The organism is Salinigranum halophilum, from assembly GCF_007004735.1.
Lineage (GTDB): Archaea > Halobacteriota > Halobacteria > Halobacteriales > Haloferacaceae > Salinigranum > Salinigranum halophilum.
The window spans coordinates 475958-529739 of the sequence record NZ_ML660182.1; the positions used below are offsets into that span (position 1 = coordinate 475958).

Below are 53782 nucleotides of genomic sequence, written 5' to 3' on the forward strand. Positions count from 1 at the left end.
CCAGACGACCGTTCGGCTCGCCCCGGAGGAGATTCGATGAGCCCGGCGCGCCCTCGTCGGCGGTGGTCGCTCGGCCGCGACGACCGCGCGGTCTCGACGACGCTCGGCTACGTCCTCTCGCTCGCCATCGCGAGCCTCCTCGTCTCCGGGCTGATGCTCGCCGGCGGCGGCTACGTCGAGACCGAACGCGAGCAGGTCATCCGCTCCGAACTGGAGGTGGTGGGCCAGACGCTCGTCGCGGACGTCGAGGGTGCCGACCGGCTGGCCGCCGCCATCGACGGGACGGTCAGCGTCCGGTCGGCGCTGCCCCGCCGCGTCGGGAGTTCCGCGTACTCCATCGAGCTCTCCGACCAGGGTGGTGGCGTCACGCTCGTCACGCTCTCGGCGGCCTCCGTCGACGTCTCCGTCTCCCTCCGGCTGGTGACGAACACCCCGCTCGCGGAAGGGAGGGTCGAAGGCGGCGAACTCGTCGTCGTCTACGACGCCGCCGACGCGTCGCCCACACTGGAGGTGCAGACGAGATGATGGCGGGGACCGACCGCGGCGTCAGCGACACGCTCGGCTTCGTGTTCATCTTCGCGCTGGTGATGTCGACGGTCGGGCTCACGTTCACCTTCGGCTACAGCGGCCTCCAGGACACCCGTGACTTCGAGCGGCTCAACAACGCCGAGCGGGCGTTCGACGTGATGGGCGACAACTTCGACGACATGGTCCGGCGCGGCGCGCCGAGCCGCGCGACGGAGGTGAAAGTCGCCGACGCGCAGTTGGCCCTGGCCGACACGACGACGGTGAACGTCACCGTGACGAACGCGACGGGTGCGACACAGAGTGTCCGGTACGACATCCAGCCGGTAGTCTACGAGGCCGGCGACGGCCGTATCGTCTACTCGAACGGCGCGGTCTTCCGCGAGGACCCCGGCGGCGCAGTCGTCGTCAGACACTCGGAGTTCGTCCTCCGAGAAGAGCGCGTCCTGCTTCCCGTCGTGCACACGCGCGGGGCGGGCGAGACGGCGTCGGTCGGCGGGACGACGACGGTCCTCGTTCGCGCGACGAGTCCGGAGGGACAGCGTCAGAGCTTCGGCTTCGACGTGGCCCGCACCGAGCCACAGTCGGCGGTGATGGTGAACGTCACGAGTCCGCGTCCCGCGGCCTGGGAGCGCGAACTCGGCCGATACGACGATGCCAACTGCGACGTGTACGGAGACACCGTCTCCTGTACCGTCTCGAACCCCGACCGGGTGTACCTCCGCGAGATACTGATCGACATCAGCTTCGAGTGAACACATGAACGACACACCTCCCGACCGACGACCGGACCGACAGCACAGTGGTGAACCCCGACGCGCCACGAGCCAGGGGCGGGACCGACAGCGGGGGCGACCCACCGCGGCGGACGCGACTGGGCCGCCGCGCCCACCGGCGCTGTACCGGCTGGTCCGCGACCGGAGCGGCCAGGCGACGACCATCGGCGTCGCGCTCATGCTCGCCATCGCGGCCATCGGTGTCACCGCCGTCGTCGCCCTCGGCGGGACCGCGCTGACCGACTCACAGGAGTCCGTCGACGTGCAGCGCACGGAGCACGCGATGACCCTGCTCGACTCGCGCGGGGCGATGGCGGCCCTCGGCGAGTCCCAGAGTCAGCGGGTCGTCCTCAGCGGGAGCGGCGACGGGAGCTACGAGATCGACGACGACGCCGGGTGGATACGCGTCGTGCACAAGAACTTCACCGACCCCACGCCCTCCGAAGAGACCATCTTCAACCGGTCGCTCGGGACGGTCCGCTACACCCGTGGCGACGCCGTCGTCGCCTATCAGGGCGGCGGCGTCTGGCGGACACAGGACGGCGGGTCGGTGATGATTTCCCCGCCCGAGTTCCACTACCGCGACCAGACGCTGACGATGCCGCTCGTCCGCGTCGCCGGCTCCGGGAGCGCGTCGGGGCGAATCACCGCCGAGGTGTCGCCCGTCTCGACGGGGACGGACGTGAGGCGTATCTTCCCGAACGAGACGGCGAACACGGCGAACGGCCCCGGCGCGCCGTACGACGACGCCGCCGACACCAGCTACGACAATCCCGTGACGAACGGCACCGTCGTGGTCACGGTCCACAGCGAGCACTACCGGGCGTGGGCGACCTACTTCGACGAACGGACCGAAGGCTTCCTCACCGTGGACGATGCGAACCAGACGGCCTCCATCGAACTCCGGACGCTCGCCGGCGCACCGGGGGCGTTCGACATGCCGCGGGTGGGCGAGTCGCTGGAGACGCCGAGCGTGGCCAAACAGCACAACGTCACGCAGTTCGACCTCCAACTCGCCCCGGACACCTCGAACTCGAACGCGTTCAACCAGCTCCACTGGTCGCTGTACTACCAGGGGCCGAGCGGGCAGCAGTTCGAGATACACTTCGCGGGGCAGGGCCGGTGTGACACGGCCACTGCCGCCGGGTTCACGAAGGGGAGCACGGAGCTCAGCGTCTCCCTCTACTACCGCCACAACAGCTCCGCGCCGTCGGAAGAGTGGGAGCGGGTGCTCTCGGACCCGAGCGACCAGAGCAAGGCCATCCACGTCGACTGCAGCAGCGGAGCGCCACGGCTCGATGCCGACCTCACGTCGTCGTCGTTCGACATGGAGTACACGGACATCGACATCAAAGGGAGCGACAACAAGTGGCACTTCGGGAACCAGATCAAAGACCAGGAGGCGCCCGAGGAGCTGACGTTCGACCAGCACGCCGCCGACCACGCCGACGACTACGAGAAGGACGACGACTCCGAGGCGGTCGGATTCCTCATCGACCATTACTTCTCCCGGCTCGGACCGGACTTCCGGCTCACCGTCGACGCCGGCCCCGGCGGGAGTCAGAACCGCGTCAGCGAGGAGGCCTCCTCCGGCGTCCTGCTGTACGACACCATCGACGGCGAGGAGTTCATCCAGTTCCTCCACATCACCGAGAACGAGGTGCGAGTCGAACTGAACGGCTGACGCGCCGCTCGTCGCCCGTGTCAGCCGGAAAATACGAGTCCGAACTCAGTCGTCGTCCTCGTCGCGCATCTCGCCGAGGCGGCTGACGAGGTCGTCCGTCGAGACGTCGGATTCGACGCTGACCTTGCCGTCGTGGTCGTGCTCGTGGACGTTGATGCCGTCCTCCTCGCTGTCGGAGTTGTTCTGTTGCTGACGTTCCTGCTCGGACTCGTCGTAGCTCCCGAAGCCCATACGTCCTGTCGCCGACGCACCCGTAAAAACCCACACGCCTCGAAGGCGGCGTGCGAGCGGTTGTCTCCCCTGTGAGCGGTTGGCTCGGCTCAGCCGAACGCGCCGAGGCTCGACTGCAGGTCGCGGTCGACGCTCCCCGCCCGGAGTTCGTAGCCGACGAGGTCGCGGAGGTCGACCGCGTAGGTGCTGCCGGCGTGGTCGAGGACGAGAATCCGACCCTTGGTCCCCCGGACGGTCCCCGTAGCGATGGTCTCTCTGACGGGGCGCTCGGCGAGGTCGAGGCCGTAGTCGAACGTGAACGTGTCGAGGACGTCGAATCCATCGAGGAGTGACTCCCACGCGCTCTCGTCGAACCGGTCGCCGAGCCCCTCGAGCTTCGTGTCGACCCGGACGAAGTCCGAGAGGTCGGTCGCGAGTTCGGCCTCGAGTTCGCGGGCGATGCGGCCGTTCGAGACCGTGTAGAGGTGTGCCCCCCGGTCGGCACCCTGCTCTCGCAGTCGGGTCTCGAGTCGCCACGCCTTCGTCACACCCACCTTGAACGCGTCCGGCGCGAACGCGGCGAGGTAGACCGCGTGGTCGTCGTAGCAGTCCATCTCGTCTTTGAGACACGTCCCGGTACAGCGTGCACAGACCCACGTCGAGCGGTGGCTGGCGCAGTACGGCGCGTCGGGTTCGTCGCAGGCGACGTGCGACCGCGACGCGCTGCCGTACAGCGTTCCGGCACAGTGACGCTCGTCGAGGGCCCACGAGAGCTCTGCACCCGGGTCCAGCGAGACGGCCTCGACCGTCCCGGACTCGTCGTGTTCCGCGGCAGCACCACGACTCACGAGGAGCGTCCCGGAGACGGTGTCGTAGCCGACGACTTGCACAGGGGGAGAGAGGTGCGAGGCGGTGAAAGGTGTCTCGCTCGCGGCTAGGCCTGTTCGTACTCGGCCCGCAGTTCCTCGTACAGCTGTTCGGCCGCGTTCCGCACAGCCTGGTCGGAGGGGGTGGCGGGCTCCCAGCCAAGCGCCGACACCTTCTCGACCGAGAGGCGCATCCGTGGGACGTCGCCAGTCCAGCCGCGGTCGCCACCGGTGTACTCGTAGTCGGGGTCGAGCCCCATCACGTCGGCGACGATGTCGGCGATTCGCGTCACCGAGGTGGTCGTCCGCGTGCCGAGGTTGTAGGTGTTGACGGGTCGGTCGGCGTGTTCGACGACGTGGCAGATCGCGTCGACGCAGTCGTCGACGTGGAGGTACGACTTCTCCTGACGGCCGTCGCCGAGAATCTCCAGGGTGTCGGGGGTCTCGAGGAGCTTCTCGATGAAGTCGGGGACGACGTTTCCTCGTTGCTTGGGGCCGACGATGTTCGCGAAGCGGAAGACGTAGGCGGTCATCCCGTACGAGTGGCCGTAGGTGGAGACGAGTCCCTCGTCGGCGAGCTTCGACGCGCCGTAGATGGAGATGGGTTCGAGCGGCGCGTAATCTTCGGGCGTCGGCATCGGTGCCTCGCCGTACACCGTCGACGAGGAGGTGAACGCGACGTGGTCGACGCCGACCTCGTCCATCCGTTCGAGGACGTTGTACGTCATCTCGGTGTTCTCCTCGAACAGCTGTCGCGGGTTCCCGTAGTTCGTGTCGGTGTACGCCGCGAGGTGGAACACCATATCGACGTCCGCGGTGACGGCCTCGGCGACGTCGCCGGGGTCGGTCATGTCCGCGGTGACGAACTCGACGCCGTCTGGGACGCGTTCGCGCGTCCCCTTCGAGAGGTCGTCGGCGACGACGACGTCGTTGTCGGGTGCAAGCCGCTTCGCCAGGTGCGAGCCGACGAGTCCGGCCCCGCCTGTGACGACGATTCGCTTGTCGGAGAGGTCCATGTGGCTCACACGTCCAAGCGAACGGATAAGTGCGTTCTGATACCGCGAACCGGTGGTGGTCGCGACGGAAGTGTAATGTGTGTGAACCTCGCAGTGAAGAAAGCATGGCTATCGCGCCGTCGTTCGCGGAGCTCCTCGCCAGCGTCGACGAGCGACGCCGAACGGTGACGGTCTACGCCCCCGCGCTTCCCGACGCCGTCGAACGGCTCTTCGACACGCGACACGTCCGACTCGAACACGAGTTCCTCCCGCGGGGTGCCGGCGAGCCGTTTCTCACCGTCGTCGACGGTGACCGGTACGTCGGGAGCCTCGACCTCCCGGCGGTGTACGATTTCAGCCACCCGAGGATACACGAGGTCGGCTCGCCCGAGTTCGTCGACGCGGCCTACCGGAAGCTCACGTCCCTGTTGCCAGACACCGTCTTCTCCACGCTCGACCGACGACAGCTGCTGGCGACCTCGCGCGAGATCGAAGACCGCGCCTGGCGGGTCGGCACGGGGCGGCTCGACGTGGGCTTCCAGGCGCTCTCGAAGCTCCGGGCGCAGACCGACGTCTACGAGGCGCTCGTCGAGCGCGGGCTCGACGTCCACGTCTACGGCGCGCCCGACTGGACACCGCACTTCGTCGACGACGTGACCGTCCACGGCGACAGCAACGGCGACGGTGGCGATGGCGAACTGGGCGCGGTCTGGTTCATGGCGTACGACGGGGGCGACGACCCGGGACAGGCGTGCGGGCTGGTCGCCGTCGAGCGGTCGGCGGGGTCGTTCGAGGGGTTTTGGACCTACGACCCCGAGACCGTCGAGCAGGTCTTCGCGTCCGCGTCGCGTTTCCCCGCCACGCCCGAAAGCGAACTCCCATAACCTCGGACGGCCGACTCGGCGGTATGTGTGAGAACGCCCCCGCCGAGGTCACGGTCCTCCGACTCGGGCACCGGCCCGGCCGCGACGACAGGATGACGACCCACGTCGCGCTGACGGCCCGCGCGCTCGGTGCCGAGCGCGCGCTCCTCGTCGGCGACACGACGCAGTCGCGAGACACGGTCGAAGACATCACCGCCCGGTTCGGCGGTCCGTTCGCGGTCGAGGTACTCGACGAGTGGCGGCCCGTCCTCCGCGACTGGGACGGGAAGGTAGTCCACCTGACGATGTACGGCGAGCGCGTCCAGGACGTCGAAGACGACGTCAGGGTGGCCTGCGTCGACGGCGGCGAACCGTTGCTCGTCGTCGTCGGGTCGCAGAAGGTCCCGTTCGAGGTGTACGACGCCGCCGACTGGAACGTGGGCGTGACGAACCAGCCCCACTCGGAGGTGGCCGGACTCGCCGTCTTCCTCGACAGGCTGTTCGAGGGACGGGAGCTGTCGAGAGCGTGGGAGAACGCGGAGAAGCGGGTGGTCCCGATGGAGACGGGAAAGCGGGTGGTCGAGGGGGACGCTGCCGGCGGTTCACGCGGCAGCAACGACACCGACGGCGAGTGAGGCGTCCGCTCGCTCGACGGGCGAGACCGTCGTGACGCTCGGTCGACTGGCGCTCACGACTCGGGCGTCCGGTCCGATGTGCCCACCACACATCCGGAACTTTGAAACGACTGAACGGCGGATGTGAGTCCAATGGCTTTTGAGGAGCTGCTGAACGACCCGGTCATCCAGAAGTACCTCCACGAGCTGGTGGGGCCGACGGGGATGCCGGTCGCCGCTGCACCGCCGGACGGGGAGGTGACCGACGAGGAACTGTCTGAGGAGTTGGGGCTCGAACTCAACGACGTGCGCCGCGCGCTCTTCATCCTCTACGAGAACGACCTCGCCTCTTATCGACGAGTCCGCGACGAGGACTCGGGGTGGCTCACCTACCTCTGGACGTTCAAGTACGAGAACATCCCCGAGAACCTCGAAGAGGAGATGTACCGCCTCCTCGACGCGCTCGAAGACAGAGAGGAGTACGAGCGGACCCACGAGTTCTACCTCTGTGAGGTCTGCTCGCTCCGGTTCGAGTTCGGCGAGGCGATGGACTTCGGCTTCGAGTGTCCCGAGTGTGGGTCGCCGCTCGAATCGATGGAGAACGGCCGCCTCGTCGAGGCGATGAACAGACGAATCGAAGAGTTGAGAGACGAACTCAACGTGGACGTCACCGGCTGATGGTCGTCCTCGCAACCAAGTGCTACGTCGAGGGGGACGCCCGCTCTCGTGCGCTCGACGGGATGGAGGCGATGGTCCGCGACGACCTCGGCGACCTCGACGTCGAGTGGACCGTCGGCGTCCGTGACGACGACTTCGTGAGCGTGACCGTCGAGGGCGCGGACGAGACGGTGGCCCGGAACCTGCTCCGCGAGCGGTGGGGCGAGGTGCCGTCGGACGGCCGCCTCGTCGAGGGCGAGACCTACACCGGCACGCTCGAATCGTGGGACGACGAGGGGTTCGTCCTCGACGCTGGGGTGGAGGTGCGCGTGCCCACCGCGGAACTCGGCCTCGGCCGCGGGAGCGCCGCACAGGTCCGCGACCGGTTCGGCCTCGTCCAGCACCTCCCGCTGGAGTTCGTCTACGGCGACCCCGCCCGACTGTCGGACGCCGAGCGTGACCGTCTCTACGACTGGTCGCGCGGCCAGGGTCGCGTCAACGTCAACTCCACGACGAGAGGGGAGGCGCGCGCGACGGTCAATCGCGCCGGCCACGCACAGGACATCGTGACGGTCGAGCGTATCGGACTCCTCGAACAGAGCATCGTCTGTGCGGAGGGAACCGACCCACCCGGACTCCTCGCGAGCATCGGTCGGCACCTTCCCGCGGAATTGAAGTGCGTCATCCCCTAGGGTAGACGGAAACCGATGAACCGTCGCCATCTCCTCGCGCTCGTCTCCCTCGCACTCCTCTCGCTCACCGCCGGCTGTTTCGGCCCCGGTGCGATTTCCTCGGAGCAACTCGACCAGGAACCGGCCGAGCCGTACGAGTGGGACACCACGCGTGACGTCCACATCGCCATCCAGACAGACTCGTCGTTCCGCGGCGTCTACAACGTCTCCGAACGGGACAGCATCGAACTGTTCAGACGCGACGGCTTCGGCGGGCGCAACCCCCTGAACGTCCGTGCCGTTCGGTATCGCTACCCGAACGGTACCGTCCTCACGGGGTCCGAACTCGAAGCGCGCGGGGGGGGCATCGACCGGACGCGGGAGGTCGTCACCGTCACCTTCCCCAACGGCACCACCGAGGGGGGACAGCTGGCGTTCACCGCGGGTGCCACCCCGAAGCGGTTCAGCCTCCCGGTGTTCGTCGAGGGCTCGTACGAGGTGGTGCTCCCGCCGGACCGCCGGGTCGACCTCCCTGTCTTCGGAACGGTTTCGCCGCGCGGGTCCACGGCGGAGACCATCGACGGGCAGACCCACATCCGGTGGGAGGAGGTCACGTCACGGGGCGTCACCGTGCAGTACTACCTCCAGCGTGACATCCCCATCTTCGGGGCTATCGCCGCCGTCTCGCTCATCATCGGCTTCGGCGGGGCCTTCTACTACAAGCGTCAGATCGAGGAACTCCGCGAACTCCGCGAGGAGATGGGACTGGACGTCGAAGTCGAAGAGAAGGACGACGGCCCGCCGCCGGGCATGGGATGAGCGCGGCGGCGGACTGCTGACTCGTCCGTCCGCCGCGGTGGGACGACTCGTCACCTGGACTGGTTCGAACGGAAAGACGGGAGAGACGCGAGCACGAGGGGAGAGACTCCCGCCGCGCGTACCGACGACGTGTGGGGTGGGGGAGGGAGAGAATCGCCGACTGCGGCTCTGCCCGCAGTGGCAGTGGGCCGCAGTGCCGTGTAAAGCTTTGTGAGTATTCGAGTGACACCCCCGTGTCGAGGTGTCGGATCTCCAGCCAGTCGTCCGAGGGGTTTGGATTCGTACATCTGTCAGCGAGTAACTGTCGGTGTCACGGGGAAACTCACAAACTGTTTTGAGACCGTGTTTGAAACGTGGAGGTATGAGACGCAGAGGCACCCGCTCTCCGACCCCTCCGCGGTGTTCGGCCCTCCACGCCGTTAGCATCCCCGCTCCCGACAGCCATGACTGTCGACTCGGATAGCGAGGCGCGCGCGGAGGCAGTCGCACAGCTCACCGAACTGGGTCTCGGGTTGTACGCTGCACGGACGTTCGTCGCACTCACGACTCTCTCGGGAGGGACCGCCGTCGAGGTGAGCCGCGCGGCCGACGTCCCACGGACCCGGGTGTACGACGCCGTCGAGGAGCTGTCGGAGGCCGGCCTGGTCGACATCGACGACACGACGCCGAAACGGTTCACGCCGGTCGGCGTCGCGGAGGCGGCCGACCTGCTCCTCGGCGAGTACGAGACTCGCGTCGAGACGCTGCAGGACGCGCTCACCACGCTCGAAGCCGAACGCGACAGGTCCTGACTTCGGCACCCGCAGAGGAACGTATCGTCTCCCCGACAACCCGGTGACGCGGCCGTCGCCTCGTGCTTTTTACCGTCGGGTTCGTACGCCGGGTATGCGAGTAGCAGTCGTGACCGTCGGGGACGAACTCCTCGCCGGCGACACGGTGAACACGAACGCGACGTGGCTCTGTGAGCGCCTGACTGACCGAGGCGTCCGGGTCGAACGCGTCACGACGGTCCCCGACCGGGTGGCCGACATCGCCCGCGTCGTCAACGAGTACCGCGCGGAGTACGACGCCGTCGTAATCACGGGCGGGCTCGGCCCCACCCACGACGACGTCACGATGGAGGGGGTCGCCGCCGCGGTGGGGCGGACCGTCGAACAGCACGACGAGGCGCTGGAGTGGCTCACGACCCACGGGGGCTATCAGGCCGGTGACCTCGTCGAGGGGACGACCCACCTCCCGAGCGGGGCGCGGATGCTCCCCAACACCGAGGGCGTCGCCCCGGGCGCGGTCGTCGAGTCGGTGTACGTCCTGCCGGGCGTTCCGACGGAGATGAAGGCCATGTTCGAGGCCGTCGAAGCGGAGTTCTCCGGCGAACGGACCTACACCGAAGTCGTCGAGACGCCCGACCCGGAGTCGTCGCTCATTCCGGTGATGGACGAGGTGCAGGCGGAGTTCGCGGTCAGGGTGGGGTCGTACCCCGGTGAGTCCGTCCGCCTGAAGCTCTCCGGTACCAGCGAGGCGGAGGTCGGTGCCGCGGCCGAGTGGCTCCGAGAGCGAGTCAGTCCGATGACGGACGGCGGGTGAGGCCGGTCAGCGACCGAGATAGAGCAACCACGCGATGGTCACGAGCAGGCTCGCGACGAGCACGGCGGTCCCCGTCGCCCCGATGGGCAACGCCTGTTCTGCGGCCTCCTGCAGCACGATTGGGTTCATACTCGAACGCACCTGCCCGCCCCGCATAACCGTGGCGGTTCCGGTGACCGAAGCCGTCGCACACGGTGACGGCTCGGACCCCGCGGCCTTTTGTCCGTCCTCTCTCTACTCTCCTGTATGCGCATCGGCGTCGTCGTCAACCCCATCGCGGGGTTGGGCGGACGAGTAGGACTGAAAGGGACTGACGGGAAGGTCGCAGAGGCACTCGCGCGCGGCGCGGAGCCGCGCGCGCCCGACCGTGCCCGGCGAGCATTCGACGAACTTGCTGCGCGTACGCCCGAGGCGACAGTCCTCACGTGGGGTGGGTCGATGGGCGCTGACGCGGTTCGCGCGGCGGGGTTCGAGCCGACGGTGCTCGGGGCCCCCGCCGGCGAGGAGACGACCGCGCGTGACACCCGGTGTGCCGTTGAGGCGTTCTGTGACGCCGACGTCGACCTCGTGTTGTTCGTCGGCGGCGACGGCACCGCCGCGGACGTGGCGGCGGCGCTTTCGGGCACCGAGACGCCGATGCTCGGCGTCCCCGCGGGGGTCAAGGTGTACTCGTCGGTGTTCGCCGTCTCCCCGGAGGACGCCGCGGTCATCGCGGCGACGTTCACGCGGGTCGAAGAGCGGGAGGTGATGGACATCGACGAGGACGAGTATCGTGAGGGGGAGGTCCACCCCGAACTCCGCGCCGTCGCGTGGGTCCCCGTCGCAGAGGACCTCCAGTCGTCGAAACAGACGGGTGGTGGCTCCGTCGAAGCGCTCGCCGAGGGCGTTGCCGCCAGCGTCCGCGAGGGCGTCACCTACGTCCTCGGCCCGGGCAGCACCGTCGGGGCGGTCAAACGGGCGCTCGGCTTCGAGGGGTCGCCCCTGGGCGTCGACGTCTGGCGGGACGGCGAGGTGCTCGTCCGCGACGGGAGCGAACGGGAGATTCTCGCGGCGCTCGGCGAGGAGAACGTGGTCGTCGTCTCGCCCATCGGCGGCCAGGGGTTCGTCTTCGGTCGTGGGAACCCCCAGCTCTCGCCAGCGGTCATCCGCCACTGCGACGTCCAGATCGTCGCCTCGCGGGCGAAACTCGACGACATCGGCGTCCTCCGGGTCGACACGGACGACCCCGACCTCGACGACGACCTCCGCGGGTGGACACGGGTGCGCGTCGGCCGCGTCGAACAGCGGATGATGCAGATCGTCTGAGTCCGCGAGCGGCTGCCGCGCGGCGGCCGACGAGTACGCCACCCCCACCAGAACGGTCTAGTGAAGTGACTATGTGATTCCCTCTCGCACTGGTTCTCCCTGTAAGATAATGTTGTATAATCGCAATATGGTGAAGATTAAGGTTATTGAAGGGGTATAGGTGGACATATGGAGACGCGGAAGGTTCAGCGGCTCGGTCCGTCGACGCTCGCGATGACGCTCCCGGCGGAATGGGCGAAGGAACACGGTGTCGAGAAAGGTGACGAGGTGTCGTTACGGATGGGTGGCAAAGGAACGCTCACGGTCCTGCCCGAGTCCGCGAACACGGAAGACTCGAAGGCGGTCATCCGCGCGGACAAACTGAACGCGAACGCGCTCGAACGCGCGATCGTGGCGCAGTACGTGCTCGGGCGGCGCATCATCCACATCGAGAAGTCGGAGGGTGCGCTCGACTCCGAGCACATCAACGCGGTGTACAAGGCCGAGACCCAGTTGATGGGCCTCGGTGTCATCGAAGAGACGCCAGAGCGAATCGCCATCCGATGTTCTGTCGACCCCGAGGACTTCACGCTCGACAACCTTCTCGAACGCCTGGAGAACACGGGGAGTACGATGCGCGGCGAGGCGGTCAAGGCGCTCGCACACGGCAACCCCGACCTCGCCCAGCGCGCCCTGAACCGCGAACGGCAGGCGAACAAGATATTCGTCCTCCTGCTCAGACTCATCTTCACGGCGTACCAGAACCCGAGTCTCGCCCGTGCGGTCGGTCTCGAGGAGGGGTTCCCACTCATCGGCTACCGCTCCGTCGCGAAGAACCTCGAACTCACCGCGGACAACGCCGAGGACATCGCCAACATCTGTCTGAACGCCGAGGACCACACCCTCGACGTCGACTCGGCGACGATGCGGCGCATCCGCGAGTTCACCGACCAGGTCGACGACATCACCGCGACGGCGGTGCGCGCCGTCGTCGACCGCGACTACGACCTCACCATCGAGGTCCGCGACCTGTTCCGCGATCTAAAAGACCGCGAACGGGATATCCTCGACGACCTCCCGGAGATGGAGAACCAGAAGCTCCTGCAGGTGCGCGAAGTGCTCGTCAGCCTCCAGCAGACAGCTCAGTACGCGATGCGGAACGCCGAAATCGCGGCGAACCTCGCGCTCAACGAGGAGTCCGAGCACGTCACGCTCATCTGACTCGCGGTCCCGCTCCCAGTCCCAGCCCCGCCCCCTGTGGGCGTTGCTATCTCGCGGCCGTCACGACGACGGTGGCGAGCGTGACGACGGTGGCGGTGAGCAGATAACTCCCAACCGCGAGCGATGCCGGGCGCAACAGGTCGCTCGCGCGTGCCTCGTGGAGGTCGACTGACGTGCGAAACGCCGAGAGGCGGACGACGAGAACGAGCGCCGGGAGGCAGAACGAGAGTGCCGCGAGCACGAGGCCGACGGCGACGGAGCCGACGTCGTCCGGAACCGTTCCCGGGGCGACCGCTCCACCACGCCGCTCGTGGACCCACGCGACGACGCGGAGCGCCGGCGCCGTCCAGAGCCAGGCCCCGAGGACACAGCAGGTCAGGTGGTAGCCGACGACACGCCGGTGGGGGGTGTCGGCCGAGTAGTACGGCCACGTCCACGGTGGGGTGAACCCGACACCCGCCCACCACAGGAGCGGCAGCGTGAGGAGGCCGCTCGCGAGTCCGACGGGCAGCCAGAGACGGACGTCACGGACACCCAAGAGGAGCAGGTCGGGCCCTTCGAGAACGAGCGCGAACGAGACGAGCACCGCACTCGCGTGGAGCGCGCGGACGGTCCAGCGTCTCATCGTTGTTTTACTCTCGGAGTGGCGACGGAAAGCGTGACCGGTGACGGGGATGCGCGGTGTCGAATGAACTAAGTAGGCACTCGCGCTCTCCCAGAGTATGCAAGCGTCTGTCGGTTCGGACAAGGGAATCGGGTTCGCGGTGGTGCTGTCGCTCCTGACGGTCGTCGGTGCCGCGGTGATGCTCGCCGGCCCGGGACAGATGACGAAGGCGTGGGGCTTCGCGCTGGCGATGGTCGCCGCCATGCTCGCCGTCGTCTTCACCCAGCTGTACTGGTGAGCGACGAGGGACTGATTCTCCGGACTGGTAGCCGACAAGCAACCGTTAATAACGTCTGAGCCCAAGGTTCGACGATGACTGAATACACCGAGGAAGAGCAGCGGATCGTCGCCTACCTGCGAGAGAGTGTCTCGTGTGGAGAGCGATACTTCCGTGCCAAGAACATCGCCGAAGCCATCGGACTCTCGGCGAAGCAGGTGGGGGCGCGCCTGCCGACGCTCGCCGAGAAGTCCGAAGAGGTCGAGATCGAAAAGTGGGGCCGAGCGCGGTCGACGACCTGGCGCGTCACCCCCTCCTGACGCCCTCGTCGGACGCACCGCTCGGTGCTGCTTCCTCCGTGTCTTCACGACGATTCCGCGCTTTTTTATCGACGCCGACGGATACTGAGGTATGACAGTCCGTGTCCAGCGGACCTTCGAGTTCGACGCTCCAGGTGAGCGCGTCTGGGAGTTCATCTCCGACCCCGGGAAACGCGCCGAGGCGATAAGCGTCGTCGAACGGTTCGACGTCTCCGACGACGGCAGGCGAGCGACCTGGCACATCGCACTTCCCATCCCCGTGATTAGCCAGACGGCCGAGGTGGAGACCAAAGACATCGTCGTCGAGCCGCCCCGCTACGTCAAGTTCGTCGGCAAGTCGTCGGTGATGCGCGTCACGGGCGAGCACACCATCGAGACGGTCGACGACGACAGCTGTCGGCTCCGGAACGAGTTCGTCGTCGACGGTCGACTCCCCGGGGTCGAGCGGTTCTTCAAGAAGAACCTCGACCGCGAGCTCCGCAACCTCGAACAGGCACTGCGTCGTGACCTCGAACTCACCGCCTGAGATGCAGCTCACACTCGTCCAGCTCGAACAACGGGCCGGAGACGTCGACGGCAACAGGCGGCGGGCGGCCGGCGCCATCGAGCGCGCCGCCTCGCGCGGTGCGGACCTCGTCGCCCTGCCCGAACTGTGGAACGTCGGCTACTTCGCGTTCGACTCGTACGCACGCGAGGCCGAAGGTGTGGAGGGGCCGACCCTCTCGGAGATGAGCGCGCTCGCCGCGGAACACGAGGTCGGCTTGCTCGCAGGGAGCATCGTCGAGGACCTCGCCGCCTCGGCCGAGGTCGGCATCGACGTCCCGGCCGACGAGGGGCTCGCGAACACGGCCGTGTTCTTCGACCGCGACGGGACGCGGCGAGGCATCTACCGCAAACACCACCTCTTCGGCTACGGCTCCGCCGAGACGCGACTGCTCACGCCCGGTGAGCGGCTCCTGACGGTCGACTTCGAGGGGTTCACCCTCGGCTTCACGACGTGTTACGACCTCCGCTTCCCCGAACTCTACCGCGACCTCGCGGCGGCGGGTGCGACGCTCGTCGTCGTTCCGAGCGCGTGGCCGTACCCCAGAGTCGAACACTGGACGACCCTCTCGCGCAGTCGCGCCATCGAGAACCTCTCGTACGTCGCGACGGTCAACGGCTCTGCGACGTTCGACGAGGGGACGCTCCTCGGTCGGTCGACCGTCTACGACCCGTGGGGGACGACCCTCGCGAGCGCCGGCGACGATCCCGCACTCGTCACCGCGGAGGTGACGCCGGACCGGGTCGAGAGCGTCCGAGACGAGTTCCCCGCGTGGGAGGACCGCCGGCGTTGACACCGGCACTGACCGCGCCGAACTCGCCTCGGAACCGACACCCACACGTTCGGCCGCGGTCGGTGGGTTTAACTCGTTGCTCCTCGTAGCCGCTATTGCCAACGGACGACGCTTTTCTCGTCGAAGTTGGCACTCAACAAATCCGCCGCGCCACCGCCACAGTATCGGGGTCTACTGTGGCAACTCGACCCGGACCGTCTGGCCACGTTCCCTGAGCCCGGCAGGGAGTCGGCCGCACATCCGGTTCACTCCACCTCGCCTCCCGTTTCGTTGCGTGTGCTGATTCACTCGCCGAGCGGTGCGTCGTGACCTGTAACACCGCCTCGTGAGTCACCGTCGCCGAGAGGCGCTCGCCTGTCCCGAGCGAGAGCGGTGAACGACACGTCGTGAGAAGAGACCGAGAACCGCGGTAGCGACCACCGATAGCGGACACAGCCGCCCGACGCTCAGTCGTCTTTCGTCTTGATGTCCGCCGAGAGGCCCTGCGCCATCTGGATGTCCTTGGAGTTGTTGAGCGTCCACGCCGTGCGCTCGGTGACGGCCTCGATGATTTCCCGCGCGCTCGGGTAGCCGTTCCCGGACTTCTTCACGCCGCCGAACGGCAGGTGGACCTCGGCACCGATGCAGGGGAGGTTGCCGTAGGCCAGTCCCACCTCGGCGTTGTCACGGTAGTAGTTGATCTGACGGTAGTCCTCGGAGATAATCGCACCCGCGAGGCCGTAGTCGGTGTCGTTGTGGTACTCGACGGCGTCTTCGATGTCACCCGAGTACTTCAGCAGGGCGACGTGCGGCCCGAACACCTCCTCGTGGGTGCAGCGGAGGTCCTCGTCGATGTCGGCCTCGTAGACGAACGGACCGACCCAGTGGCCCTCGGCGTGACCGTCGGGAATCTCGTCGGCCCCCAGTTCCGTCCGGTCGACGAGGACGTTCACGCCCTCCGTCTCCGCGAGTTCGTTGTACTTCGTGACCTTCTCTCTGTGTGCGTCCTCGATGAGCGGCCCCATGAACGTGCTCTCGTCGAGGGGGTCGCCGACGGCGACGTCCGCGGCGATGTCGACGAAGCGCGCTTTGAACTCGTCGTACACCTCCTCGTGGACGATGAGCCGCTCGGAGGAGACACAGCGCTGTCCCGTCGTCTTGAACGAACTCATCACCGCGGAGTGGACGGCCACGTCGAGGTCCGCCTTCTCTGTCACGACGATGCCGTTCTTCCCGCCCATCTCACACGCCGCGAGCTTGCCGGGCTCGCCACCGACCTTCGAGGCCACCTCGTGGCCCACCTCCGCCGAGCCGGTGAAGAGCACCGTGTCGACGCGGGGGTCGTCGACGATCTCCGCGCCGGCGTCGCCGAAGCCCTGGACCATGTTGAACACCCCGTCCGGGATACCGGTGTCGTCGAACATCTCGGCGATGATCTGCGCACACCACGGCGTCTGTTCGGCGGGCTTCCAGACGACGGTGTTCCCCTCGACGAGCGCGACCGCCATGTGCCAGAAGGGGATGGCGACGGGGAAGTTCCACGGGGTGATACAGCCGACCACGCCGCGGGGTTTACGGCGCATGTAGGCGTCCTTGCTCGGAATCTCGCTCGGGATGACGTCGCCCTTCGGGTGCCGGGCGTCGCCGGCGGCCCACTCGACCATGTGATACGCCTCGATGACGTCGGCGCGTCCCTCGGAAATCTCCTTACCGCACTCTTTGGTGACGACCTCCGCCAGCTCCTCGGTCCGCTCGCGGAGTTCGTTGTAGATCTCCCAGAGGTACTCCGCACGGTCGATGTGTGAGAGTTCGCGCCACTCCTCGAACGTCTCCTCGGCGGCCGAAAGCGCCGTGTCGACGTCGTCTTCGGTCCCCTGTCTGAACGTCGCGAGCGTCTCCCCGGTCGCGGGGTTCTCGCTCTCGAACGTCTCCGTCCCGGTTCCCTGGGTCCACTCGCCGTCGATGTAGTGCGCGTAGACGTCGTCTCCTGGCATGGTCGAGAGAACGCGTATCGGTCATTAATATCCGCAACCGTCCATGGAAGGGTCCGCGCGACCGGCCCCTGCGGGGGGTCGACGGCGGCCGTGTTCACTCGATGCGGTGATATCACATGGTAAGTCTCATCACACACGAGCGTCAACGCCCGCCATGAGCAGCGAGACGGTCTCCGGGGGGACGCGGCTGACGCTGGACCTCTGGCATCCGAACTGCTGGGCCATCGAGGCGACGTCGGCGTGTCCGGGGGGAATCCTCGCACACGCCATCTACGACGCACCGGCGGCCGCGGGTGAGACGGTCAACGGCCTGTTCACCGCCTACGGTGAGTCGGCGGACGAGGTCGAGACGCTCCTCGAACACATCCGTGACTCACGCCTCACCGGCGGCGTACAGGAGCTCAAAGCACGCTTCGGTCAGCCCGGACGGGACATCTCGCCGGGGAACGCGGCGCGGGAGTTCTTCCTCGAGTACGACCCGAACGACATGATCTGCCCGAAGCTCGTCCGGGAGGGGTTCGTCCACAGCGCCCCCTGTCGCATCGAAGACGGTCGCGAGTACTGGCAGGTCGTCTACGCGGGCGAACGCGACCGAATCGAACCGAAGCTGGACGTCATCCGCAACGAGGAGGGAGCCGACATCGACGTCGCCCGCATCGCCTCGTCGGGGTCGGCCAGTTCCGAGCGCGCCCGCCGCCTCGACACCCTCACGCCGAGCCAGCGCGAGGTGTTCGACCTCGCGCGCGAACGCGGGTACTACGAGTGGCCCCGCGGCGTCTCGACCCGCGAACTGGCCGACGAACTCGACGTCTCGAAGACGACGCTGCTGGAGCACCTGCGGAAGGCGGAAGCGAAGTTACTGGACCCCTGAGGGGTCGCTTGCGGACCGCCGTGAGACGGGGGCGAATCACTCGTCTGTCGCCGACCGGTGTAGTCGACGAAAGAGCGGGAGGAACACGACCCACAGGAGCACCCCGGCCGCGACGACGAGCGCGACAACGAGCGGAAGACCGGCGAGGCCGAGACGTGAGAGGCCAACAGCGACCACCAGACAGCTGAGCGCGTACGCCGCGACTGCGAGGTACTTCGGCGCGTGTCGCTTCGTCCCCATCGCGTCCGTTGGGTCCATCATCGTTGAGTCGACTCGTGTCGACCGTCTCTCGACGGGACCGAAAACCCACCGAACACGCAAACAGTCGCTGGAGCGGTCAGTTCCCGACTACAGCCCGCAACGCGAACAGTGCGTTCTCCTTTCGCTCCCGAATCCGGCGATAGAAGTACGAGAACCACTTGCTCCCGTAGGGGATGTACTGCCAGACCTCGTACTCGTCTGCCAGGTCGAACTGCGCGCGTTCACGAACACCCATGAGCATCTGCACCTCGAAGTCGGTGCCGTACTCCTCGTGGAGTTCCTCGGCGAACGAGATCATCGCCGGGTCGTGACTCCCGACGGCGACGCCGCCCTCGAACTCGCGGAACATGAGTTCGAGGTACTCCTTGTACATCCGGTCGACCTCGCTCTTCTTCTTGTACGCGAGCTCTTTGGGTTCGTCGTAGGCCCCCTTGACGAGCCTGACCTTGCCGGGGAGCGGCGCCAGTCGCTTCAGGTCCTCGCCCGTGCGTTTGAGGTTCGCCTGGGTACACACGCCGACCATCCCGTCCGTCTCGCGGGCGAGTCGCTCGTAGGCGTCGAGCGTCACGTCCGTGGTCGTGTGGTCCTCCATGTCGACCCAGGTGAACACCCCGTTACGCGACGCGTGGTCGACGATGTGGGCGATGTTCTCCTCGAACACCTCGTCGCCGACGTCGAGACCGATCTGTGAGGGTTTCACGGAGATGCACGCGTCGACACCCGCCGCGTCGATGGCGTCGACGAGGTCGACGTACGCGTCCCTGTCCTCGTCCGCGGGGGGCCGTTCCTGGTAGTGCTCGCCGAGGAGGTTGAGGATGCCCTTGACGCCCCCCTCGTTCAGTTCTCGGACGTGTTCGAGCGCCGTCTCCGGGTCCTCCCCGGCGACGAAATTGCTCGCAATGGGCGGAATCATACCCCACTGTATCGACTGGCTCCTCTAAAGGGGGGACCCTACCATACAATCCACCACCGAACGGTCCGTAAATAATCAGCTCGGGTGGTTCCGTGACCGAAGAGTGGGCGAATCCGGGAGACCCCTACCATGGGCGGTTTCATCTATAAGGATAGGCTGTGGATAGCTCGTGATAGTTCGCCATGAAACCGACTCGCATGCGAAACTGGACGCGCAGAGACCTCGTCAAACTCTCCGGCCTCGTCGGCCTCACTGGCCTCGCCGGCTGTGCGGGAACCACGGATGACGGAGGAAGCGAGGGCAGCGGCGATGGTGGCAGTGGAGACGGTGGCGGCGATGGCGGCTCCGACGACGGCAGCTCCGAGGAGACCGAAGCCGAAACCGAGGCCGAAACCGAGAGCGGGGGGTCGGAGAGTGGCCCCTACACCATCGGGATGGTCGACTCGCTGACCGGGTCGCTGTCCGCCTTCGGTGAGCGCAACCAGCGCGGGAAAGACCTCGCGCTCGCGGCGGTCAACGAGGTCGGTATCGACGGCCGGGAACTGGCAATCACCGTCGAGGACTCCGAGAGTCAACCACAGGGTGGCGTCTCTGCCGCCCAGAAGCTGGTCAACCAGGACGAGGTGCCGTTCCTCATCGGTGCGGTGGGTTCCGGTGTCTCGCTCGCCATCTACGAGTCCGTCATCCAGGGGACCGACGTGGTCCAACTGAGTCAGAACTCCACGGGACTGAGCCTCACCGACTTCCCCGGCCTCCTGCGGATGTCGCCGACCGGCCGCACGCAGTCTACCGCCCTGTCGAACATCATCTCCGACGACGGCTACGACTCGGTCGCACTCACCTACGTCAACAACGACTACGGACAGAGTCTGGCCGACGCCTTCGTCGAGGCGTTCGAGGGCGAAATCGCCTACAACAACCCACACGACCAGGAACAGCAGTCGTACTCCAGTGTGGTCTCCGAGATGAACAGCGCCGGCGCCGACGCGTGGCTGTTCATCACCTATCAGGCGGAGTTCGCGACGATGGTCAACGAGGCATTCTCCTCGGGCTACGAGGCCCAGTTCTACGGTGCCGACTCGGTCTCCGGGGACAACGTCCTCGAGAACACCCCGGAGGGCAGCACCGACGGCATGAAGATCGTCGTGCCGTCGGCACCCGTCGAGGAGGAGAACTACCAGCAGTTCGCCGCGGAGTTCGAGGAGGCCTACGGCGAGCAGCCGACCTCGTGGTCGGCCTACGCGTACGACTGTGTCATCAACGCCGCGCTGGCCATCCAGGCCGCCGACGAGTTCACCGGTGCGGCCCTGCAGGAGACGGTCCGTGAGGTGTCGCGTCCGGAGGGTGAGCAGGTCACGTCCTTCGAAGCCGCGAGCCAGATTCTCGCAGACGGCGGCGGCCCGAGCGACGTCGACTACCAGGGCGTCAGCGGCCCCATCGACTTCAACGAGGACGGTGACCCCGTGGGCTTCCTGCAGATTCAGACGGTCCAAGACCACGAGTACGTCGGCACCGGCTTCATCGAGTCCTGACCGGGTCATGGTACTCGACTACCTCGCAAGCGGTCTCGTGTTCAGTAGCATCATCGTCCTGGGGAGCATCGGGCTCTCGCTAATCTACAGCATCGCGAACTTCGCGAACTTCGCTCACGGCGACACGATGACCGTCGGCGCCTACGCCGCGCTCGTGACGTTCGGGGCGACCGGCGGACTCGGAGCCGGCCTCCTGGGCCTGCCGCTCGGGTTCTTCGTCGCGCTGGTGGTCGGTATCGTCGCGGCGGCCGTCGTCGCCGTCCTCACGGAGAAGGTAGTCTACGACGGCATGGACGCCGGCTCCATCGAACTGCTCATCACGTCTATCGGTATCGCCTTCGTCTACCGGGCCATCATCCAGATGGGCTTCGGCGCGGACTTCACGCGCTACGACGTCCAGACGCTGCGCCCCATCGAGGCGCTGTTGCCCTACGGTATCCGCGTCACGCAACACGACGTGGCCATCGTCGTCACGGCGTTCGTCCTCGTCGGGGGGCTGCACACGCTGTTGCAGTACAGCGACCTCGGGCGCAAGATGCGGGCGATGGCGGACAACCCCGACCTCGCGCGCGTCAGCGGCATCCGGACCGACCGCGTGAAACTCTGGACGTGGATTATCGGTGCCGGCCTCGCCGGCTCCGGTGGTGTGTTCCTCGGACTGTACAACCAGCTCTCGCCGCGCATGGGGTTCAACCTCCTGCTTCTCATCTTCGCCGCGGTCATCCTCGGCGGCATCGGCTCCGTCTACGGGGCGATGCTCGGCGGCTTCCTCATCGGGATGATAAACCAGTTGACGCCCGTGCTGGGACAGCTGGGCGAACTCCTGCCGCTCGTGCCGGACACGTTCGCCATCCCCATCGGCATCGAGTACGCCAACGCCATCGCGTTCGTCATCATGGTCGCGGTCCTGCTCATCAGGCCGCGCGGCATCGCCGGGGAGGGCGCCTGAGATGAGCGCTCTCAGCGACCCACGGGGGTACTGGGCGGACCTCACGACCCCCGAACGAGGCGTCGTCGCCGCCATCACTGCCTTCGCCGTGTTGCTCGTCCTCGGCCTGCTCACCGGGGCGCTCGCGCCCGCGTACTTCCTGTACCTGGTCGGTCTCGCCGGTATGTACGCGCTGCTCTCGTTCGGCCTGAACTCCCAGTGGGGGTTCACCGGGCTCATCAACTTCAGCGTGGCCGCCTTCTTCGGCCTCGGCGCCTACGGGACCGCGCTGATGAGCGCCAGTTCGTCGCCGATTGCCGGGCAGTTCCTGCCCATCTTCGGGTTGGTCGCTGCGCTGGTGCTGGCTGCGATACTGGCCGTCGCCATCGGCATCCCGACCCTGCGCCTGCGGGCGGACTACCTCGCGATCGCCTCGCTCGGCCTCGCCGAAGTGGTCCGACTCATCGTCCTCAACGAACGCGAGGTGACGAACGGGAGCGCCGGCGTCCGTGGCATCCCGACGTTCTTCGAGGGGTGGCCGGTGCTCGAAACCCTGCCACAGCAACTGCCAGGCATCTTCCTCCAGCCGCTCCCCGGGACGCGACTCGTCTTCGAGGAGCCGTTCTGGAGCGCGCTGTTGAACGTGGTCGTCGTCGTCACGTTCGTCGCGGGGAGTTACGCCATCCTCCGGCGGGCACATCGCTCGCCGTGGGGGCGCGTCCTCCGGACCATCCGGGGCGACGAGGACCTGGCGCGCGCGCTCGGCAAGCACACCTACCGGTACAAGATGCAGTCGTTCGTGCTCGGGAGTCTCATCATGGCGCTGGCCGGCGTGTTCTACGCGCATCTGAACCTCTACGTCAGCCCGAGTGACCTCGACCCGGTGACGACCTTCTACGTCTGGGTCGCCGTCATCCTCGGCGGCAGCGGGTCGAACCGCGGCGCGCTGTTCGGGGGCATCGTCATCGTCACCATCCGCGAGGGGACCCGCTTCCTCAACAGCTTCGAGTGGATTCCCGTCGACGTGGCACCGCTGCGCATCCTGCTCATCGGCGTCCTCATCGTCGTACTGATGCGCTACCGGCCGCAGGGCATCCTGCCGCCACAGCGAGAACTCATCTGGCCGAGCGTCGTCGACGAGGCACCCGACCAGCCGACTTCCGGCGTCCGCGAAGCCAGGATGGGAGGGAAGGATGACTGACGCCGACACGACGGCTGTCGGCGACCGTGAGACGACGGAGACGAGCGCCGTCCGGCCGACTGCAGACGGCGGCAGAGACCTCGTCCTCGAGGTCGACGGCCTCCGGAAGTCCTTCGGGGCGCTGACCGCGACCGACGACGCGACGTTCTCCGTCGAGCGTGGCACCATCACGGGCCTCATCGGGCCGAACGGCGCCGGGAAGTCGACCCTGTTCAACCTCGTCTCGGGCTTCTACATGCCCGACGCCGGGTCGGTCAGGGTCAACGGCGTCGACGTGACCGGCATGGAGCCCTACGAGGTGTCCGACTACGGCCTCATCCGGACGTTCCAGACCCCCCGAAAACTGGAAGGAATGACGGTTCGAGAAGCGATGCTCGTCGGGCCGCGAAACCAGCCCGGCGAGTCGTTCCGGAACCTGTTTCTCAACCCGAGCGCGGTCGAGGAACGTGAGCGGGCGAACCTCGAGCAGGCCGAGCGCATCCTCGAAGAGTTCGAGATCGACCACCTCGCCACCCAGCCGGCGACCAAGATTTCGGGGGGTCAGATGAAGCTGGTCGAACTGGCTCGCGCGATGCTGGCCGAACCGGAACTCCTGCTGCTCGACGAACCCGCCGCCGGGGTGAACCCGACGCTGCGGAACAAGCTCGCCGAGCAGATCCGTCGACTCAACGAGCAGGGCACCACCTTCCTGCTCATCGAACACGACATGGACTTCGTGATGAAGCTCGCCGACCCGGTCATCGTCCTCGACCAGGGGAGTGTCCTGATGGAGGGCACCCCCAAACAGGTCCAGACGGACGACCGTGTCATCGACGCCTACCTCGGAGGGAGCCCATGAGCGAACACGTGCTCGAACTGACGAACGTCGACAGCGGCTACGGCGAGGTGCAGGTCCTCGACGACCTCACGCTCCACCTCGATGCCGGCGAAATCGTCTGTCTCATCGGTCCCAACGGGGCCGGGAAGTCGACCGTGCTGAAGACGGCCTTCGGGATGTTGACGCCGTGGAAGGGGTCGGTCAGCTACCACGGCGACGACATCGGAGGGATGGCTCCCGAGGACATCGTCCGCGAGGGAATCGGCTTCGTCCCCCAGACGGACAACGTGTTCGGATCGCTGACCATCGACGAGAACCTTCGGATGGGTGGCGTCGCCCGGTCGTCGGGACTCGACGACGTCATCGGCCGCCTCTACGAGCGCTTCCCGCTCCTCGACGAGAAGCGGGCGGCGAACGCACGGACACTCTCGGGGGGACAGCGGCAGGTGCTCGCCTTCGCCCGTGCCCTGGTGATGGAACCCGACGTGTTGCTCATCGACGAGCCCTCGGCCGGGCTGGCACCCAACACGGCCGACGAGGTGTTCGGCCACGTGACGGCCGTCAACGAACTGGACACGGCGATCCTCATGGTGGAACAGAACGCCAAGAAGGGGCTCGGTATCTCCGACCGCGGATACGTCCTCGACCAGGGCACGGTCGCCTACGAGGACGAGGCGGGCGAACTGCTCGACAACCCCGAGGTCTCCAAACTCTACCTCGGGGGGTGAGCAGTCGAGCGCGACGAAACGCGTACGCCCTCTTTCCCCTCGCGGCGGCCGCTCTCTGGGGCGGCATGTACGTCGTCTCCGCGTGGGGCTTCTCACGGATTCCCCCGGTAACCCTCGGGTTTCTCCGGGTCGCGATCGGAGCCGCGACGCTCCTCGCGGTCGTCCGTCTCCGTGGACATGACCCACTCACCCGAACCGACTGGCGCGCCGTCACTGTGCTCGGTGGGTGGGTCGCACTCACCATCGTCTCGCAGTTCCTCGGCACCGCGTGGACCAGCGCCAGCCAGGGGTCGCTCCTGACCGTGTTGACGCCCGTGTTTACGGTCCTGCTCGGCTGGTCGGTCCTCGACGAACCGGTCGGGCGAGTCAAGGCCGTCGGACTGGCCCTCGCTGTTGTCGGCACCGTGGTCGTCCTCGGTGGTCGATACGACGTCGGCGCGGCGTTCACCGACCTGGGGCTCGGTGTGGGTGCGCTCCTCGTCGCCTCCGCGGCGTGGGCGGCGTACACGGTGTTCGGCGCGCCGGTCGTCCGCCGGCACTCGGCGCTGGTCGCCGCGACCTACTCGACCCTCTGTTCCGTCCCGCTGCTCGCCGTCGCCGCGGGCGTCGAACTCGTCGTGACGGGTCGGCCGCTCTCCACTCTCCCCACGACCCTCGACGTGGTCGGTGCGGTCGGCTATCTCGGTGTCGCCGCGACGGCCGCCGCGTGGTACCTCTGGTACAAGGGGTTAGAGTCGGTCGACGCCGGTACGGTCGCCGTGTTCTTCTTCGCCCAGCCGGTCGTCGGGGCGGTCCTCGGTGTCCTCTTCTTGGGCGAATCTGTCGACCTCGCGTTCGTCGGCGGCGGCGTCGTCATGGCCGTGGGGATAACGCTCGTGAGTCGGACGCGTGCGTAGAGTGGGTTTCCGACGACCCGGTGACCCCACAACCGCGGCGTCAGACCCTTACCCGGGGCTGTCGTGGTGTGGGTATGACTGAGACAGTCCCCCCGGGACTCCGTCGGGCACGACGCGTCGCGACGCTCCTCGACGACGCGGTCACGATACCCGTCGTGAACGTGAAGGTCGGCCTCGACTCGCTCATCGGCCTGCTCCCGCTCTCTGGGGACCTCGCCGCCGGCCTCCTCTCGCTGTACATCGTCTTCGAGGCGGCCCGCAGCGGCGTTCCACGGCCGGTCCTCGCCCGGATGCTGTTCAACGTCGCCGTCGACACCGTGGTCGGCTCCGTCCCCGTGGTCGGCGACCTCTTCGACGTCGTCTGGAAGGCCAACCGGCGGAACGTGACGCTGTTCGAGCGGGTCGTCGACGCGGACGGCTGACCCATACCGGGACGGGCCCGCAAAAAATCCGTCCGGTGTGCGGTGCCTCGGCGTCAGGACTCGATCTGAATACGCGTTCCGGTGACCGTCGCTCCGGCCTCGACCGGGAGTCGGACCTCGAGGCCATCGCACGTGTGTGATACGTCAGTACACGTCAGTCAGAGCCTGAACGCCGTCACGGACCGACGTCAGCGTCGGCCGTGGAGCCCTCGTCCCACGTGCCGAGCGCCGGCGAGTCGACGATGGAGGACATCACGCGCGAGCAGTCGACCGAGACACGAACCTCCTCGGGCCGCCTCCGCTCCCCCGAGGTGTACAAACAGTTAACACATTACACGTTACAGTTGTGGTACGATGTCTGAGACGACACAGCGTCTAGAGCCACTGGACCCCCGACCACTCGCCGGACGTACCTGTCTCGTCACGGGCTCTTCCCGCGGAATCGGGCGGGAAATCGCCTTCGAGTTCGCGCGGTGTGGCGCGGACGTCGTCGTGAACTACCGCCGCTCGGACGCCGCCGCCGAGGCGGTCAAGGAGGTCATCGAGGAGGACGGCGAGACGGCCATCACCGTCGGTGCGGACGTCTCCGACCCCGCCGCTGTCGAGCGGATGGCACGCGAGATTCACGACGAACTCGGCTCCATCGACGTCCTCGTCAACAACGCGGGGATCACCGTCGACAGGAAGTTCGAGGAGATGAGTTACGACGACTGGAACCGGGTCATCGACACGAACCTGGGTGGGACGTTCAACTGCACGAAGGCCTTCTTCGACGACATCAAGCGCGCCGACGCGGGGCGACTCATCAACATCTCGAGCGTCGTCGGCCAGCAGGGCAACTACGGGCAGGCGAACTACGCGACGTCGAAGGGTGGGCTCTTCGCGTTCACCCGGACGCTCGCGCTCGAACTCGCCCGGTACGACTCGACGGCCAACTGCGTCGCGCCGGGGTTCACCGAGACGGACATGCTGGAGAAGGTCCCCGACCGAGTGCGCGAGAAGATTCAAGCGCGCATCCCGCTCGACAGGTTCGCCGACCCGAAGGACGTCGTCGGGATGGTCCGGTATCTCGCGAGCGACGAGTCGAGCTACATGACCGGGCAGGTGCTCGGTATCAACGGCGGGCTGGAGTGGTAAGCAGAGGCGTCACGACGCACGCTTTTCGATCTCGCCTTTCAGCCGGGCGGCGTCGAAGTCGTGGTCGGGACGGATGTTGACGAAGTCGAGAAACTCCAGGGCGGCGACGAGGTCCGACACGGAGTAGGCCGTCAGCGCGGCCTCGACGACCGCCCGTGCGCCGATGAGCGGTTCGAGCGCGGCGAGTGCGCAGGCGAGGTCGTACGACTTCGCGTCCGCGGCGGCGTCGGCACGGACCCGCGTCGCGTCGATGAAGTAGAGTTCGTCGTCGAGGATGAGCACGTTCTCCGCGCGGAGGTCGCCGTGGGCGAGGTTGTTCTCGTGCATCGTGTGCAGCGCCGCGAACAGGTCCGGCGCGAGCGCCGCCTCGGCCTCGCGGTCGAGCTGGTCGAGCGGCCGGAACTCGGGGAGATACTCGAGGACGACGACGCCCAGGTCGTCGACTTCGAGCGCCTCGACCGGTTCGGGAGCGTTCAGCCCGAGCTCCCGGATGCGTCGTGTCGCCTCGAGTTCGTGTTTCGCCATGTCGTAGGGCGTTCCGAAGTGCTCGAAGAACCCCTCGGTCCCCGAGGAGAAGGCGCCGAGGTTCCGCCCCGTGGTGATGACGGCGTGGACGAGCGAGTTCTGCCGCGAGATGACCTTGACGAACAGCTCCTCGTCGAGCACCATCGGCGTCGACAGCCAGTTGTCCGCGTCGAGGAATCGGATGTGCGCCTGCTCGCGGTCGTAACGGTTCTGGAGGGTTCGGACGACCCGTTCGAGCTGTTCCCAGCCGAGTCGACCACGGACGAGACGGCGCAGTTCCACGCTCGTTTCGTTCGAGGTGAAGCGTGATAAGTTCGCGGGCGAGCGCGGTGAAGAGCGCGCGAGCACCGACGGGGACCCGACACGCCGACTGGGCCGGAGCGGGTCTCCGCTCCGTCGACGCCACCGGGCGCTGACTTTATACTCGCGCTCTGGCAAGGCTTGCCTATGGATTTCGAGGTTCCCGCGGAACACCGGATGGTCCGAGACCAGGTCCGGGAGTTCTGCGAGGCGGAGATCGCCCCGATCGCCCAGGAACTGGAGGACGAACACCGCTTTCCCGGGGAGGTCTTCGAGGAACTCGGGAGACTGGACGTCATGGGCGTCCCCGTCTCCGAGGCGTACGGCGGGCTGGGTGGCGACCAGCTGATGTACGCCCTCGTCACGGAGGAACTGGGGCGGGTCTCGGGCGGTATCGGGCTCTCGTACGCGGCGCACGTCTCGCTCGGTTCGAAGCCCATCGACCTGTTCGGCACCGAGGAGCAGAAGGAACGGTGGCTCCGACCGCTGGCCGAGGGGCGCGAGATGGGCGCGTGGGCGCTCACCGAACCCGAGAGCGGGTCGGACGCGAGCGACATGGAGACCACGGCCGAGAAGGACGGCGACGAGTGGGTGCTGAACGGGACGAAGCAGTTCATCACGAACGCGAACGTCGCCAACTCGGTGCTGGTGAAGGCGGTCACCGACCCTGCAGCGGGCTACGACGGCATCTCGACGTTCATCGTCTCGCCCGACGACGACGGCTTCGAGGTGACGACGGTCTGGGAGAAGATGGGGCTGAACTGCTCGCCCACCTGCGAGATACGGTTCGACGACTGTCGGCTCCCCGAAGAGCGCCTCCTCGGTGACGAGGGAGAAGGGTGGAAACAGACGATGAAGACGCTCGACGGGGGGCGGGTCTCCATCGCCGCGCTCTCTGTCGGCCTCGCACAGGGCGCGTACGATGCGGCACGCGAGTACGCCGTCGAGCGTGAACAGTTCGGACAGCCCATCTCGGAGTTCGACGCCGTCCGCGACACCCTGGTCGACATGTATCGGAAGACCGAACGGGCACGCCTCCTGACGCACAAGGCCGCGGCCCGCTACGACGCCGGCGAACGGGTCACGACGGAGTCGTCGCTCGCGAAACTCGACGCCAGCGAGGCGGCTCGCGAGGTCGCAGAGGACGCCGTCCAGGTTCTCGGCGGCTACGGCTACACCACGGACTTCGCCCCACAGCGCTTCTACCGCGACGCGAAGCTGATGGAGATCGGCGAGGGCACCTCCGAGATTCAACACCTCGTCCTCGGTCGGCAGTTGGGGCTCTGACCCCCGTCACGACGCGGTGTCGCGACGCGAGTGACGACCCGGAACACGGTCACGACGACGGTCCAGGGTATCAGAACAGATACTCGAAGCTCACCATTTAACTACACGACCTCGAATCGAACAGACAGTCAGGAGACCGTGACTGTGGAGGCCAGTCGTCAGTAGTATGGACGTGAGAAGATGACGACAGAGATAGTCTACGCCGGGGGCCTCTTCGGTGCGGGTGTCGTGTCGGCCGTGACGGCCATCGTCGCGCTCGGGCGGGTGCGCTCGTACACCCAGCAGGTCCCCCTCACGTTCGCCGCGACGGCGCTCTCGGCCGCCGTGTGGGCCACCGGCTACGGTTTCTACCTCCTCTCGACCACGGCGGGCGGGCGCGCGTTCTGGCTCCAGGTGCTCTGGTTCGGGGCCGCCTCGGTCACGACGCTCTGGTTCGCGTTCACCCTCTCGTACACGCGGTACGACGGGTTTCTCACCCCCTGGACGGCCGCGCTGCTGGCTGTCGTTCCGGGGACCGTCATCGGCCTCGTGGCGACGGCCGACCAGCATGACCTCCTCTCCAGCGGCGACGTCGCCACGCTCGGAGCGCTCCCGACGCTCTCGACGGAAGCCGGGCCGCTTCCCGCCTTCCACGGCGTGTACACGGCCGTCCTCGCCGTCGCGGGACTCGCCTGCCTAATCGCGCAGTTCAGGCGCTCGCGCCGCCTCTACCGGCAGCAGGTCGCCGTCGTCCTCGCCGCGTCGGCGGTGCCCGTCGCCGCGTCACTCGCGACGGTGGCCGCCCCGCGCTCGCTGGTGGGACTCGACGTCACCCCCGTCTCGTTCGGACTCTCGTCCGTCGCGGTCCTCGTCGGCTTCTACCGCTACCAGCTGTTCGACGTGGCTCCCATCGCTCGCGACGTCGTCGTCGGCGAACTTCGCGACGGTGCCGTCGTCGTCGACGACCGCGGCCGGGTCGTCGAGGCGAACCCCCGCGCCAGACGGCTCTTGGGTGTCGGGGACGGTCGCCTTCTGGGCCGGCACCTCGACGACCTGCCCGAGTACGGCCCCGTGTTGCAGCGCATCGTCGACGACACCATGTCGCGCGAGGAGTTCGCTGTGGACACGTTCGGTAACGAGCGCTTCTTCGAGGCGACGGCGAGCCGATTCGACGGGCAGGGCGACCACGAGCGCGGCCACCTGATTATGCTCCGCGACGTCACCGAACGGCGGCGCACCGAAGCGGAGTTCCGGGCCCTCATCGAGAACTCCCGCGACCTCATCACGGTCCTCGCACCCGACGGGACACGCGTGTACTGCGCTCCCTCGTTCGAGCGGGCGCTCGGCCACGACCCCGAAGACGTGGTCGGGCAGGACGCATTCGACCTCGTCCACCCCGAAGACCGCACCGACATCCGCGAGACGTTCGACCGGCTCTGTGCCAGCGACCAGGGGACGCAGGAACGAGTCGAGTACCGCGTCCACCACGCCGACGGGTCGTGGCGGACCGTCGAGGCCGTCGGCGTGAACCTCGTCGACGACCCGGTCATCCAGGGCGTCGTGGTGAACGCACGCGACGTGACCGCTCGACGTCGCTACGAACAGCGACTCCGGGTACTCAACCGCGTCCTCCGCCACGACCTCCGGAACGAGGTCAACGTCATCCAGGGTCACGCCGACCTCATCCTCGACGGGAACGTCACCGCGGAGACGAAAGACCACGCAAGTGTCATCAGGCGGAAGGCCGAGACACTCGTCGACCTCGGCGAACAGACGCGCAAGATCGACTACACGCTCCACAGCACCGACGGAGTGGAGAAGCCCCTCGAGATCACCGCCGCCATCCGTGACCGACTCGATGCCGTCCAGAAGGAGTTCCCGTCGGCCATCGTCACGAGAGAACTCCCCGACGAGCAGTGGGTGCTCGCCGACGACCTCGTCGATTCGGCCATCCTGAACGTCGTCGACAACGCCATCGAACACAACGACCGCGTCGCGCCCCAGATCACCGTCGCGGTCGAGCCCGTCACGGTCGGCGGCGTCGACTACGTCGAGGTGGCCGTCGCGGACAACGGACCGGGGATACCCGAGTCCGAGCGGCGCGTCTTCACCGAGGGGACCGAGACGCCGCTGAGCCACGGGAGCGGCCTCGGGCTCTGGCTCACCGAGTGGATCGTCACGCGGTCGAACGGTCACCTCTGCTTCGAGGAGAACGACCCGCGCGGGACGGTCGTTCGGGTCCGCCTCCGCGAGACCGAACCCGCTTCGGCCAGTACCGAACCCGCGGTGTCGACGGCGTCGACCGACTGATCGCGACCGGTCGCGACGCGTGACCGCGCCTCCCTCACTCGCGCGTGAGCACCATCGCTCCCCTGTCACCCGTCGGTGAGCCGCCGACCGTGGCTTCCAGTTGACGCCGGTGGACCGTCCGTAACAGCGTCGCCTCCCGCTCGTCGAGTGAGAGCGCGGCGGCGAACTCCGGCCAGACGGTGTCGGCGACCGACAGGTAGTACGCCTCCTGTCGCCGCTCGACCACCGGGTCGTTCGGGAACCCCCTGCGCCACTCGTAGACGATGTCGTCGACGCCCGGCAGGCGCCGAACCGCCTCCTGCTGTCGGCGGACGAGGTCCCGAAGCGCCGCCGTCGAGGTGTCGAACTCCTCGGCGACCGCGGCGAACACCGCGTCGTCGAACGGGGCGAGCGGGTCGCGGGTCATAGCTGGACAGAGTCGCGCGTTCGTATAAACGTCCGCGAACCTCGCGCGTGGGGTGGCGAACGGGAAGCAGGAGGTTTCAATTAGGTGCCGACAGAAGCGCCTGCCATGACGCAGGAGGTTCTCGTCGCCGGCGAGACGCTCGTCGACTTCATCCCCGAACAGACCGGACCGCTCGCGGCCGTCGAGTCGTTCTCCCGCCGCGCCGGCGGGGCACCCGCGAACGTCGCCGTCGGCCTCGCACACCTCGATTCCGCCCCGTTGTTCTGGACGCGCGTCGGCGACGACGCCTTCGGCGACCACCTCCGGGAGACGCTCGCTGACGCGGGCCTCGCCGACACCTACGTCGAGACCGACCCGGTGGCGAAGACCGGCCTCGCGTTCGTGAGCCTCGGCGAGGAGGCCGAGCGCGAGTTCTCCTTTCACCGCCACGAGAGCGCCGACACCCGACTGCAGCCCGGAACCGTCGACGACGAGACGCTCGCGGAGGTCGAGTGGGTCCACGTCGGCGGTGTGACGCTCGCGGACGAACCCGCGCGGACGGCGACGCTCGACCTGGTCGAGCGTGCACAGGCGGCCGACGCGACGGTCTCGTTCGACCCCAACGCCCGCCCGGAGCTGTGGGCGGGAGACGAGTGCTCGTTCGCCGAGACGGTCGACGACCTCCTGCCACAGGTGGACGTCCTGAAGGTGACGCCGGACGACCTCGCCGAGGCCGACATCGCCTACGACGGACCGGAGGCGACGGCCGAGGCGCTTCTCGACCGCGGCCCACACACGGTCTTCTTGACACTCGGGGACGCGGGCTCGTTCGCCGCGGCGACGGCCGAGGCACCGTGGACCGAGGCGGCCGTGGCGACGTTCCACGACGGCTACACCGTCGACCCGGTCGACACGACGGGAGCGGGCGACGCCTTCACCGCCGGGGTGGTCGCCGCACTCGTCGAGGGGGCCGACCTCGACGAGGCCCTCGGCTTCGCCAACGCCGTCGCCGCGGTGACGACGACGGCCCCGGGAGCGATGACGGCGCTCCCCAGCTGCGAGCAGGTCGTCACGTTCCGCGCCGAACAGTCCTAGTCCGCGCCTCGGTCGCGGCTCACGCGCGGTTCACCGCGAGTTCCGCGTCGAGTGCCCGCTCGAGTCCTTCGACGGCACGGCGTCCGACCGCAGACGACGGGAGGTCGAGTTCGAGGGCCTCCTCGCCGGCGCGTTCGACGACGAGCGTCGGCTGTCGCCCTCGAACGTACCAGACACCGAGCGCGAGCGCGAGCATGCCAGCGACGAACGCGCCGACGAAGAGCAGGTCGACGAGGAGTCCCACGAGCGCACCGACCAGCGAAAGTACCGAGACGAGGCCGCCGACGCCCGGCGTGTTTCCGACGCCGGGAGCTGTGGCGAACAGCGTCCCCAGCCCCAGCGCGCGGGCCATGACGCCGCCACCGCCGAGGACGACGGCGTAGAGGCCGGCCCGCAGTGCGTACGAGCGAACCCGGCGACTCCCGCCGCCCGTCGTTCGAACGTCGACCACGTTCGGGCGGTCGACGGTCTCGAATCGCTTCCCCGAGGAGTCGGGGTCGAACACCAGGAGGCGGTGACTCGTCGCAACGACCCAGCCGCGGCGCACGTCGACGCGCTCGACGACCGACTCACCAGCGAGGAGGTACCGCTCGGGGTCGAGCGTCGACGAGGCCGGGGCGGACGCTCGAACACCGGGGGACACCGACTCGGACGCCGCGTCGACGTCGGAGGGCCCCGTGACGGGCGGGCCGCCGGCTTGGCCCGTGTTTGCGTCCGTCGGTTCGGCGTGCTCGCCCGCCTCGTCGCCGAATTCGTCCTCCCAGACGAACGAGGTCGACCCGGTCGCGTCGTCGATGTTCGGCGTTCCGTCGGCGCTGACCGCACCGTCCGACCCGTCGGCGTCGTCCCCGCCGTCGAACGCCGCCGAGTCGGTGCCGTCAGCGCCCATCGTCGTGCGTTACCGCCGCTCGATGAGTCGACCAGCGATTCGCTGTGCGCCCTGTGCGGCCGCGAGGTCGGGCCGCTCTGGCGCCGTCGCTTCGACCTCGCGATTCAGCTCCGCACCGAGTCGCGCCTCGAACTCCTCGACGATGCCCGGGATGCAGGCCATCCCCCCCGTCACAGCGATGGGCCGCGAGAGGGCGATCTGGTAGGGTTTGATGTGGCTGTTCGCCAGTTCCGAGAGGAAGTTGTTCGCGATCTCGTCGACGACCTCGTCGACGTAGTCGTCGAGGGGGTCCATGACGGAGCGCTCGATGGTGAACTCGTGGCTGCCGCCGCCGGGCTGCTGGATGACGTCGGTGAACGGTTCGAAGTCGACGAAGTTTCCGTGTTCTTCCTTGTACTCCCGGGCGGTGGTCCGGTCGATGTTGACGCGCCCCTGCGTCTCCTCTTCGACCGCGTTCGCGATGTGTCGGTCGACCTCGTTTCCGGTGACAGAGCCCGTCGAGAAGGGAGCGAGCTGTTCGCCGTGACGGTACGCACACGCTTCGAGGTTCGTCGACCCCATGTTGACCGCGATGAATATCTCGTCGATGGCCTCCAGGTCGTCGCCGAGGGCCGGAATCGAGCCGCAGAGCGACTCGGGGAACGACCGGACGAGCGCGTCCCCGATGCCGCTCTCTTCGATGACGGCCGCGAGGTTCCCGAGCCCCTCCTCGTTCTCGATCGTCGGGATAGCGTAGACGACGGCGCTGTCGCTCGGGATGTCCTGCGACTGGACGAGCTCGGAGAAGAACTGCTTTGCGAGGTCGGCGTTCTCGTCGTCCTCGGGGAGGCCCGAGCGGAGCATGTAGCGGACCCGGTCGGGATACTCGCGGGCGGCCTGTTCGCCGTAGATGACGCGCTCCTCGCCGGTGAGCGCGTCCTCGTAGGTGGAGAGACAGGTGAGCGTCCGGATGGTTCGGAGCGAGCCGTCCTCGTCTGGGACGTAGATGACGGTTCGGGTGCTGCCGAGCTTCACACCGACCGGAACCGGTCCGTCCGCACCGCTGGCGGTCGGTTCGTGGTCTGAACCCGCAGAATCGTCGGCTGGTGTCTCGCTCTCGTCGTCCGGTTGTGGCTCGTCCTCGTCTGCCATGATAGGCCGCTCGGTGTCTACCCACTTAACTCATCGAGGCGAGGCGGGCGACGTACAGCAGACTGAGCTGGTGGTCGTCGACGTCGAGGTCGTGCCCGCCGTAGCTGTCGTCGGTGAAGCCGACCAGGTAGTCCTGGAGCGTGTCCTCGACGTCGCCGGTGATCCAGTCGATGGTCCGGTAGTACCGGAGCGCGTCCATCGTCCGCTTGAACCCGCCTTTGAGGACCAGGAACTCGAGCCAGTCGAAGACGACCCGTTCGGCGGCGTACTTCTGCGGGAGCGACCCGAGATACGGCTTCGTCATCTCCTCTGTGACCATCGCCGACTGGTGGAGGAACAGCTGTTCGAGCTGGTTCGAGCGGAGCGCGTCCGCGGCGACGCCGCGTCTCGACGGCGTTCCGCGCGGTGTCGGACGCGCTCGCGGTTCGCGATGACCGCGCTCACCGTACGCCTCACGGCGGCCGTCGCGACCGTCGTGCCGCGCGTGCGGCTCGTCGCCCTCCCCGTTCCGTCGGGAGTGCGCGTCCTCCACGCGGTCTCCGGCCTCCGCCCCGTTGCGCTGTTCAGTGCGGTTCTCGGGATGGTCGAGGTCCCGTCGGTCCGCTGCCATCCGCCGCAACTCTTCGGGGTCGTAGTCTTCGGGGTTGACGTTCATATTGTATTCACGCGAGCCTGACTGTTAGTGTGAGTGAGCAGTGTGTCGGACATAAAGCTACGTCCTCTGTTATCTCGATTGATACTGGTCGCGGGGTCAGAGCATCTGCTGGCCGGCCGACGCGGAGCGGACGTGGAGCGTCCCCGTCGCCCCGTCGAGTTCGAGCGAGCGGCCGTGGTCGCCGCCGACGTCCTCCGCCTCGACGGGTACCGCGAGCGCGGCGAGCGTCGCTCGTGCCGCGTCGACGTTGCGGTCGCCGACGCTCTCGTCCGTCGATTTGAACTCGAACATCGTACTCCCCCCGGCGAGCTTCGCCACGAGTCGGCGACGCGACGCGCCCTCACGTTCCATCGCCTCGACGAGCGCGCCGACCGCGGTGTCGACGTACTTCGCCTCGTCGCTCTTTCCCTCACCGTGAGGGAGCATCGCGTGCGCGAGCCCGGCGACACCGACGCGGTCGTCGTACAGTGCGACCCCCACGCACGAGCCGAGTCCACTCGTCGAGAGCGTACTCTCTCGGTCCCCGACCGCGAAGTCGGCGATACCGACTTTGATGCGGTCGGTCGTCCGTCGGGTCGGCGGGCCGCTCGTGTAGATTTCCATCAGGCTGGCCGCGCCGTCAACTGGTCCAGTGCGCCGTGCAACTCCTCCTCGTTCGGCAGGGCGTAGATGTCACAGGTGAACTCGTCGTCGGCCGTCCGGATGGTCGAGTCGATGAGGAACGCGTAGTCTTGCTGCTGGGCGAGTTCTGTCGCCAGCGGGTCGATAATCGCCGGGCCGAGGTCGTGGACGAACTGCGGTGGCGATATCTCGATGGTCGTCTCCAGCCGGTTGGCCCACCCGTCGAGAAAGCCCGACGTGATGATGTTACCGATTTCCTGGATCGCGCTCTGTCGCATCTCCGCCCCGGCGTCCACACCAGGGAGGAGCGCCGAGGCGATGCGTTCCGACGACGGTTCGTCGAACAGGATGGCGATGTAGCCGCTCGGAGCCCCTTCGAACTCGAGGACGACTCCGACGCGTGTCGCGTCGTCGAGTTGCATCGGGATGCCCTCGATCGGGACGAAGCTCAACCGGGAGACGTCGACGGTGGTGTCGGTTCCCGTCATCGCCGAGATGTCCGCCGACGCCTGTTCGGCACCGTCGGCGATCATATCGCTGAACGCGGTGAACGTCTCGATAGGAAGCGCCTCCTCGGCGTCGGTCGCGGTGTCGACGATGGTCTCGATCGACCCCGCCGTCGGGACCATGTAGAGGTAGAACGTGACCGGGTCGGTGACGGTCTCGAGTTGATTCCGGAAGACGAGGACGTGCTCTTTCTCGCCCCCGAACCCCTCTTTCGAGACGTTGAAGTCGTCGAGCGGCCCGTCGCTGTCGACGTCGAGGTAGGTCGGCGTCGTGATGTCGATGGTCGTCTCGAGGTGGTTCGCCCACCCGTCGATGAAGCCGCCGAGCATGATGTTCCCGACCTCTTTGAGCCCCGACGTCGCGAGTTCGTCGCCCGCGGTCGCTCCGGGGAGGATCGCCTCGACGACGTTCATCGCGCTCTCGCGGTCGAACGCCAGGATGGTCCGTCCCTCGAGCCCGCCGCTGAACCCGATACGGATACTCACGAAGTCGTGTTCGCGGAACTCGCACTCGACGTCCGAAGCCGTCTCCAGTTCGACCTTCGTGACGTTGACGTGCGTCTCGATCCCGGTCAACTCCGACAGCGACCACGCGGCCGTCTCGGCACCGGAGTGTGCCAGTTGACTGAACGTCCGGAGCGCGTGGACGTCGAGGTTCATACCTTCGCCTTCGCGACGTCGTCGATTGCCTGCAGCACGTTCGGCTTCTGAAACGGCTTCGTGATGTACCCGTCCGCGCCCGCCTCGACGGCCTCGCGCATCTTCTCTTCCTGCCCGACACTCGTGCACATGATGACCGACGAGCCCGGGTCGAGGTCTTTGATCTCGGTCGTCGCCTCGATACCGTTTCTGATAGGCATCACGACGTCCATCGTCACCACGTCGGGGTCGAGTTCGCGGTACATCTCCACCGCTTCGACGCCGTTTTCGGCCTCGCCGATGACCTCGTGCTCGCCGTCGAGAAGCTGTTTCAGTAGGTTTCGCATGAACGCAGAGTCGTCGACGACCAGTACTGTGCTAGCCATACAATCTGGATTCCCGAAAACGAGGCATAAAGCCTCCCCACTGAATATCAGAGATGATTTCTAATCTGGAGGTCACTCGCGGGCCGCGTCGTCCGGTGGCAGCACGAGCCCGTCTTCACGAACCGTCTCGAGGAGGTCCCGAATCGAGTCGTCGGGCGAGAGGTCGTGGACCCCGAGGAAGTCGACGAGCGTTCGGGCCGGATACCGGACCTGGACCTCACCGGCGAGGCAGAGGATGCCGAGCACTTCCGGAACCGGGGTGTCGCCGTCGACGTGCACCGCGTACCACGTGAGGAGGTCGCCGAAGACCGCGCCCGGATCGTCCGAGGCGCGCTCGTTCACGTGGACGTCGCCGTCGAATCGCCCGGCGACGACGAAGCCGTTGGCGACCGAGAGCGATTCCAGGTGGTCGACGAGCGCCGACCGGGGGTCGGAAGCCGGTGCTTGCTCGGCTGCCAGTTCGGCCCGGATGTCCGCACGGAGGTCGGCGAAATCGTCAGCCGCGCTGTCGGTGGCGATGACGTACTGCCCCTCGCGTAGCTCCTGGACCTGTTCGTTCTCCGTGATGTCGAGGTCCTCGGGGTCGACTACACCCTCGTCGTCGCGCGACCCACCCGGTGGCATAGTTCACGTTCTCCTGAGACGATAATAAGCCCATCGGGCCCTGACTCTCGTCTGACGGACTGAACGCGGGCCCGAATCGACGACCGCAGACACGCACACGTCAGCTCCACAACCAATACATTGACATTAGTCGGTATCATGCATGAAATTACTCATGGAGCCCGATCGGACACTCGCGGCACTCGGGAACGATTACAACCCAGACATTCTTCGGTCTGCGTACCAGCCACACTCCGCACAGGAGTTCAGCGACATGCTGGACATCCCCATCGCGACGTGTTACCGTCGCATCGAAGAGCTCTCGGAAGCCGGCCTCCTGACGCTCCACGACCGCGTGCTCTCCGACGAGCATCGACGGACGAACGTCTACCGTCGCGAGGTCGACGAGATCAACGTCCGGTTCGAAGACGACGACCTCGTTCTCAACGTCACCGAACGACCCGAGGTCAAGACCAAACTCGACGACGTCTGGCGTCGGATCGCTCAGGACAACTAACGCCTTCCACTTCTCCCACACCTCACCCGCTGAGCCGCGGCCCTCTCCGTCGATTGCGGCCCTCCCTCCCTCTTCTTTCTCGTCGCGTACGGCCGTCGGTCTCGTTCGGTACCGCCACCGGTGCGGCCGGCTCTCCGAGAATCATACCCGCACGCGGACGCGTGCATTATGCTGAGTGTCCGCACCACTGACTGGTTTTCTATCGTGATAATCGGGGGAGTATGGTTATGTATTCGCTGTCGCTCGATGCGAGTAAGGCACGGACCCCCTCGGGGGATTCGGCCGAGACTACCCAATATGTTCGAAGACACAGACAACAGGGGTCAGGTCGGTATCGGGACCCTCATCGTGTTCATCGCGATGGTACTGGTTGCGGCGATCGCAGCCGGGGTCCTGGTCAACACGGCCGGGTTCCTCCAGGAGAGCGCAGAACAGACCGGACAGCAGGCACAGGGCGAAGTGAGTGACCGGGTGCAGGTCGTGACGTCGTACGCGCTCGATACCGACGGCACCGATCCGACGAGCTACGACGAGCTGAACATCACGATTCGGAAAGCCTCGGGCTCTGACGACATCAACATCAGCGATATCACCTTCACCTATCTCGGCCCGAGTACAACTAACTCCGGCACGCTGGGTGATCTCACGAACGACCGGAACGCCGTCTCTGGTAACGCCGATTACCTCCGCAACGAGTCGGACCGTGTCCAGTTCACGATCGACGTCGATGGCGGTGACGTCGGTGCAACAGACGAACTCCAGCCCGGCACGGAGTTCCAGCTCCAGCTGACGACCTCGTCCGGTGCCTCGACCTACATCGAGGGCCGCATCCCTGAGACCGCAGAGAACGGCGGCGTGGTGGAGGTCTAAGACCGATGGAGCTCAACATCTTCAACGACGAGGACCGCGGTCAGGTCGGTATCGGCACGCTCATCGTGTTCATCGCGATGGTGCTGGTCGCCGCGATTGCCGCCGGTGTACTCGTCAACACGGCCGGGTTCCTCCAAGAGAGCGCAGAACAGACCGGACAGCAAGCCCAGAGCGAAGTGAGTGACCGGCTCGACGTCGTCAACGCGTACGCCGGTGTCTCCGATGGCTCAACGTCGGACGTCAACATTACCGTTCGTAAGGCGTCTGGTTCGGACAATATTAACCTGTCCGCCGCCACTGTCCAGTGGATCGGCGAGAACGGGCAAGCACAGACGATTGTCGCGGGCACCAACGAGGTCGAGATTAACAACACGGCTGGCACTGCAGTCACCGATCTCATCATCAACAACAGCTCGAAGTACGTCCTCTGGGTTGACATCGAGTCGCTGAACGGCGGGAACGCGCTCAATGCTGGCGACGAGGGGACGCTCATCATCACGACGTCATCGGGCGCCACCACCCGCGTCGAGGTGGCCATCCCCGAGAACGTCCAGGACGACACGGTCTTCCTCTGAGACCGTCCTGAGACGTCGCTGAACCGGCACGCGAACCACCTTTTATCAGACTCGCTCCGACCAGCGGCACGCTCACCGTCCCGAGTCCACGACGGACTGGTCCTCCGAATCCACCGGCCGTCGTCGGCTTCTCATCCGTACCACCGGACAGGTACTCGTACAGGACCGTGACGGGTTCTAACACTTGAGTCCCCGACACGTGTCGCGTCGGCGCTAGCACTCGTGAGGGGCGGTCGCTCTCGGTCTGTGAGTCGGGCGTGTTCTCAGTCGAACGGGAGAGAAAGCGTCGCGAACCGCGCAGTTCAGCGTTCGGGCTGTTCGCCGCCGCCGAAGAACGGCGCGCTCTCGCCGACCATCGAGAAGCCGGCCGCCTGTTCGTAGATTTTCAGGCCGCCCTGGCCGATCTCCATCGGGAACATCGAGTTCTTGATGGACTGTTTGCGCATCTTCGCCACCCAGACGTACCGGTTCGAGGTCGAACCGGCGGGCGACTGCACCAGGTAGATGTTCCCGTCGGTGAGGAAGTTCTCGAGGCCGATCTCGGTCTCGGGGAAGATGGCCGACTGCTCCGTCGTGAGAAGCGACGTCAGCCCCGAGTCTTTGAGGATGTCGATGAACTTCAGGAGGTAGTGGCGCTGTTCCTTCTCGTCCTCGAAGAAGAGCTGGAACATCGTCAGGGAGTCGAGGACGAGTCGGTCGTAATCCGTCGAGGTGAGGTCGTCGAGAATCCTGTCGAGGGTCCCCGAGAAGTCACCGTCACGCAGGAGCGTGCGCTTGTCGTAGACCTTGATGTCTCCGTTCTCGACGAACTCGGGCCACTGCTCGAACCCGATCGAGAGTGCTGCCTCCTCGATGTCGGCTTGCGATTCTTCGAACGTTAGATAGATACCGCCCTCTCCGTGGTCTTTCACGCCGTTGTAGAGGTACTGCATCCCGAGGATACTCTTTCCGGTCCCCGGGTTGCCACTGATGAGCACTGCGGCGTTCTTTACGATGCCACCGTTGAGGATGGAATCGAGTCCTTCGATTCCAGTTTCGACGAGTTCAGGCATTTGAGATATCCTCGGACCTGTGAAAACTCGTAACCATCCCCAATAACTCTTCTCACCGATGAGAGGGGGTTCGCGACCACCTCGAGCGGGGCAAAAATCGCCCGCCGGCGTGCATTATCACGGTCGATATCTGGGTGGGAAGCTTCATGTATCGTTCATGGCTACCTGAATATCAATGCGCTCTCTTCCCCCGCCATCTGAGCAGGTGTCTGGCGCTACCGGACGCTCGCAGACGGCGCTCATCCCGACGTCCTGGCCGGACAGCGGGGCCGTCCGCCGGGCCCACAGGAGGCGATCCGTATGGGAATGATGGACTGGGTAAACGACGGCCAAGACGGCGACGGAGACGCCGACGGAGGAGACGGAGGAGACGGAGGAGACGAAGGAAACGACATGGACGAGTTCGACGACTTCGACGACGACTTCGATGAGTTCGGCGACGACTTCGACGGTGACGGCGCTCCTGACACCGACGAGGCTGCTGAGGAGTTCGACGACCTCGACGACTTCGACGGGGGGTTCGACGACGACTTCGGCGACGAAGCGATGGGAGACGCTGGCGGCGAAGCGAGTGGGAAGACAGCCGAGAAGCTCGCCGAGTTCGAAGACCGAATCGGGGAGCTCGAGACGGAGCTCGGCGGACTCTCTTCGACGATGAACACGGTCCGCGAGGAGAACAAACAGATCGGGGAGACGGTGGACGACCTCGACGACACCATCCGGAAGCTCCTCGACATCTACGAGATGGTGACGCGCGGCATCAACCCGTTCGTCGACGACGCCCGGGAGATGGGCGGGCTCGAGCACGGCGACGGCGCGTTCGGGCTCTTCGAGTCCGAGGAGGAAGACGAGGACGACCTCGACCCGGACGTCGTGAACGCGGACGCCGAGAGCTTCTTCGACGAGGACTTCGGCGACCTCGACTCGGAGGAAGGCGAGGCACGAGCCGAGGAAGCCGCAGAGGACGAACTCGCCGAGGAAGAGGCCGACCAGCCGGAGCTTCTCGACGACGACAGTGTGGCGGACGCCTCGGACGGCCCGGCCGACGTCGACGACACGGGCGGAGGCGGCGGTGTCTCCTTCGACGAGCTCAAAGCGGAGTACGACGAGAGCGAGGGCTGGGACGAGCCAGCGGGTGACGAGGCGGTCTCGGAGCCGGCAGCTGCTGACGGCGTCCCCGGGGACCTCGACGACGACACGGAGACGACGCTCGACGCGACCGAGGAGGACACGAGCGACGACGTGACCGAGGCGGACGAGGGCGACGGGCCGGACGTAGCCCAGTCAGACGAGGCCGACTCCGACTCCGGCGAGACCAACGACGACGTCGCTGTGGACGTCGACGTGAGCGCGGACGCGGACGAGATGGCAGAGACGGCCGACGGTGATGGAGCCGACCCGGACGAACCGGTCGATGCCGATGGAGACACCGACGAAGCGGAGTCGGCCGCATCCGAGACACACCGCGAGGTGAGCGTCGACTCGGTCGAGGTAGTGACTGACGACGAGATGTTCCTCGCGGACGACGAGACGGCACGTGCGGAGGAGGGTCGCACGTCGACGACGCCCGACACCGACGACGGGGTCGGACGGGAGCGCCTGGGTGCCGAGCGCGCAGCCGCGTCCGGTCCGTACCTCACGTCGTTGCCGACGACCTACGTGGCCGAGTCGGTCGCGATGGAGTGGATGCAGTATCTCGTCTCGTCGGGTGGGCCGCTCGGGGCGTCGCGTGCGCTCCGACTCTACGAGGACTTCGGCTGGATCTCTCCCGAGGTCAGAAGCACTCTCGACGCGTACGCGCGCTCTGTCGCGAGCCCGCGAGACGACGCACAGAACGGTTCACTCACCGCGAAACACCACGAGACGAGCCTCTCGTACGTGAGTCGACTCGGCGACCGAACGCCCGAGTCGGGTGCGCTCGACGCGCTCGTCGCCGATGGAGGGAGCCACGATGGGATTCGGCGTTAGCGGAGCGACGGCGATCATCTTCCTCGGCCTGTTCATCGCCGGGGGGACGCTGGTCACGACGACGTCCGCGACGTTCGAGGAGGTCGACGAGGCCCGCGACGACCGTCAAGAGCACCTCCTCGACCGCCGGAACACGGAAATCGCCGTCCAGAGCGCGGTCTACAACAGCACGACCGGAACACTCCGCCTCTCGGTCTCGAACGAGGGGGCGACGACGCTCTCGGTGAACGGGACCACGGTGCTCGTCGACAACGAGTACGAGCCGACGACGGCTGCAGCGGTCGATGGAATCGCGACGACCGACCTCTGGGAGCCCGGCGAGACGATGACGCTGAACCTCAGTCGACCCGAGCCCACACGCGTGAAGATCGTCACCGAACAGGGAGTCGCAGACACGAGTGACGTCACGGTGACGTAACATGGCGGAGATATCCGTTCCCACGCTCATCCTGTTCATCGCGAGCATCGTCATCGCGGCGGGCGTCGCCGGAGTACTCATCGACACGGTCAGCGGCATCTCGAACGCCGTCGACGACCGCGGCGGGGACGTCTCGAAGTCCATCAAGACGGACGCCGAGATCATCTCCGACCCGGAGGCGGGGGTGTACGACGAGACGAACGACACGCTCACCCTCTACGTGAAGAACACCGGGGTTCGGACCCTCTCGGCGGACGCCCGCACCGTCGACCTCTTCGTCGACGGACGATACCAGACCGCCGTCTCCGTCTCCGTGGTCAGCAGCGACGAGTGGACGCCGAACGCCGTGGTTCGGGTCGTCGCCACCGGCGTCACGCTGTCCGCCGGCGACCACCGCGTGAAACTCGTCGTCGACACCGACGAGGAGACCTTCGAATTCAGGACCTCATGATATGACTGACTCAACCCAATTTCCGATCGGACTCGACGGTCACGACCGCCTCAGAGAGGAACTCGGCGGCGGTATCCCACGCGGTGCGATCGTCCTCATGGAGGGCGAGTACGGTGCCGGAAAGAGCGTCCTCTCGCAGCGGCTGAGCTACGGCTTCACCGACGAGGACATCACGGTCACGCTCGTCTCGACGGAACTCAGCGTCCGGGGCTTCCTCGATCAGATGCACTCGCTGGAGTACCCGATGGTCAAGCCGCTGTTGAACGAGGAGATCCTCTACATCCACGCGGAACTCGACTCGGGCGGGGTCCTCAGCGGTCAACAGCGGGACCGGAAGGAACTGCTCCGGCGGCTGATGGAGGCCGAGGCGCTGTGGAACGGCGACGTCATCATCATCGACACGTTCGACGCCATCCTCCGCAACGACCCCCAGTTCGAGGCGCTCGTCCGAAACAACGAGGAGCGACAGGCAGCCCTGGAGATCATCTCGTTCTTCCGCGAGATCACCTCCCGGGGGAAGACGATTATCCTCACCGTCGACCCGACCACCGTCGACGACGAGACGATGGGGCCGTTCCGCTCTATCGCCGACGTCTTCATCCAACTCGAGATGGTCGAGGTCGGCAACGACGTCCGGCGGAACATCTTCGTCAAACGCTTCGCGGGGATGGGCGAACAGGTCGGTGACCGCATCGGCTTCTCGGTTCGGTCCGGCATCGGCATCGTCATCGAGTCGAGGAGTGTGGCCTGATGGCGACAGAGCACGGCTCGGCGCAGCTCTCGGAGGAACTCAAACGGCACGCCATGCGCTGGGACCACCTCCGGGATCACCTCAAACGGTTCAAGAAGATTACGGGCGAGTACCCCTTGCTCGTCGACGAACCCGGCGACTACGAGTCGCGACGCCCGAACGTGCTCTACCCGCTCGGCGGCCCGGTCTTCGTCCAGGTGTACGGCAACATCGGCGAGGATACGAAGTACTACACCATCGAACCGGAACTCGACGAGGCCGAACGGGCGGTCTTCGCCGACGTCAAGGACAAGATTCTCGAGTACAGCGTCCACCAGCCCGCACCGGAGTCCGACACCGACTACGAGGAGCGTATCGAGTCGCTCCTCGACGAAGTGGTGAACGTCCGCGAGCCGATTCCCGAGGAGGAACAGACGTCGCTCCAGCAGCTGAAATCGCGGCTGGAGCTCGGACGCATCAACGTCTCGGAGACGACGTACGAGAAGATGCGGTACCGTCTCGTCCGCGACATCGTCGGTCTCGGTCCGCTCGAACCCATCATGCGCGACCCGGAGAACGAGGACATTCACGTCATCGGGCCCACCCAGGTCGACGTCGACCACGGGACCTACGGCCTCTTGGAGACGACGGTCGAGTGGGACTCACCCGAGTCGTTCGACAACTGGCTCCGGAACATGGGCGAGCGCATCGGTGACCCCGTCTCCGACGCCCACCCCATCGTCGACTCGACGCTGCCGGACGGTTCCCGTATCAACATCATCTACTCCGACGACATCTCGCTGAAGGGCTCCTCGCTCACCATCCGCCAGAGCGAGGACGTCCCGCTCTCTATCTTCCAGATCACGAAGTGGGGGACGCTCTCGCCGCAGCTCGCCGCGTATCTGTGGGTCGCGCTGGAGAACGAGCGAACGGTGTTCGTCGTCGGCGAGACCGCGTCGGGGAAGACGACGACGCTGAACGCGATGCTGTCGTTCATCCCCCAGGATTCGAAGATATACACCGCAGAGGACACTGCCGAGGTGCTGCCGCCGCACAACACGTGGCAGCAACTGCTCACCCGCGAAGGGCGCGGCGCGGACTCCGAGGTGGACATGTTCGACCTGGTCGCGGCGGCGCTCCGCTCGCGGCCGGACTACATCATCGTGGGCGAGGTCCGTGGCGAGGAGGGACGGATGGCGTTCCAGGCCGCCCAGACGGGCCACCCGGTCATCCTCACCTTCCACGCGAGCGACATCGTCTCGATGATCCAGCGGTTCACCGGCGACCCCATCAATATCCCTGAGACGTTCATGGACAACGCCGACATCGCACTCTTCCAGAACCGTGTTCGGCGGGGTGACGACATCCTCCGTCGCGTGACGAGCGTCGTCGAAATCGAAGGGTACTCCAAAGAGATGGGTGGCGTCGTCACCCGCGAGGTGTTCTACTGGGACCCCGTCGAGGACGAGATCGTCTTCCAGGGGATGAACAACTCGTACATCATGGAGGAGAAGGTCGCCTCGCTGCTCGGCTACTCCGACACCCGGCAGATATACGAGGACATCGAGTATCGCGCGGAGATCATCAGGCGCTCCATCCAGGAGAACATCGTCGGGTACCACGACGTGAACGAGGTCATCCAGGACTTCCAGCGGGACGGGGTGGAAGGTCTCCCCTTCGATATGGCCTCCGTGAGACGATGACAGATGGGACAGAACACGAACGTCGCGACTGGGACGGCTCGGCTCAAAGAGTTCACCGACTCCGTCTGGGAGTCGTACCAGCGGATGCCGATGCAGATCGAACGGTACCTCCTCTTGGTCGTCTCTCCGGCCGTGCTGTTCTTCCTCCTGTTGACAGTCGCGGCGGTCGTGCTCCCGCTCCCGCTTTTGGTTCGGCTCCCGATATTCTTCCTCGGAATGCTCTTGATGGCGACGGCGGTCCTCTACCCGCGGCTCCTCGTCGAACAACAGCGCCGCGGCCTCGAGAACCAACTCCACCTCCTCATCACGCACATGACCGTGCTGTCGACGACGAACATCGACCGGGTCGAGGTCTTCCGTGCGCTCTCACGCGAGCGAGAGTACGGCGAACTCGCGACAGAGATGAACCGCATCGTCCAACTCGTCGACACGTGGAACCAGTCGCTCGACGACGCGTGCAAGCGCCGGGCCCGGGAGGTGCCGTCGAAGCCGATGGCTGACTTCCTCGACCGCCTCGCGTACTCGTTAAACGCCGGCCAGGGCATCGACGACTTCCTCCTCGGCGAGCAGGAGGCGATGATCCAGTCGTACATCACCGTCTACGAGGGCGCACTGGAGAACATCGAGGTCATGAAGGACCTCTACCTCTCGATGATCCTCTCGATGACGTTCGCGCTCATCAACGCCATCGTCCTCCCCATCCTCACGGGGATGGACGCCACGATGACCATCCTCGCGGTCATCATCATGTTCGTCTTCGTCCAGCTGGGCTTTTACTTCGTCATGCGGACGATGTCGCCGTACGACCCGCTGTGGTATCTCCAGGACGAGTACCGCACGAAACCCGTCCGGCAGGTCGACATCAGCCTCTACGGCGCGGTGGGGCTGTCGTTCATCCTCATCCTCGCGCTCGCGCTGGGGACGCTCGGGGTCACTCCCGTCGGACAGGCGATGCGCGGGGTCCTCGTCGGCGTGCCTATCCCCATCTTGATGGCAGCGCCGTTGACTCCGCTCGCGATCCCCGGCATCCTCGCTCGGCGTCAGGAGAACTCCATCAAGGGGCGAGACGGCGAGTTCCCCGGGTTCATCCGCGCGCTCGGCTCCTCCGAGAGCGCGAAGCAGGCGACGACGTCGGCGGTGTTGCAGACGCTCCGGAAGAAGGACTTCGGCACCCTCTCGGCCGACGTGAACCGGCTGTACACCCGGCTGAAGATGCGCATCGAGCCCACGCGGGCGTGGTTCTACTTCACCGCCGAGAGCGGGTCGTATCTCATCCAGAAGTTCTCCGAGATGTACCTCGTCGGACGGCAGATGGGGGGGAGTCCGAAACAGCTCGGCGAACTCATCAGCCGGAACATGAACGAGGTGCTTCAGCTCCGCCGACAGCGACAGCAGGCGACCGTGACGCTCATCGGTGTCCTCTACGGCATCACGGCGTCGGCCGCGTTCGCCTTCTTCATCGGGCTGGAAGTCGTCGAAATCCTCGTCGACATCTCCGCGCAGATGGACCTGACCGGGACGAACGTCGGGACGATCATCCACGCCGGCGTCTACGACGTCCCGACAATCGAGTACCTCCTGACGCTCATCATCCTGTTCAACGCGCTGTTGTCCTCGCTGATGATCCGCGTCGTCGACGGTGGTCACAAGGCGAACTCCTACCTCCACTTCGTCGCGCTGGCGTGGATCGGGAGCATCCTGGCCGTCGTGACCTCACACCTCGCGGGAGCACTGATCTCCGTATGAGCGACGCCCCACAGACATCGAACACGGACTCGGACTCGGCCACGGCTGCGGAGACGACGGAGAGCCAACGGAAACAGCAGGCCGCGACGGAGGCCGTCCAGCAGGAGAAGCAGGCCCGGCAGAACCTCAAGCGGACGAAGTCCGGTGAGACGATCATCGTCGACTTCGTCGCGAACTTCGTCGCCGGCGGCTCGGGGACCTTCGAACCCCTCAAGGGGCGCGTCCTGATGAGCGACCGACGACTCATCCTCGCGACGTCGGACTCGAAGACGGTCGTCCCGCTCACCTCGGTGTTCGACGTCGCCGTCGGCCAAGTCCCTCCGGAGGTCGAGGAGTTCTTCGACCACACCGTCCTGGTCGGCTACGTCGTCAACGGCGTCCGCCGGACGACCGTGGTCGGCGGCGACCGCGAGACCATCGAGAAGTTCTCCGTCCTCCTCTACCGGGCGACCCTCCGCGGCTCCGTCGTCGCCCTCAAACACCCGGCGAAGGTCGGCGGCCGGTTCCAGGACGAGCCCGTCCGTGAGGTGGGGCTGCGACTCGACACCGACTCCGTCTCGTTCCCCGGAACCGAAGAGCTGACGCTCAGCGACGAGGTGTTCCGCATCGACCTCGGAAACATCGTCTTCTTCGAGGTGCTCGAGCGGACGGTCCTCGAGGAGAGACGCCTCGTCCTCTCGGTCCAGCACGTCACTCAAGAACAGACCGTCACGACGGAGGTGTCGATGGGGTCGCGGCGGAAGATGAACATCCTCGGCCGCTACCTCCGACAGATGTATCACTACCTCGTCTCCGACGTCCGGAACCTCGACGTGAGCGAGGACGCCCTGGAGGTGCTCGTCGGTATCTACTCGATGGCAGGGGTGGGTGGCGAGGTCGACCTCGCCCCGATGCTCGGGCTCGAAGCGGCAGAGCTCACGGCCCACCTCGAGTCGCTGTCCGACGACGGACTCATCGAGAGCGTCGAACCACCACACGACCTCACGCCGCAGGGGCAGTTCCTCATCAACGAGCGGTTCGAGGACATCAACTTCTGACCGCGACGCGCTCGGGCTGATTCTCGCTCGTGGAGCCGTGCGGCTCGGAGGGGTGGAACGAACGAAAAAGGACAACGTGTCGTCCGCGCGCTCGTTACTGGTCGGAGATGACGTCGCTCGCGATGCTCCGCCCGCGGGCGTTGAGCGTCACCTCGTGTCTGATACGCACCTCGTTGAGGACGTCGTGGTCGATGAGCCGGACGTAGAGCTCTTCGACCTCGTCGACGTCGACACCGAGAAACGAAGGGATGTCGAACGGCGAGACACCGGAGTACAGCGCCGTGAGGACCTGCTTGTCGGTCTCCGAGAGTTCGAGCGACACCTCCGACTGCTCTTCGCCCTTGCGGAGGAGCGACTCGAGGAACGACATCTGCCGGTCCGACCCCGCGATGTACGTCTGAACGCTCGTCTCCTCGTCGGAGTGTTCGACCTCGACGACGAGCCGGCTGTCGTCGATGATGGTTCGTCGCCCCGTCGTGATATCGCCGATGTCGTCGAGCCGAATCTCGACGAACGTACCGCTCACGGTGGCCATGCTCACCGCCTCCGGTTCGACCTTCAACCGGGAGCGCTCCCACTCCGTGTTCTGGACGACGCCGCCCTCGACGGCCGGGTGGCGGGCGAGGAACGTCCCCTCGTTCAACACCGCCCCGTAGAACTCCTGTTCGAACTCCTCGAACTCCTTCGGGGCGACGAGGATGACGCCGCTGGGGATGCGAACCGAGAGGTACTCCGAGACGCTCGCGACCTCCTGGTTGACGTCGACCCGCCCCTCCAGTCCCTCGATTGCCGACAGCGGAATCGTCTGCTTGCCACCGTTGCCCGCCAGGATGAGTCGTCTGTTCGACAGGAGGATGCGACCGCTCGCCCACGTGGCGTCGTGGATCTCGTGGCCGTTCTTTTCGGCTCGCAGGAACCGTCCGTGCGTGTCGGACAGTTTGTACTCACCCCGTTTCATGTCAACGTGCGTTTCGGTAGATCCGAAGGCGCTTCTCGACCGGCTCGAACCACGACCGGCAGTCGGCGGGGACGGTCTCCGTCATCCCGATGGTGAGGTAGCCGTCGGGCCGGAGGCCGGAGCCGAGCGTCTCGAACACGGCGCGTTTGGCGTCCGAATCGACGTAGATGAACAGGTTCCGACACAGGATGAGGTCGAACTCGTCGGGCGGGGACTGCCTGATGAGGTCGTGCCGACGGAAGTCGACCATCCGCCGCACCGCCCGCGAGACGCGGTACGAATCCCCGTCTCGGTCGATGTACCGCTCGTAATCGCCGATGGGTGCGAGTTGCTCCTCCAGGTCGTTCGTCTCGGAGGCGTGGTACTCGCCGCGGTCGGCCTTCCGGAGGATCTCGCGCTTGATGTCCGTTCCGACGATGCGCACCCGGTCTTCGCGAACCTGGGGGTCGTCGTGTGCGAGCATCGCTAGCGAGTACGCCTCGCGGCCGTCCGAACAGGCCGCGCTCCACACCGTCGTGCGGCCCGAGGCCGTGAGGTCGCGAAGCACCGGCCGGAGCGCCTCCCACACGTCGGGGTTGCGAAAAAAGGAGGTGACGTTGACGCTCAGCGTGTCGAGCAGCGCCTGCTTCTCGTCGTCGTCGGATTCGAGCAGGCGCTGGTACGTGCGGTACTCCTCGGTGTCGTTCCGGCGCATCCGTGCCGAGATGCGTCGGTCGAGGTACGCGTCGTTGTACATCGAGGTGGCGAAGCCCATCGACTCTTCGATGTACGCGAGGAGGCGGTCGAAGCCGCGGCCCCTGGCGGTGGCCATCAGTCTGCCCTCCCACCGTCGGCGGCCAGTTCGGTGTACGTCCGCGAGGTACCACCCGTGTCGGGGCCGTCGAGCGTCCCGATGTCGAGGATGGGGATGACGTTCCCGTCGCCGATGACGGCCGTGCCGGAGAGCCCCTCCGAGTTCGAGAGCGGCCCCTGCAGCGGGGTCACGACGACCTCCTCCTGCCGGGTGACGCCGTCACACCACAGCGCGACCTGTCGGTCCTGCGGACGGATGCGGACGACCATGCCCGCCTCCGGCCGCTCCGCTCGTATGCCGAGGGCATCGCGTAGGCGGATGAGCGGGTACACCCGGTCGTCGTGGACGACCACCTCGTCGCCGTTGATGGTGTCGACGCGGGTCTGTCGAGCCACCTCGTCGATGTACTTGATGGGGACGCCGAACTGTCGGTCGCCGACCAGCACGAACAGCACCTTGATGATGGCCACCGAGACGGGGAGTCGGATCTTGAACGTCGTGCCGTCGCCGAGCGCGGAGTCGACCGACACCGAACCGTCGAGCGCCTCGACGGTCGTCTTCACGACGTCCATCCCGACACCCCGTCCCGAGACGTCGGTGATCTGTTCGTTCGTCGAGAAACCGGGGTGGAAGATGTAGTCGAACACCTCCTCGTCGGGGAGCGCCGAGATGGCCTCGGCGGACGTGACGCCTTTCGAGACGGCCTTCTCGCGGATGCGGTCGACGTCGAGGCCGCCGCCGTCGTCGGACACCTCGATGACGACGGTGTCGTGTTCGCGGCGAGCCGACAGGGTGACGACGCCCTGTTCGGGCTTTTCGGCTTCGACCCGCTCTTCGGGCGGTTCGATGCCGTGGTCGACGGCGTTCCGGAGGACGTGCATCAGCGGGTCGGATATCTCGTCGAGGATGGTTCGGTCGAGCTCGATATCCGCCCCTTCGACGCGGAAGTCGACGCGCTTGTCCTGTCCGCGCGCGAGGTCGCGCACGAGCCGCGGGAACTTGTCGAACACTTTCTTCAGCGGGATGAGCCGCATGTCCATCACCGTGTTCTGGAGGTTCGAAGAGATCTTGTCCAGTTCGTCGAGCGTGTCGACGCCGTTCGTCTGTTCCTCGCCGATGGCCTGTCGGAGCTTGATACGGGAGGTGACGAGCTGTTCGACCAGTTCGTGCAGTTCGTCGAGTTGGTCGACGTCCACGCGGACGGACTTCACCTCCGCGATGCGACGCTCCTGCCCGGCGTCCGTCTCCTCCGACGCTTCGGCGTCCCCGCCCGCCCCGCCGTCGGCACCGGTCGCCGTGTCGGCCACGTCAGTCGGTTCGTCCCCGCCGTCCCCATCACCGTCGCCGAGTGACCCGCCGGCTCGGGTGATGGCCGTCGAGACGTCTGTGACGACACAGCCGGAGACGGCCCACAGGTCGTCGAACGTCTCTTCGACCGCCTCGCCGTCGGCGGCGTCCGCGACGAACAGTTCGACACGGTCGTCGAACGCGCCCTCTCTGACCGCCTCGAGCGAGGGACTCGCGCCGACGACCGCGACGTCGTCGGGGATGCCGTCGAGGAAGATTCCCGCGTCGACGCTCTTCATCTCGCCCGTCGTGAGCGTGACGTCGAGGTGGTAGAGGCTGTCGTACCCCGCGAGTTCCTCGGCTGGGATGGTCTCTCTGGCCGTATCGATGTGTTCGGCCCGCTCGGCCGGGACGTCGTCGTCGACCAAGTCCTCCATGCCACCGACCTCCTCGATGTCGTCGACAGCGTCGGGTGGGGCCGCCTCGTCCACCTCGGTCCCGTCGCTCCCGTCGTCCACGCCGAGTGTCGTCTCCCCGTCGTCACGACCGTCGCCTTCGGCCGCCGCCCGGAGCGCCGTGACTGTCGCCTCGGGGTCGATGCTCGTCTCGCCGTTCTTCTCGATGTCGTGGAGGATGTCGACGATGAGGTCGACGCCGTCGAAGACGAGGTCCATCCGCTCGGGGGTGACGTCGAGGCCGCCCTGCCTGACCTCGTCGAGGAGGTCCTCGACGGCGTGGGCGACGGTCGCCGCCGCGTCGAACCCCATCGCGCCGAAGTTCCCCTTCAGCGTGTGGGCACGCCGGAAGATGTCGTCGATGGCCTCGTCGTCCTCGGGGTTCGACTCCAGCGTGAGCAACGAGTTGTTGAGTTGCGTGATGCTCTCTTCGCTTTCAGTGATAAACGCCTGGTAGAGTTCTTCGTCCATGTTAGCTCCTCAGTGTGTGCAAGATCCCCTCCGCGACACCGTGGGCGGGGAGGACCTCGTCGGTGTGTCCCGCCTCGATTGCTCGCTTCGGCATCCCGAAAATCGCCGACGTCCGCTCGTCCTGTGCGATGGTCGCCCCGCCCGCGCGCTTGACCGCCCCCATGCCGTCGACGCCGTCGCGTCCCATCCCGGTGAGCAGCACCGTCGTGAGCGGGCCGCGGACCACGTCGGCGGCCGACGACATGGTGTGGTCGATGGCCGGCTTGACGCCGTGGAGGCGGTCGCCGCCGCGGAGTCGAAGCCGGAGTCTGTCGGCTCTGTCGTCGTCGACGAACAGGTGCGAACCGCCCGGTGCGACCCGGGCCTGGCCTGGTCCGATTCGCTCGCCATCCTGCGCTTCGCGGACCTCGTAGCCGCAGCGACCGTCGAGGCGCTTCGCGAACCGACCGGTGAA

Annotated in this window: 61 protein-coding genes and 2 pseudogenes (2 of these 63 cut by a window edge); 40 read left to right on the forward strand and 23 right to left on the reverse strand. The window is 66.5% G+C overall.

Annotated elements, in window-relative coordinates; genetic code table 11:
• The 4 genes in view from E6N53_RS02480 to E6N53_RS02495 are tightly spaced (at most 4 nt apart) and all read left to right on the forward strand, a layout consistent with a single transcriptional unit that may run on beyond the window.
• A protein-coding gene (locus E6N53_RS02480; protein WP_142856629.1) for a DUF7261 family protein crosses the window boundary here: on the forward strand, positions 1-40 show its 3' portion. The gene continues 1010 nt to the left of window position 1, outside the view; the window shows 40 of its 1050 coding nt (coding positions 1011-1050); its start codon lies beyond the left edge, outside the window; its stop codon occupies positions 38-40.
• A complete protein-coding gene (locus E6N53_RS02485) occupies positions 37-525 on the forward strand; it encodes a DUF7266 family protein (protein ID WP_142856631.1) in 489 nt (162 codons plus the stop codon). The genes E6N53_RS02480 and E6N53_RS02485 overlap by 4 nt, the downstream gene beginning before the upstream one ends.
• Complete coding sequence (locus tag E6N53_RS02490; protein ID WP_142856633.1) at positions 522-1280, forward strand: DUF7289 family protein; 759 nt, start codon at positions 522-524, stop codon at positions 1278-1280. Before E6N53_RS02485 ends, E6N53_RS02490 begins: the two co-directional genes overlap by 4 nt.
• Before the next feature lie 4 nt (positions 1281-1284).
• The gene (locus tag E6N53_RS02495; RefSeq protein WP_236642296.1) at positions 1285-2985 is read left to right on the forward strand and encodes a DUF7289 family protein; all 1701 of its coding nucleotides are present in this window, start codon (positions 1285-1287) and stop codon (positions 2983-2985) included.
• Positions 2986-3030: 45 nt separating this feature from the next.
• Here the strand turns inward: E6N53_RS02495 and E6N53_RS02500 are convergent, their stop codons facing one another.
• The 3 genes from E6N53_RS02500 to E6N53_RS02510 all read right to left on the reverse strand — a co-directional run bounded on the left by E6N53_RS02500 (position 3031) and on the right by E6N53_RS02510 (position 5077).
• Complete coding sequence (locus E6N53_RS02500) at positions 3031-3216, reverse strand: DUF5786 family protein (protein WP_136588860.1); 186 nt, start codon at positions 3214-3216, stop codon at positions 3031-3033.
• A gap of 89 nt (positions 3217-3305) precedes the next feature.
• Positions 3306-4085 (reverse strand): DUF2797 domain-containing protein, encoded by a 780-nt coding sequence (locus E6N53_RS02505; protein WP_142856635.1) that lies wholly within the window; start codon positions 4083-4085, stop codon positions 3306-3308.
• Positions 4086-4129: 44 nt separating this feature from the next.
• A complete protein-coding gene (locus E6N53_RS02510) occupies positions 4130-5077 on the reverse strand; it encodes an NAD-dependent epimerase/dehydratase family protein (protein WP_142856637.1) in 948 nt (315 codons plus the stop codon).
• A gap of 104 nt (positions 5078-5181) precedes the next feature.
• Here E6N53_RS02510 and E6N53_RS02515 point away from each other — a divergent pair, with 104 nt between their 5' ends.
• From E6N53_RS02515 to E6N53_RS02545, 7 genes are all read left to right on the forward strand, one after another.
• Entirely contained in the window at positions 5182-5940 is a 759-nt protein-coding gene (locus E6N53_RS02515) for a DICT sensory domain-containing protein (RefSeq protein ID WP_142856639.1), read from the forward strand.
• Positions 5941-5963: 23 nt separating this feature from the next.
• On the forward strand, positions 5964-6554 hold the full coding sequence (locus tag E6N53_RS02520) for a tRNA (cytidine(56)-2'-O)-methyltransferase (protein ID WP_142856641.1): 591 nt from the start codon (positions 5964-5966) through the stop codon (positions 6552-6554).
• 132 nt (positions 6555-6686) lie between these two features.
• Positions 6687-7211 (forward strand): transcription factor, encoded by a 525-nt coding sequence (locus E6N53_RS02525; RefSeq protein WP_136588865.1) that lies wholly within the window; start codon positions 6687-6689, stop codon positions 7209-7211.
• Positions 7211-7882 (forward strand): DUF2110 family protein, encoded by a 672-nt coding sequence (locus E6N53_RS02530; protein WP_136588866.1) that lies wholly within the window; start codon positions 7211-7213, stop codon positions 7880-7882. Before E6N53_RS02525 ends, E6N53_RS02530 begins: the two co-directional genes overlap by 1 nt.
• 15 nt (positions 7883-7897) lie before the next feature.
• A complete protein-coding gene (locus tag E6N53_RS02535; RefSeq protein ID WP_142856643.1) occupies positions 7898-8680 on the forward strand; it encodes a DUF5803 family protein in 783 nt (260 codons plus the stop codon).
• Positions 8681-9123: 443 nt separating this feature from the next.
• Positions 9124-9471, forward strand: coding sequence for a TrmB family transcriptional regulator (locus tag E6N53_RS02540; RefSeq protein ID WP_142856645.1), 348 nt, complete (start codon positions 9124-9126; stop codon positions 9469-9471).
• A gap of 94 nt (positions 9472-9565) precedes the next feature.
• Positions 9566-10264, forward strand: a complete 699-nt coding sequence (locus tag E6N53_RS02545; RefSeq protein WP_142856647.1) for a competence/damage-inducible protein A — start codon at positions 9566-9568, stop codon at positions 10262-10264.
• 6 nt (positions 10265-10270) lie between these two features.
• Here the strand turns inward: E6N53_RS02545 and E6N53_RS21390 are convergent, their stop codons facing one another.
• A complete protein-coding gene (locus E6N53_RS21390) occupies positions 10271-10393 on the reverse strand; it encodes a hypothetical protein (RefSeq protein WP_269090087.1) in 123 nt (40 codons plus the stop codon).
• 117 nt (positions 10394-10510) lie between these two features.
• On the opposite strand from E6N53_RS21390, the gene E6N53_RS02550 reads away from it, so the two are divergent.
• Together E6N53_RS02550 and E6N53_RS02555 are read left to right on the forward strand one after the other, a co-directional pair.
• Positions 10511-11569 (forward strand): ATP-NAD kinase family protein, encoded by a 1059-nt coding sequence (locus tag E6N53_RS02550; RefSeq protein ID WP_142856649.1) that lies wholly within the window; start codon positions 10511-10513, stop codon positions 11567-11569.
• 168 nt (positions 11570-11737) lie between these two features.
• Positions 11738-12769 carry a phosphate signaling complex PhoU family protein gene (locus tag E6N53_RS02555; RefSeq protein ID WP_136588871.1) on the forward strand — a complete coding sequence of 344 codons (1032 nt, stop codon included), beginning with the start codon at positions 11738-11740 and terminating at the stop codon, positions 12767-12769.
• Between the two features lie 46 nt (positions 12770-12815).
• Here E6N53_RS02555 and E6N53_RS02560 read toward each other — a convergent pair whose 3' ends face one another.
• On the reverse strand, positions 12816-13394 hold the full coding sequence (locus E6N53_RS02560; RefSeq protein WP_142856651.1) for a hypothetical protein: 579 nt from the start codon (positions 13392-13394) through the stop codon (positions 12816-12818).
• A 97-nt stretch (positions 13395-13491) separates the two neighbouring features.
• Between E6N53_RS02560 and E6N53_RS02565 the strand changes: the two genes are divergently transcribed.
• The 4 genes from E6N53_RS02565 to E6N53_RS02580 all read left to right on the forward strand — a co-directional run bounded on the left by E6N53_RS02565 (position 13492) and on the right by E6N53_RS02580 (position 15307).
• The gene (locus E6N53_RS02565; protein ID WP_142856653.1) at positions 13492-13671 is read left to right on the forward strand and encodes a DUF7525 family protein; all 180 of its coding nucleotides are present in this window, start codon (positions 13492-13494) and stop codon (positions 13669-13671) included.
• Between the two features lie 74 nt (positions 13672-13745).
• Positions 13746-13970, forward strand: coding sequence for a DUF7123 family protein (locus E6N53_RS02570; RefSeq protein ID WP_136588874.1), 225 nt, complete (start codon positions 13746-13748; stop codon positions 13968-13970).
• A gap of 91 nt (positions 13971-14061) precedes the next feature.
• On the forward strand, positions 14062-14496 hold the full coding sequence (locus E6N53_RS02575) for an SRPBCC family protein (protein WP_136588875.1): 435 nt from the start codon (positions 14062-14064) through the stop codon (positions 14494-14496).
• A 1-nt stretch (position 14497) separates the two neighbouring features.
• Positions 14498-15307, forward strand: a complete 810-nt coding sequence (locus tag E6N53_RS02580) for a carbon-nitrogen family hydrolase (protein ID WP_142856655.1) — start codon at positions 14498-14500, stop codon at positions 15305-15307.
• A gap of 446 nt (positions 15308-15753) precedes the next feature.
• On the opposite strand, the gene E6N53_RS02585 is transcribed toward E6N53_RS02580, so the two are convergent.
• Positions 15754-17280: an aldehyde dehydrogenase family protein gene (locus E6N53_RS02585; RefSeq protein ID WP_142856657.1), complete on the reverse strand. Its 1527-nt coding sequence runs from the start codon at positions 17278-17280 to the stop codon at positions 15754-15756.
• Positions 17281-17434: 154 nt separating this feature from the next.
• Here E6N53_RS02585 and E6N53_RS02590 point away from each other — a divergent pair, with 154 nt between their 5' ends.
• On the forward strand, positions 17435-18151 hold the full coding sequence (locus E6N53_RS02590; protein WP_142856659.1) for a helix-turn-helix domain-containing protein: 717 nt from the start codon (positions 17435-17437) through the stop codon (positions 18149-18151).
• A gap of 36 nt (positions 18152-18187) precedes the next feature.
• Here E6N53_RS02590 and E6N53_RS02595 read toward each other — a convergent pair whose 3' ends face one another.
• Together E6N53_RS02595 and E6N53_RS02600 are read right to left on the reverse strand one after the other, a co-directional pair.
• Positions 18188-18412, reverse strand: a complete 225-nt coding sequence (locus E6N53_RS02595) for a hypothetical protein (protein WP_142856661.1) — start codon at positions 18410-18412, stop codon at positions 18188-18190.
• A gap of 76 nt (positions 18413-18488) precedes the next feature.
• On the reverse strand, positions 18489-19325 hold the full coding sequence (locus E6N53_RS02600; RefSeq protein ID WP_142856663.1) for a proline dehydrogenase family protein: 837 nt from the start codon (positions 19323-19325) through the stop codon (positions 18489-18491).
• A gap of 182 nt (positions 19326-19507) precedes the next feature.
• On the opposite strand from E6N53_RS02600, the gene E6N53_RS02605 reads away from it, so the two are divergent.
• From E6N53_RS02605 to E6N53_RS02635, 7 genes are all read left to right on the forward strand, one after another.
• The gene (locus tag E6N53_RS02605) at positions 19508-20857 is read left to right on the forward strand and encodes an ABC transporter substrate-binding protein (protein ID WP_142856665.1); all 1350 of its coding nucleotides are present in this window, start codon (positions 19508-19510) and stop codon (positions 20855-20857) included.
• A 7-nt stretch (positions 20858-20864) separates the two neighbouring features.
• Positions 20865-21806 carry a branched-chain amino acid ABC transporter permease gene (locus E6N53_RS02610; RefSeq protein ID WP_142856667.1) on the forward strand — a complete coding sequence of 314 codons (942 nt, stop codon included), beginning with the start codon at positions 20865-20867 and terminating at the stop codon, positions 21804-21806.
• A gap of 1 nt (position 21807) precedes the next feature.
• On the forward strand, positions 21808-22986 hold the full coding sequence (locus tag E6N53_RS02615) for a branched-chain amino acid ABC transporter permease (protein WP_136588882.1): 1179 nt from the start codon (positions 21808-21810) through the stop codon (positions 22984-22986).
• Positions 22979-23824, forward strand: a complete 846-nt coding sequence (locus tag E6N53_RS02620; protein WP_142856669.1) for an ABC transporter ATP-binding protein — start codon at positions 22979-22981, stop codon at positions 23822-23824. Before E6N53_RS02615 ends, E6N53_RS02620 begins: the two co-directional genes overlap by 8 nt.
• Entirely contained in the window at positions 23821-24531 is a 711-nt protein-coding gene (locus E6N53_RS02625) for an ABC transporter ATP-binding protein (RefSeq protein ID WP_142856672.1), read from the forward strand. The genes E6N53_RS02620 and E6N53_RS02625 overlap by 4 nt, the downstream gene beginning before the upstream one ends.
• Entirely contained in the window at positions 24528-25427 is a 900-nt protein-coding gene (locus E6N53_RS02630) for a DMT family transporter (RefSeq protein ID WP_142856675.1), read from the forward strand. The genes E6N53_RS02625 and E6N53_RS02630 overlap by 4 nt, the downstream gene beginning before the upstream one ends.
• Before the next feature lie 74 nt (positions 25428-25501).
• Positions 25502-25849, forward strand: a complete 348-nt coding sequence (locus E6N53_RS02635) for a DUF4112 domain-containing protein (protein ID WP_142856677.1) — start codon at positions 25502-25504, stop codon at positions 25847-25849.
• A 175-nt stretch (positions 25850-26024) separates the two neighbouring features.
• Here E6N53_RS02635 and E6N53_RS20610 read toward each other — a convergent pair whose 3' ends face one another.
• The gene (locus E6N53_RS20610; RefSeq protein ID WP_161596504.1) at positions 26025-26168 is read right to left on the reverse strand and encodes a hypothetical protein; all 144 of its coding nucleotides are present in this window, start codon (positions 26166-26168) and stop codon (positions 26025-26027) included.
• A gap of 35 nt (positions 26169-26203) precedes the next feature.
• Here E6N53_RS20610 and E6N53_RS02640 point away from each other — a divergent pair, with 35 nt between their 5' ends.
• On the forward strand, positions 26204-26986 hold the full coding sequence (locus E6N53_RS02640) for a beta-ketoacyl-ACP reductase (protein WP_136588888.1): 783 nt from the start codon (positions 26204-26206) through the stop codon (positions 26984-26986).
• Positions 26987-26995: 9 nt separating this feature from the next.
• Here E6N53_RS02640 and E6N53_RS02645 read toward each other — a convergent pair whose 3' ends face one another.
• Positions 26996-27793, reverse strand: a complete 798-nt coding sequence (locus E6N53_RS02645) for an RIO1 family regulatory kinase/ATPase domain-containing protein (protein ID WP_142856680.1) — start codon at positions 27791-27793, stop codon at positions 26996-26998.
• 165 nt (positions 27794-27958) lie between these two features.
• Between E6N53_RS02645 and E6N53_RS02650 the strand changes: the two genes are divergently transcribed.
• Together E6N53_RS02650 and E6N53_RS02655 are read left to right on the forward strand one after the other, a co-directional pair.
• Complete coding sequence (locus tag E6N53_RS02650; RefSeq protein WP_142856682.1) at positions 27959-29098, forward strand: acyl-CoA dehydrogenase family protein; 1140 nt, start codon at positions 27959-27961, stop codon at positions 29096-29098.
• 180 nt (positions 29099-29278) lie between these two features.
• Positions 29279-31387 carry a histidine kinase N-terminal 7TM domain-containing protein gene (locus tag E6N53_RS02655; protein ID WP_142856684.1) on the forward strand — a complete coding sequence of 703 codons (2109 nt, stop codon included), beginning with the start codon at positions 29279-29281 and terminating at the stop codon, positions 31385-31387.
• 34 nt (positions 31388-31421) lie between these two features.
• On the opposite strand, the gene E6N53_RS02660 is transcribed toward E6N53_RS02655, so the two are convergent.
• Positions 31422-31793 (reverse strand): DUF8048 family protein, encoded by a 372-nt coding sequence (locus tag E6N53_RS02660; RefSeq protein ID WP_142856686.1) that lies wholly within the window; start codon positions 31791-31793, stop codon positions 31422-31424.
• 105 nt (positions 31794-31898) lie between these two features.
• Between E6N53_RS02660 and E6N53_RS02665 the strand changes: the two genes are divergently transcribed.
• Positions 31899-32867, forward strand: a complete 969-nt coding sequence (locus E6N53_RS02665) for a carbohydrate kinase family protein (protein WP_142856688.1) — start codon at positions 31899-31901, stop codon at positions 32865-32867.
• A 19-nt stretch (positions 32868-32886) separates the two neighbouring features.
• Here the strand turns inward: E6N53_RS02665 and E6N53_RS02670 are convergent, their stop codons facing one another.
• The 7 genes from E6N53_RS02670 to E6N53_RS02700 form a co-directional block, all read right to left on the reverse strand.
• Positions 32887-33756, reverse strand: a complete 870-nt coding sequence (locus E6N53_RS02670) for a hypothetical protein (protein WP_142856690.1) — start codon at positions 33754-33756, stop codon at positions 32887-32889.
• A 9-nt stretch (positions 33757-33765) separates the two neighbouring features.
• Positions 33766-34887: an actin-like salactin gene (locus E6N53_RS02675; RefSeq protein ID WP_136588895.1), complete on the reverse strand. Its 1122-nt coding sequence runs from the start codon at positions 34885-34887 to the stop codon at positions 33766-33768.
• A 25-nt stretch (positions 34888-34912) separates the two neighbouring features.
• Positions 34913-35542 carry a FlaD/FlaE family flagellar protein gene (locus tag E6N53_RS02680; protein ID WP_142856692.1) on the reverse strand — a complete coding sequence of 210 codons (630 nt, stop codon included), beginning with the start codon at positions 35540-35542 and terminating at the stop codon, positions 34913-34915.
• Between the two features lie 96 nt (positions 35543-35638).
• Positions 35639-36145, reverse strand: a complete 507-nt coding sequence (locus E6N53_RS02685) for a chemotaxis protein CheD (RefSeq protein ID WP_142856694.1) — start codon at positions 36143-36145, stop codon at positions 35639-35641.
• Complete coding sequence (locus E6N53_RS02690) at positions 36145-37329, reverse strand: chemotaxis protein CheC (RefSeq protein WP_142856696.1); 1185 nt, start codon at positions 37327-37329, stop codon at positions 36145-36147. The genes E6N53_RS02685 and E6N53_RS02690 overlap by 1 nt, the downstream gene beginning before the upstream one ends.
• Positions 37326-37694 (reverse strand): chemotaxis protein CheY, encoded by a 369-nt coding sequence (cheY, locus tag E6N53_RS02695; protein WP_136588899.1) that lies wholly within the window; start codon positions 37692-37694, stop codon positions 37326-37328. Before cheY ends, E6N53_RS02690 begins: the two co-directional genes overlap by 4 nt.
• A gap of 72 nt (positions 37695-37766) precedes the next feature.
• The gene (locus tag E6N53_RS02700) at positions 37767-38318 is read right to left on the reverse strand and encodes a DUF7500 family protein (protein ID WP_142856698.1); all 552 of its coding nucleotides are present in this window, start codon (positions 38316-38318) and stop codon (positions 37767-37769) included.
• Between the two features lie 154 nt (positions 38319-38472).
• Here E6N53_RS02700 and E6N53_RS02705 point away from each other — a divergent pair, with 154 nt between their 5' ends.
• From E6N53_RS02705 to E6N53_RS02715, 3 genes are all read left to right on the forward strand, one after another.
• Positions 38473-38814, forward strand: a complete 342-nt coding sequence (locus tag E6N53_RS02705) for an ArsR/SmtB family transcription factor (RefSeq protein ID WP_136588901.1) — start codon at positions 38473-38475, stop codon at positions 38812-38814.
• A 297-nt stretch (positions 38815-39111) separates the two neighbouring features.
• Positions 39112-39684 (forward strand): archaellin/type IV pilin N-terminal domain-containing protein, encoded by a 573-nt coding sequence (locus E6N53_RS02710; protein ID WP_142856700.1) that lies wholly within the window; start codon positions 39112-39114, stop codon positions 39682-39684.
• Between the two features lie 5 nt (positions 39685-39689).
• On the forward strand, positions 39690-40259 hold the full coding sequence (locus E6N53_RS02715; RefSeq protein WP_142856702.1) for an archaellin/type IV pilin N-terminal domain-containing protein: 570 nt from the start codon (positions 39690-39692) through the stop codon (positions 40257-40259).
• A 302-nt stretch (positions 40260-40561) separates the two neighbouring features.
• Here E6N53_RS02715 and E6N53_RS02720 read toward each other — a convergent pair whose 3' ends face one another.
• Positions 40562-41311: an RAD55 family ATPase gene (locus E6N53_RS02720; RefSeq protein ID WP_136588904.1), complete on the reverse strand. Its 750-nt coding sequence runs from the start codon at positions 41309-41311 to the stop codon at positions 40562-40564.
• A gap of 300 nt (positions 41312-41611) precedes the next feature.
• Between E6N53_RS02720 and E6N53_RS02725 the strand changes: the two genes are divergently transcribed.
• The 8 genes and pseudogenes from E6N53_RS02725 to E6N53_RS02755 all read left to right on the forward strand — a co-directional run bounded on the left by E6N53_RS02725 (position 41612) and on the right by E6N53_RS02755 (position 49364).
• A complete protein-coding gene (locus E6N53_RS02725) occupies positions 41612-43279 on the forward strand; it encodes a FlaD/FlaE family flagellar protein (RefSeq protein WP_236642297.1) in 1668 nt (555 codons plus the stop codon).
• A complete protein-coding gene (locus E6N53_RS02730) occupies positions 43263-43697 on the forward strand; it encodes an archaellum stator protein ArlF (RefSeq protein ID WP_136588905.1) in 435 nt (144 codons plus the stop codon). The genes E6N53_RS02725 and E6N53_RS02730 overlap by 17 nt, the downstream gene beginning before the upstream one ends.
• A gap of 1 nt (position 43698) precedes the next feature.
• A complete protein-coding gene (locus E6N53_RS02735; protein WP_136588906.1) occupies positions 43699-44148 on the forward strand; it encodes an archaellum stator protein ArlG in 450 nt (149 codons plus the stop codon).
• Between the two features lies 1 nt (position 44149).
• The gene (locus tag E6N53_RS02740; protein WP_136588907.1) at positions 44150-44899 is read left to right on the forward strand and encodes an archaellum protein ArlH; all 750 of its coding nucleotides are present in this window, start codon (positions 44150-44152) and stop codon (positions 44897-44899) included.
• Positions 44899-45280: pseudogene (locus tag E6N53_RS21590) on the forward strand (type II/IV secretion system ATPase subunit); the annotation flags it as partial. The gene E6N53_RS02740 and the pseudogene E6N53_RS21590, both read left to right, overlap by 1 nt.
• Before the next feature lie 74 nt (positions 45281-45354).
• Positions 45355-46581: pseudogene (locus tag E6N53_RS02745) on the forward strand (type II/IV secretion system ATPase subunit); the annotation flags it as partial.
• 84 nt (positions 46582-46665) lie between these two features.
• On the forward strand, positions 46666-48327 hold the full coding sequence (gene flaJ, locus E6N53_RS02750; RefSeq protein WP_394344742.1) for an archaellar assembly protein FlaJ: 1662 nt from the start codon (positions 46666-46668) through the stop codon (positions 48325-48327).
• Positions 48324-49364 (forward strand): CheF family chemotaxis protein, encoded by a 1041-nt coding sequence (locus E6N53_RS02755; protein ID WP_142856705.1) that lies wholly within the window; start codon positions 48324-48326, stop codon positions 49362-49364. The genes flaJ and E6N53_RS02755 overlap by 4 nt, the downstream gene beginning before the upstream one ends.
• Positions 49365-49458: 94 nt before the next feature.
• On the opposite strand, the gene E6N53_RS02760 is transcribed toward E6N53_RS02755, so the two are convergent.
• The 4 genes in view from E6N53_RS02760 to cheB are tightly spaced (at most 1 nt apart) and all read right to left on the reverse strand, a layout consistent with a single transcriptional unit that may run on beyond the window.
• Positions 49459-50322, reverse strand: coding sequence for a CheF family chemotaxis protein (locus tag E6N53_RS02760; protein ID WP_136602353.1), 864 nt, complete (start codon positions 50320-50322; stop codon positions 49459-49461).
• 1 nt (position 50323) lies between these two features.
• Positions 50324-51133: a CheR family methyltransferase gene (locus E6N53_RS02765; protein ID WP_136588912.1), complete on the reverse strand. Its 810-nt coding sequence runs from the start codon at positions 51131-51133 to the stop codon at positions 50324-50326.
• On the reverse strand, positions 51133-53328 hold the full coding sequence (locus E6N53_RS02770) for a chemotaxis protein CheA (RefSeq protein ID WP_142856706.1): 2196 nt from the start codon (positions 53326-53328) through the stop codon (positions 51133-51135). The genes E6N53_RS02765 and E6N53_RS02770 overlap by 1 nt, the downstream gene beginning before the upstream one ends.
• A gap of 1 nt (position 53329) precedes the next feature.
• Positions 53330-53782, reverse strand: partial view of a chemotaxis-specific protein-glutamate methyltransferase CheB gene (gene cheB / locus E6N53_RS02775; RefSeq protein ID WP_136588914.1) — the 3' end only. The gene runs 633 nt beyond the window's last position; 453 of the gene's 1086 nt are visible here — the last part of the coding sequence; its start codon lies beyond the right edge, outside the window — the gene reads right to left on this strand; its stop codon occupies positions 53330-53332.

Coding starts and splice junctions, on each gene's coding strand:
- E6N53_RS02485 (WP_142856631.1), top strand. CDS start 37: ATGAGCCCGGCGCGCCCTCGTCGGCGGTGGTCGCTCGGCCGCGACGAC.
- E6N53_RS02490 (WP_142856633.1), top strand. CDS start 522: ATGATGGCGGGGACCGACCGCGGCGTCAGCGACACGCTCGGCTTCGTG.
- E6N53_RS02495 (WP_236642296.1), top strand. CDS start 1,285: ATGAACGACACACCTCCCGACCGACGACCGGACCGACAGCACAGTGGT.
- E6N53_RS02500 (WP_136588860.1), bottom strand. CDS start 3,216: ATGGGCTTCGGGAGCTACGACGAGTCCGAGCAGGAACGTCAGCAACAG.
- E6N53_RS02510 (WP_142856637.1), bottom strand. CDS start 5,077: ATGGACCTCTCCGACAAGCGAATCGTCGTCACAGGCGGGGCCGGACTC.
- E6N53_RS02515 (WP_142856639.1), top strand. CDS start 5,182: ATGGCTATCGCGCCGTCGTTCGCGGAGCTCCTCGCCAGCGTCGACGAG.
- E6N53_RS02520 (WP_142856641.1), top strand. CDS start 5,964: ATGTGTGAGAACGCCCCCGCCGAGGTCACGGTCCTCCGACTCGGGCAC.
- E6N53_RS02525 (WP_136588865.1), top strand. CDS start 6,687: ATGGCTTTTGAGGAGCTGCTGAACGACCCGGTCATCCAGAAGTACCTC.
- E6N53_RS02530 (WP_136588866.1), top strand. CDS start 7,211: ATGGTCGTCCTCGCAACCAAGTGCTACGTCGAGGGGGACGCCCGCTCT.
- E6N53_RS02535 (WP_142856643.1), top strand. CDS start 7,898: ATGAACCGTCGCCATCTCCTCGCGCTCGTCTCCCTCGCACTCCTCTCG.
- E6N53_RS02540 (WP_142856645.1), top strand. CDS start 9,124: ATGACTGTCGACTCGGATAGCGAGGCGCGCGCGGAGGCAGTCGCACAG.
- E6N53_RS02545 (WP_142856647.1), top strand. CDS start 9,566: ATGCGAGTAGCAGTCGTGACCGTCGGGGACGAACTCCTCGCCGGCGAC.
- E6N53_RS21390 (WP_269090087.1), bottom strand. CDS start 10,393: ATGAACCCAATCGTGCTGCAGGAGGCCGCAGAACAGGCGTTGCCCATC.
- E6N53_RS02550 (WP_142856649.1), top strand. CDS start 10,511: ATGCGCATCGGCGTCGTCGTCAACCCCATCGCGGGGTTGGGCGGACGA.
- E6N53_RS02555 (WP_136588871.1), top strand. CDS start 11,738: ATGGAGACGCGGAAGGTTCAGCGGCTCGGTCCGTCGACGCTCGCGATG.
- E6N53_RS02560 (WP_142856651.1), bottom strand. CDS start 13,394: ATGAGACGCTGGACCGTCCGCGCGCTCCACGCGAGTGCGGTGCTCGTC.
- E6N53_RS02565 (WP_142856653.1), top strand. CDS start 13,492: ATGCAAGCGTCTGTCGGTTCGGACAAGGGAATCGGGTTCGCGGTGGTG.
- E6N53_RS02570 (WP_136588874.1), top strand. CDS start 13,746: ATGACTGAATACACCGAGGAAGAGCAGCGGATCGTCGCCTACCTGCGA.
- E6N53_RS02575 (WP_136588875.1), top strand. CDS start 14,062: ATGACAGTCCGTGTCCAGCGGACCTTCGAGTTCGACGCTCCAGGTGAG.
- E6N53_RS02580 (WP_142856655.1), top strand. CDS start 14,498: ATGCAGCTCACACTCGTCCAGCTCGAACAACGGGCCGGAGACGTCGAC.
- E6N53_RS02585 (WP_142856657.1), bottom strand. CDS start 17,280: ATGCCAGGAGACGACGTCTACGCGCACTACATCGACGGCGAGTGGACC.
- E6N53_RS02590 (WP_142856659.1), top strand. CDS start 17,435: ATGAGCAGCGAGACGGTCTCCGGGGGGACGCGGCTGACGCTGGACCTC.
- E6N53_RS02595 (WP_142856661.1), bottom strand. CDS start 18,412: ATGATGGACCCAACGGACGCGATGGGGACGAAGCGACACGCGCCGAAG.
- E6N53_RS02600 (WP_142856663.1), bottom strand. CDS start 19,325: ATGATTCCGCCCATTGCGAGCAATTTCGTCGCCGGGGAGGACCCGGAG.
- E6N53_RS02605 (WP_142856665.1), top strand. CDS start 19,508: ATGAAACCGACTCGCATGCGAAACTGGACGCGCAGAGACCTCGTCAAA.
- E6N53_RS02610 (WP_142856667.1), top strand. CDS start 20,865: ATGGTACTCGACTACCTCGCAAGCGGTCTCGTGTTCAGTAGCATCATC.
- E6N53_RS02615 (WP_136588882.1), top strand. CDS start 21,808: ATGAGCGCTCTCAGCGACCCACGGGGGTACTGGGCGGACCTCACGACC.
- E6N53_RS02620 (WP_142856669.1), top strand. CDS start 22,979: ATGACTGACGCCGACACGACGGCTGTCGGCGACCGTGAGACGACGGAG.
- E6N53_RS02625 (WP_142856672.1), top strand. CDS start 23,821: ATGAGCGAACACGTGCTCGAACTGACGAACGTCGACAGCGGCTACGGC.
- E6N53_RS02635 (WP_142856677.1), top strand. CDS start 25,502: ATGACTGAGACAGTCCCCCCGGGACTCCGTCGGGCACGACGCGTCGCG.
- E6N53_RS02640 (WP_136588888.1), top strand. CDS start 26,204: ATGTCTGAGACGACACAGCGTCTAGAGCCACTGGACCCCCGACCACTC.
- E6N53_RS02650 (WP_142856682.1), top strand. CDS start 27,959: ATGGATTTCGAGGTTCCCGCGGAACACCGGATGGTCCGAGACCAGGTC.
- E6N53_RS02655 (WP_142856684.1), top strand. CDS start 29,279: ATGACGACAGAGATAGTCTACGCCGGGGGCCTCTTCGGTGCGGGTGTC.
- E6N53_RS02660 (WP_142856686.1), bottom strand. CDS start 31,793: ATGACCCGCGACCCGCTCGCCCCGTTCGACGACGCGGTGTTCGCCGCG.
- E6N53_RS02665 (WP_142856688.1), top strand. CDS start 31,899: ATGACGCAGGAGGTTCTCGTCGCCGGCGAGACGCTCGTCGACTTCATC.
- E6N53_RS02670 (WP_142856690.1), bottom strand. CDS start 33,756: ATGGGCGCTGACGGCACCGACTCGGCGGCGTTCGACGGCGGGGACGAC.
- E6N53_RS02675 (WP_136588895.1), bottom strand. CDS start 34,887: ATGGCAGACGAGGACGAGCCACAACCGGACGACGAGAGCGAGACACCA.
- E6N53_RS02680 (WP_142856692.1), bottom strand. CDS start 35,542: ATGAACGTCAACCCCGAAGACTACGACCCCGAAGAGTTGCGGCGGATG.
- E6N53_RS02685 (WP_142856694.1), bottom strand. CDS start 36,145: ATGGAAATCTACACGAGCGGCCCGCCGACCCGACGGACGACCGACCGC.
- E6N53_RS02690 (WP_142856696.1), bottom strand. CDS start 37,329: ATGAACCTCGACGTCCACGCGCTCCGGACGTTCAGTCAACTGGCACAC.
- cheY (WP_136588899.1), bottom strand. CDS start 37,694: ATGGCTAGCACAGTACTGGTCGTCGACGACTCTGCGTTCATGCGAAAC.
- E6N53_RS02700 (WP_142856698.1), bottom strand. CDS start 38,318: ATGCCACCGGGTGGGTCGCGCGACGACGAGGGTGTAGTCGACCCCGAG.
- E6N53_RS02705 (WP_136588901.1), top strand. CDS start 38,473: ATGGAGCCCGATCGGACACTCGCGGCACTCGGGAACGATTACAACCCA.
- E6N53_RS02710 (WP_142856700.1), top strand. CDS start 39,112: ATGTTCGAAGACACAGACAACAGGGGTCAGGTCGGTATCGGGACCCTC.
- E6N53_RS02715 (WP_142856702.1), top strand. CDS start 39,690: ATGGAGCTCAACATCTTCAACGACGAGGACCGCGGTCAGGTCGGTATC.
- E6N53_RS02720 (WP_136588904.1), bottom strand. CDS start 41,311: ATGCCTGAACTCGTCGAAACTGGAATCGAAGGACTCGATTCCATCCTC.
- E6N53_RS02725 (WP_236642297.1), top strand. CDS start 41,612: ATGGGAATGATGGACTGGGTAAACGACGGCCAAGACGGCGACGGAGAC.
- E6N53_RS02730 (WP_136588905.1), top strand. CDS start 43,263: ATGGGATTCGGCGTTAGCGGAGCGACGGCGATCATCTTCCTCGGCCTG.
- E6N53_RS02735 (WP_136588906.1), top strand. CDS start 43,699: ATGGCGGAGATATCCGTTCCCACGCTCATCCTGTTCATCGCGAGCATC.
- E6N53_RS02740 (WP_136588907.1), top strand. CDS start 44,150: ATGACTGACTCAACCCAATTTCCGATCGGACTCGACGGTCACGACCGC.
- flaJ (WP_394344742.1), top strand. CDS start 46,666: ATGCCGATGCAGATCGAACGGTACCTCCTCTTGGTCGTCTCTCCGGCC.
- E6N53_RS02755 (WP_142856705.1), top strand. CDS start 48,324: ATGAGCGACGCCCCACAGACATCGAACACGGACTCGGACTCGGCCACG.
- E6N53_RS02760 (WP_136602353.1), bottom strand. CDS start 50,322: ATGAAACGGGGTGAGTACAAACTGTCCGACACGCACGGACGGTTCCTG.
- E6N53_RS02765 (WP_136588912.1), bottom strand. CDS start 51,133: ATGGCCACCGCCAGGGGCCGCGGCTTCGACCGCCTCCTCGCGTACATC.
- E6N53_RS02770 (WP_142856706.1), bottom strand. CDS start 53,328: ATGGACGAAGAACTCTACCAGGCGTTTATCACTGAAAGCGAAGAGAGC.